This is a genomic window from Gammaproteobacteria bacterium (genome assembly GCA_009838035.1).
Classification (GTDB): Bacteria; Pseudomonadota; Gammaproteobacteria; order Steroidobacterales; family Foliamicaceae; genus Foliamicus.
Genome location: VXSK01000029.1, coordinates 57,672 through 114,436 on the forward strand (window position 1 = coordinate 57,672; position 56,765 = coordinate 114,436).

Sequence of the window (56,765 nt, forward strand, 5' to 3'; positions counted from 1 at the left end):
ATGCGCACCGAGTCCCGTTCGGCCTTGTAGCCGGTGGACGCCACAAACGACATCGGCTTGTCGAGCGCGACCGTGAACAGCTCCTCATCAACGGCAGCGATGTCCGTTGTTTCCTCAAGCTGCAGGGCCACCACGGTGGCGAAGTCGTAGAGGATGTCCGGTAAAGACTCGCCTTCCGGCGGCCCTCCCGGCGGACCTTAGGACGCTTCGGCCCAGAGGCGGAACGGCGCATACACGATGGGCGTGTGGGCGATGTTGTTGTGGGCGTCGAGCAGCCCCACCACCTTGAGTTCGGTCAGCACGCGGTCGAGCACGATGGTGTCGCCGATCTCCACGTTGTTTTCCGCCACCAGCATGCGGCTGACCACCACGCCATACGGATCGTCGCCTATGGGCCGGCCGATGTCGGAGCCGGGGTCGATGAACGAACCCGGCTCCATCCCCCAGAGCGCCAGGGTGACCGGCTCGCCCTTCGAGGTGCGGGCGTTGAACATCGTGTTGCCCAGCGGAGTCGACGTCATCACTCCGGGCCGATCCGCCCAGCCTTCCCACATCGCCCGCTCCACCATGCTGTTGGACCAGGTGGGCTTGTCGTCGTATTCGAACGCGAGGTGGGTGATGGGCAGCGCGCGGATGCCGGAAATGTTGCGATCGACCAGGCCGCTGGACAGGCCCGTCAGCAGCACCATCATCAGGGCCATCATGACGATGACCACGGCCATGAGCAGAAAGCGGCCCCTGGCGAAAAGGAGATCCCTGAGCGCGAGAAACATGGAAGGCTGATTCTACCGACGCGCAAGAGCTTGTTGCTTGCTGCTGGCCCTCGCCTTTTCTCACGCCCCCTTTTTGAGAGGCGCCGTCCTGGCTCGATTCTCGCTGTCCATGCTTCAACGCTCTCCAAAAGGGGGCGTGAGAAAAGGCTATAGTTGCTGACCGCTCAAGAGGTATCTGAATATGAGAAAGCACAGTCGCATTCGCGCCGCCTTGTACTGCTTGTTTTTTGCCTTCACTGTTTCCGGAACCGTAGCGTATGCCAAGGAAGGCATGTTCACGCCGGAGCAGATTCCGGGCATCGCGGGGGATCTGCGTGACACGGGACTGAATCTGGACCCGGCAACGCTGGCCGATCTGACCGCGTTCCCGATGGGGGCGGTCATCTCGCTGGGCGGCTGCACCGCCTCGTTCGTGTCGCCGAATGGCCTGGTGGTCACCAACCATCATTGCGCGCGCGGTTCGGTTCAGTTCAACTCCACCAGCGAGAACAACTACCTCGAGAACGGCTTCCTCGCCGCCTCCCTGGCCGAAGAGCTCCCGGCCGCTCCCGGGTCGCGCGTGTATGTCACCCTGCAGGTCGACGACGTCACCGAGCGGGTGACCGGCGGACTGGACCCCGCGCTGGCGCCGCGCGAGCGTTTCACGCAGATCGAGCAACGCCGCAAGGCCATGATCGGCGAATGCGAGTCGGAACCCGGCTATCGCTGTCAGGCCGCATCGTTTTTCGGCGGGCTGCAGTACAAGCTGATCAAGCGCCTGGAGATTCGCGACGTGCGCATCGTATATTCGCCGGCCGACGCCATCGGCAAGTATGGCGGCGACATCGACAACTGGCGCTGGCCGCGTCATACCGGCGACTTCGCTTTCTACCGCGCCTACGTGGGCCCGGACGGGCAACCGGCGGACTACGCCGAAGAAAACGTGCCCTATTCGCCGCCGCATATTCTCGAGGTGTCCGCCTCCGGTCTTGAGGACGGCGATTTCGTGATGGCCATAGGTTACCCGGGAAGCACTTCCCGCTACGCCCGGCTCGCCTCCGTGAGGCAGACCTTCGATTGGCAGTATCCCGAGTTCGTCCGCTTTTTCTCCGACTGGATAGCAACGATCGAGACCGCCGCGCCGCAGGGCAGCGAAGCCCGCATTCGCTACGCCTCGAGATTGGCGCAGCTCAACAATGTGCTGAAGAACCTCGGGGGCCAGATCGACGGGGCGCGCCGCAACGACCTGGTCGGCCGCCGGGCGCAAAGGGAAGCGGAACTGAACGATTGGATCGCGGCCGACCCGCACCGGATGATGCTGGGGCAGGCCATCGAGGAGCTGGACGCGCTTTCCGAGGAACGGGCGGCGGAGGCCAGACGCAGCTATTGGTACGGCAACGCGCTGCGGCCGCAGCTTTTGGGCGCGGCGCAACGCCTGTACCGCCTGGCGCACGAGCGCACCAAGCCGGACGCGGCGCGCGAGAGCGGTTACCAGGAACGCGACATGGCGATGTTCCGCCAGCGGATGAGCGTGATCGACCGCCGCTTTGACCCGGCGGTGGACAAGGCCGAATGGATGCTGTTTCTCAAGGGCTATCTGGCCCAGCCGGCGGACATGCGCATCGAGGCGCTGGACGAAGCCATGGGCCTCTCACCCGAATTGAGCGACGGGGAACTGTCGAAAAAGCTCGACGGGTACTACGAAAATACGGTCCTGAACAACCTGGATACGCGCCTGGCGCTCATGGACGCGTCGCCCGAAGAGCTTGACAGCCATGCGGGTCCCTTCATTCGACTGGCGGCGGCGTTGCACGAAACGCAGATGGCGCGGGATGAGGCCGCCAAGGTCCGCAGCGGACACGCCAACCTGCTCAACCCGCAGTACATGCGCGCGATCATCAACTGGCAGCAGTCGCGGGGCCATGCCGCCTACCCGGACGCAAACTCCACGCTGCGGATGACCTACGGCACGGTAATGGGCGGTTCGCCGGCCGACGGACTCCTGTACGAGCCGTTCACGCGCCTTGAGGGCATCCTGCAGAAGGACACGGGCGAGGAACCGTTCAACTCGCCGGCCGCGCAACTCGACCTGATCCGCGCGGGCGACTACGGCGACTACTACCTGGATTCCATCGGCTCCGTGCCGGTAAATTTCCTCACCGATCTCGACTCCACCGGCGGCAATTCCGGCTCGGCCACGCTGGACGCCGACGGCAAGCTGGTGGGGCTGCTGTTCGACGGCACCCTGGAGAGCGTCAATTCGGACTGGGACTTCGACCCGGACATCACGCGCACGATCCACGTCGACACGCGCTACATGCTCTGGGTCATGGAAAAAATCGACGGCGCCCAGGCGCTGATCGACGAAATGACCATCGTCCGCTGATCCCGGCCCGCGTTCTCCGGAACAAGGCTCAACCAGCTCCCCGCCCGCCGGGGGCGGCTACAATGCCGGCATGCCGGGAGGGCGGCAACTTGACGGTGGCGGCGAACAGACATCGGCCAAGTCGCCGCTGTTCGCGAACTACGAGATTCGCCCCGAGTTCTACGACGAGATGTTCGACGGCGACGGCACGCCGCGCGCGCATTGCCGGAAGCTCTACGAAACGCTCAACCGGATGCCGGCTGAGGACATCGCCGCGATGCAGGAACTGGCCGAGCGCTCTTTCCTGCATCAGGGGATCACCTTTGCCGTGTACGGCGAACAGGGGGCCCAGGAGCGGATCATTCCGATTGATTTTCTGCCCCGGCTGATCGCGGCCGCGGAGTGGGATTTCATCGAGCGCGGACTGAAGCAGCGGCTCAAGGCGTTGAATCTGTTCCTGGCCGACGTGTACGGCCCTGGCAGGATCCTGTCCGACGGCATTGCGCCCGTGGACCTGGTGCGCGGCTGCCCGCAATACCGCATCGAAATGCGCGGCGTCGAGGCCCCGCACGGCGTGTACGTGGCATTGTGCGGCACCGACCTGGTGCGAACCAATGAAGGTTTCAAAGTGCTGGAGGACAACCTGAGGGTTCCTTCCGGCGTGTCCTACATGCTGGCCAACCGGCGCGCGCTCAAGGGCAGCCTGCGCGGCGTATTCCGCCGCCACCACGTTCGCGGCATCGGGCATTACGGGCAGCTGCTGCGAATGACGCTTGAAGAGCTTGCGCCAAAAGGCGTGTCCGATCCCTGTATTGTTCTGCTTACGCCCGGAGTCCATAACGCGGCCTTCTACGAGCACATGTTCCTGGCCCAGGAAATGGGCGTGGAGCTGGTGCAGGGCAGCGACCTCGTCGTTCACAAGGGATTCGTGCATATGCGCACCACCGCCGGACTGAAGCGGGTGGACGTGATCTATCGCCGCATCGACGACGATTTCATCGACCCGCTGGCGTTTCGCGCCGATTCGCAAATCGGCGCTCCGGGGCTGTTCTACGCCTACCGCCTCGGCAACGTCACGCTGGCCAACGCGCCGGGCACGGGCGTGGCCGACGACAAGAGCGTGTACGCCTACGTGCCGGAAATGATTCGTTACTACCTGGGCGAGGAACCGCTGCTGGCCAACGTCGAGACTCACCTGTGCCGCGATCCGGAAGCGCTGGCCTATACGCTGGACAATCTGGACAAGCTGGTGGTGAAGATGGTGGGCGAATCTGGCGGCTACGGGATGCTGGTGGGTCCTCACGCCACGCCGGAGGAACGAAACGACTACGCAAGGGAACTCCGCAGGAATCCGTCGAACTTCATCGCGCAGCCCACGCTCGACCTGTCGGTCTCGCCTTGCCTGGCCGAGGGGGGCGCGGCGCCGAGGCATGTCGATCTGCGGCCCTTCGTTCTTCGGGGCCGGAAAACGAGGCTGGCCCCCGGGGCCTTCTGCCGGGTGGCGCTCACTCCGGGTTCGCTGGTCGTGAATTCGAGCCAGGGCGGCGGCGGCAAGGACCTCTGGGTGCTCTCGGAATAACGCCGTATGCTCGCGCGCAACGCCAGCGGCCTGTACTGGATGGGGCGCTACCTGGAGCGGGCGCGACATGGATGCCGGCTGCTTCGCGACCAGTTCGCAACCATGGAGGACCGGCCGGTCGAGCAGATTGCCGACAGTTGGCGGCGGCTGTACCTGGCCGCCGGACGCTCGCCGGTAGGCGGCCTCATGGAATCGACCGGCGACGAGGAGGACTTCATGGCGGCGGACGCCTACACGCTCGCCGACGATCTGACATTCGCGCACCACAACCCGGACTCCATCCGCAACTGCGTGGCCGCCGCCCGCGAGAACGCGCGCCAGATCCGCAATGTGATCGGCAGCGACATGTGGTCGTGCCTTAACGTTACCCACCTGGACCTCCGCGGCGTGGAAATCCAGGCCATCTGGGCCGCGCAGCCGGGCGACTTCTTCGCCCGCGCGGAGGACAGCATCCGCGCCTTCTGGGGAATTGCGGAAAGCGCGATGTACCGCGACGGCGGCTGGCATTTCCTGGTGCTGGGACGCTTCGTGGAGCGGGCCCAGCTGCTGGGCGCCCTGGTGGAAGCGCATATTGCCGTGTTCCCGTCAAACAAACGGGACAGCGAATGGGAATGGCGCTCGCTGCTGGCGGTTTGCGAGGCCCACTTCGCCTACCGCCACCTCTACCCGCTGGAACACCGGCCGGATCGCATTCTCGATTTCATTATGGCCGACTCGCGCCTCGCGCATTCCCTCCGCCATTCGCTGCACATGATCGCGGAATCGCTCAAGGGAGTGTCCGGAAGCCAGGCGCGGCAGGCCGAGGTTGCAAGGCGCGTCCGGCGCATGGCCGGATGGATAGACGATGACTGGCCCCGGCGCGACCCGAATGACGACGAGGCTGCGCGCGCGGAGCTGGCGCGCCTGCGTCAATCCTGCCGACAACTGCACGAAGATATCGCGGCCGCATTTTTCTCCTGCGAAATCCAGGACCGGGGCGGCCGGACGTGACACGCCACCGCGTGGAGCATGTCTCCGAATTCAGCTACGGGGAGGCGGTGCATGGAAACCTGATGCTGCTTCGGCTGCATCCGAGCGAAGACTTCGGGCAGCGGGTCCTGTCGTTCCGACTGAAAGTCCGGCCCTCCGCCGACTGGGTGGCATGCGAGGACGCCTTCGGCAATCGATGCCATCTGCTCAGCATTCATCGCCGGCACCGCCACGCCACGGTGCGCGCCAGCAGCGAAGTGGAAACAGCCGCCACGCCGCCGCTGCCGGAACGCATCGACGCGAACGCATGGAATGCGCTTTCGGACCCGGGCGTGTCGCTGCGCTACTGGGAGTTCCTGACGCCCGGCGGGTTGGCCCGGCCGGTACCGGCGCTTGACGCGTTCGTTGAGTAAAACGGCATCGGGCGCGGCGAGGACCCCCTGAGTTCCCTGCTGACCCTGTCGTCCAGACTCCACGACGTGCTGCGCTACGAGCCCGGCAGCACCGCAGTTGATTCGCCCATCGAACGTATTCTTGCAACCGGAAGGGGCGTTTGCCAGGACTACGCCCACGTGATGATCGCCATTGGCAGAACCTGGGGCATTCCCAGCCGTTACGTGTCGGGCTATCTCAATCCCGGCGCAGCTTCGGGCGAACAGCCCCTGCCGGCCGCAAGTCATGCCTGGACGGAATTTCTTCTGCCGGAACTCGGATGGGTGGGACTTGACCCCACCCACGGAGCCGCGGCCGGGCCGGGGCACATCCGAACCGCCGTCGGCCGGGACTATAACGATGCGGCGCCTACCCGGGGGACCGTTTTCGGCGGAGGCGAGTCCCGCCTGGGCGTCAAGGTCACGGTGAGGGAATCAGGACCCGGGGCGCACGCCCGCCGCCCCCAGGCGCCTCAATAACTCAAGCGGGGAGGCGCCGACCCAGCTCGGCGGCCAGCAGGCCGGCGGCGCCCGAAGCGCCGCTGTTGCTCATGAACACGACCGCATCGCCTGCCTGGGCAGCCGCGGCCGCGGTGCGCGCAGCCTCGGCGGCGTCCGCGCACACCGTGACATGATCGTGGCCGGCGAACGCGACCACCGGATCCCATTCCAGGCTTGCGCAAGGAGCCAGCCAGGCGTGAGCAGCGACTTCCAGCGCGCCTGGCAGGCTCGCCAGGTGCGCGCCAGCGCGCATGCTGTTGGAGGCCGGTTCCAGAACCGCCAGTACGCGGCGGTAGTCGCCGGACAGAGCCTTGAGGGTTGCCCGTATCTCCGTGGGGTGGTGGGCGAAATCATCGTACAAGGCGACGCCGGAGTCGCCGGCCGGGTAACGGCCCAGCAATTGCAGGCGCCGCGCCGGCGGGACGAAAGACTCGAGCGCAGCGCAGGACCGCTCGATTGACACGCCCGCGGCATGCGCGGCCGCCATCGCGGCCAGTGCGTTGGACAGATTATGCGCGCCCGGCAACGCCAGATCGCAATACGCTTCGCCCGACTGCCCCGAAAGCTTCGCGCGAAAGCCCTCGATACGTTCCGCGCGCCAGTACGCCCCGGATCCGGGATCGACCGAAAAGCGCTCCACCGGACTCCAGCAACCCTTTGCCAGCAATCCGGAGATGTTGGCGTCGGCGCCATTGACGATCAGCCGGCCGCCGCCCGGGGTGCGCCGCAGCAGCAGGTGAAATTGCCACATCACTGCTTCCAGCCCGGGGTAGATGTCGGCGTGATCGTGCTCGATATTGTTGATGACGACCGTGCCGGCACGGTAGTGGAGGAACTTGGCGTTCTTGTCGAAGAAGGAGGTGTCGTACTCGTCGCCCTCGATGACGAAATGCCGACCGCCCCCCAGCCGGGCGGTGCGCTCGAAATTGCCCGGCGCACCGCCGATCAGAAAGCCGGGATCCAGGCCCGCCTCGTGCAGCATCCACGCGGCCATGCTCGCGGTCGTGGTCTTGCCGTGTGTGCCGGTAATCGCGATCACCTCGCGGTCCTGCAGCACCTCCTGGCCAAGCCATTCGGGGCCGGACATGAACTTCAGACCACTGTCCAGCAGCGCCTCGACGATCGGCATGCCGCGCGACATGACGTTGCCCACCAGCACGAGGTCGGGTTTGGCGTCCAGTTGCGAGGGATCGAATCCGACCACGGGTTCGATCCCCAGTTCCTGCAGGCGCGTGCTCATCGGCGGCCAGGCGGCGCGATCGGCGCCTGTGACTTCGTGACCCAGTTCGCGGGCCAGGGCGGCAAGGCCGCCCATGAAGGTCCCGCAAATGCCGAGAATATGAATATGCATCAGGAAGTTTCGAGCGGAATGCCGAAAAACTGGGTCAGCAGGAGGTAGAGGATCATGTAAAGGAAAAAGTGGGCCACGGACAGGAGCAGCCCCGCCCAGATGCCGCGATCCATGGCCCGGGCGAAGATGTTGCCCATGGCCAGCAGCCACCACGCGAGGAAGCCGTATTCCGCCGCCTGAATCAGGAGCCCGGGCTGCTCCTGAGACGTGACGACATAAACCAGCGGCAGATTCAGCGCGTTGATGATCGTCTGCACCCCGATCAGCGACACCAGCGTTTGCGGCCAGCGCTCGGGTTTGTCCGCCATCCACAGCACGAATCGCGAGTAGCCGAGCAGGAGCAGCAGCTCGAACGCCGCGACGGGCAGGACGAAGAAAGCGGGCCCCGGCAGCAGCATCAGGTAACCGATAGCGGTTACCGCAGCCCAGGGAACCAGGCACAGGACCAGCATCTCGCGCGAACCCGGGAGCGAGTCTGGCCCGCGCAGGCCGAGCGACACCCTCAGGACACCCTGGAATATTGCAACCATTGGGGCCCGGACTCCTTTTTGCCGCCAGCGCCCGCTAGCCGGGGCCCGGGGAAGGTTCAAGCACCGCCCACACCCGTGCAAAAACTTCGTCGGGCGGGCCCAGCCCGTCAACGCGGCGCAGCAGGCCGGAGTAGTGCTCAAGCAGCGGGCGGGTCTGGCGCTCGTACACGGCGAGCCGGTTGGCGATGGTCTCCTCCCTGTCGTCGTCGCGCTGGATCAGCTCGCCGCCCGCTGCGCGGCTCGCCGCCAGTTCCTCCGGCGATGAAAAATGAACATTCAGCAATTTGCCGGTGGCCGAACAGGTCCGGCGGCCGGTCAGCCTCTTCATAAGCACGCGGTGTTCGACTTCCAGCATCAGCACCGCATCCAGTTGCTGCCCCGACCCCTCAAACAGCTCTCCAAGCAGCCGGGCCTGCGAAAGGTTTCGGGGAAAGCCGTCGAGGATGAAGCCTCCTTCGCAGTCGTCTTGCCTCAGCCGCTCGTCCAGCAACTGCATGACCAGCTCATCGGAAACCAGTTCCCCTGCATCCATCGCCGCCTTTGCCTCAAGCCCCAGCCGGGTGCCGGCCGCCACGGCGGCGCGCAGCAGGTCGCCGGTGGACACCTGGGGCCAGCCGTTCTGCTCTTCAAGCCGGCGCGCCTGGGTGCCCTTCCCTGCGCCCGGGGCGCCCAGAAAAACAATCCGCATCGAGTCCTCCGGCCAGCGGTCAAGGGGGTGCTATCGTACACGGTAGTCCACGCAGAAAAGCGACTGTCCGCATGCCCGCGCCCAACGCACTCTACGCCCAGTCGGGCGGTCCTACGGCCGTCATCAACGCTACCGCGCAGGGCGTTATCGAGGCGGTCCGCCAGGCGAGGCCCGCGGTCGGCAAGCTGTACGCCGCGCGAAACGGCATCCTTGGGGCGCTGCACGAGCAGTTGCTGGACACCGACGCCGCCTCCGCGGAGGACGTGGCCGCCCTTGGCCAGCGCCCCGGAAGCGCCTTCGGAACGGCCCGCTACAAGCTGGCCCGGTTCGAGGACGACGAGCGCGAATACCACCGGCTGATCGACGTGTTTCGCGCGCACGACATCGGCCTCGTGTTCTTCAACGGCGGCAACGACTCCATGGACACGGCGCTCAAGCTCTCCGGACTGGGGCGGCGGCTGGATTACCCGCTCACATGCATCGGCCTACCCAAGACCGTCGATAACGACCTGCCGGTCACCGACTGCTGCCCCGGCTTCGGCTCGGCGGCGAAGTACGTGGCCGTGTCCACCCGGGAGGCCGCGCTGGACGTCGCCGGCATGGCGCGGACCTCGACCAGGGTCTTCATCCTGGAAGTCATGGGACGGCACGCGGGCTGGATCGCCGCCGCCGGAGGGCTAGCGGGATCGGGCGCGGGCGACGCTCCGCACATCATCCTGTTCCCGGAAGTTCCCTTCGAGACCGACCGCTTCCTCCAGCGGGTCCGGGAGTCGGTCGAGCAACACGAATACTGCGTGATCGTGGCCAGCGAGGGGGCCCGCTACGCCGACGGCCGCTTCCTTTCCGAGGCGGGCGGCACCGACGCCTTCGGCCACAAGCAGCTCGGCGGACTGGCGCCGGTCCTGGCGAACATGATCCGCGAGAGCCTGGGCTACAAGCACCATTACGCCATCAGCGACTATCTGCAGCGCTCCGCGCGGCACCTGGCGTCGGCCACGGACCTGGAGCATGCCTACGCGGCCGGGCGGTCAGGCGTCGAACTGGCGCTCGCGGGCGGCAACGCGGTGATGGTGACGATCAAGCGCACCGGCGACGATCCCTACGCCTGGGAAACGTCGTCCGCCCCCCTCGACCGGGTGGCCAATCGCGAGAAAGAACTGCCGCGCGGGTTCATCACGGAAGACGGCTACGGCATCACCGGGGCCGCCCGAACCTATCTACGGCCGCTGATAGAGGGCGAGGCCCTGCCCCCTTTCCGCGGCGGACTGCCTGTCTACGAGGAAATCGACCTTCCGGAAGCCGAGCGCCGCCTGCCTGACTTCGCATAAGCTGTTTCAGGAGACACGCACATTGAGCGCCGGCATCGGTGAAGATCGTGCGATCAGCCATGACGGAGCTTGAATTGGCGGAGCTGCTCCTCGGTGGCAGGTTTCTGGTATTTCTTCTTCCAGCGGGCGTAGGGCATACCGTAGATCCGTTCGCGCGCTTCGGTTTCGGTCATTTCCATGCCGCGGTCCGCGGCGGCCTCCGCGTACCAGCGGCCAAGGCAATTGCGGCAGAACCCTCCGGCGATCATCAGGTCGATGTTCTGCACGTCCCTGTTGTCATCGAGGTGTTTCAGCAGGCGGCGCAGCACCGCGGCGTCCAGGTTGCGGCCGGTTTCCTTGTCGATCATGCAGATGCTCCACGAATCCAATGGACGGGGCGGGGGAGTATACTCGCGCCGTTTTCCGCGGAGCGCCATACGCGTGAGCATCGCCTATCAGGGCATCGCGGGCGCCTGGTCGCATTTGGCCTGCAGCGCCGTTCATCCCCAAAGGGAGGCCATTCCCTGCGCGACGTTCGAGGATGTGTTCGAAATCGTGGAGGCCGGGCGGGCGGACCTGGCCATGATCCCGATCGAGAACAACCTCGGGGGACGCGTGGCGGACATCCACCAGCTCCTCCCGCACCAGGCCCTGCATATCGTGGCCGAGTATTTCCAGCCGATACGCCACGATCTTCTGGCCGTACCCGGCGCCACGTTCGAGGGCCTGAAGGCGGTCTACAGCCATCCCCAGGCGCTGGCGCAGTGCAGGCGCTATCTGCGTGAGCGGGGGCTTGAGCCGCGAGCGGCCAGCGACACCGCCGCGGCCGCGGAGCGGGTGGCCCAGCGGGGCGATCCATCCATCGGCGCGATCGCTTCGGCGCTGGCGGGCGAACTGTATCAACTGAACAGCCTGGGCCGCGACATTCAGGACGCGCAGCACAATACGACCCGCTTCATCGTGCTGGCCAGGGAAAAGAACACTGGGCCCGCCGATCCGGACACGGGCTACATCACGTCGCTGTGGTTCCAGCTTCGCAGCGTTCCGGCGGCCCTGTACAAGGCGCTGGGGGCCTTCGCCACGAACAACGTCAACCTCACCAAGCTCGAGAGCTATATCGGCACGGAGAACTTCGACCGGGCGCGCTTCTATGTCGAGGTCGAGGGCCACGAGTCCGACTCCCCGGTGCTTTCGGCGCTTGAGGAAATCGAGTACTACACCGACATCGTCCGCGTGCTCGGCAGTTTCCCCCAGCACGAGTTCCGCCGGCAACGGAACAAGCCTTAAGATAGTTCGCCCGCCGCACGACGATCGTCGGGGCGGCGCGCGGAAAAGAGACGATCCAGAGGTGCCAAAATGCACAAGATTCTTGTTACATACACACGTCCCGACGACGTCGAGGCTTTCGACAACTACTTTCGCGACGTTCACGCGCCGATCGTGCGAAAGATTCCGGGACTGAAGAAACTGGTCGTGAACCGGATCACGGGCAACGCCATGGGCGGCGACCCCTCCTTCTATCTGGTGGTGGGATTGCAGTTCGGCTCCAGGGAGGACTTCGAAACGGCAATGCGCTCGGAGGAAAACGCCGCCGCGGGCAAGGACGCGGTCGAGTTCTGCCGCGATACCGGCTCGGAGTTCGAAGTGATGATCGCCCACGAGGAATGAAGTGCCGGTTCCGGCGCGCCCCCATCTTCGGCGCAAACCGCTACTGCGGCGGAGTTCCGCGCGATGAGTGAGCGGATGACGGGCGGCGAAGCGCTGGCGCGCTCGGTGCTCGCGCACGGCGTCGACACGGTCTTCGGGCTCCCGGGCGGTCAGACCTACGGACTGTTCGACGCGCTGGCGCAGTATGAGCGTCCCGTTCAGGTCATCAATTCCCGCCACGAACAGGGCGCGGCCTATATGGCGCTTGGCTATGCCGCCTCCACCGGGCGCCCCGGCGTGTTCAGCGTGGTGCCGGGACCCGGCGTCCTGAACGCGGGGTCCGCCCTGGTCACGGCCTATGCCACCAACTCACGCGTGCTGTGCCTGGCGGGGCAGGTCCCCTCGCAACACATCGACCGGGGCTGGGGCATGCTGCACGAGATCCACGATCAACTCGGGATCCTGCAGCGCCTGACGAAGTGGGCCGAGCGTATTGCGAGCGGCGCGGATGCGCCGGCAAAGGTGGCCGAGGCGTTCCGGCAACTGCATACGGGACGGGCCCTTCCGGTGGCGCTGGAAATGGCTCCGGACGTAATGGAGGGTGACTGCGATGTTACGCTGCTCGAACCGGCTTCCTCGTACGAAACGAGCGCGCCGGACCCGGACGCGGTAAAGAAGGCGGCCCGCATTCTCGGTTCCGCGCGAAATCCGATCATCATCGCCGGACCAGGCACGCTGGATGCCGGAGCGGAACTCAAGCGGGTGGCGGAAATGCTGGAAGCTCCGGCGGCCGCCAACTTCAATGCCAAGGGCGTCATCGACGAGCGTCACTACCTGGGGATCAACCTTCCGGCGGCCCACGCGCTTTGGGGCGATGCGGACGCGGTGCTGGCGGTCGGCACCCGGTTCACGGAACCCGAACTGGAATGGGGCCTGGACGACCGCTTGCCGGTGGTGCGGCTGGAGGCGGACGACAGCGCCTTCGATCGCGGGCGCGCGCCGACCGTGTCGCTCTGCGCCGACGCCGGTGCCGGGCTTTCGCATCTGGCGGATGCGCTGGAAAGCGTCAACCGCAAGCGGGAATCGCGCAAGAAGGAACTGCTGGGCCTGAAGCGACGGTTCGGGAAGGAATTCGCGCGCAACAATGCGCCTCAGGTCGCGGTGCTCGAAGTGGTCCGCGAGGAGTTGCCGGAAGACGGCTTTCTGGTGGATGAGGTCACCCAGATGGCCTATACGTCCTGGTTCGCGTTTCCTTCCTACCGGGCGCGGCACTACATCAGCAGCAACTTCCAGGGCAACCTCGGCTACGGCTATCCCACCGCCCTGGGCGTGCAGGCGGCGCATCGCGACCGCAAGGTGGTCGCGTTCGCGGGCGACGGCGGATTTCTCTATGCCGGCGCGGAAATGGCCACCGCGAAGCGCCACGGACTCAACGTCGTGGTGATCGTGTTCAGCAACGACGCCTACGGCAACGTGCGCCGCGACCAGGCGCAACGCTACTCGGGGCGTGTTTTCGCCTCCGGCCTTACCAATCCCGATTTCAAGGCCATGGCCGAGTCGTTCGGGCTGGAAGCCTGGCGCGCCCGCACGCCCGAAGAACTGCGCAAGGCGCTTCGGGAAGCGCTAGCGGCCGACGCCCCGGGCCTGATCGAGATGCCGGTCAGCGAAATGCCCAGCCCCTGGCCCTACATCCTGCTGCCGCGGGTCAGATAATCCGCCAGCCGCACGGCGTCCAGCCCCGGCACTTCCTTTACGACGAACTCGTCTTCCCGGCCGAAGGGGCGGGTGGCGTCCAGCCCTACCCTGCCCACGAAATCGCTCTGCGTGTCGCGATAGAACCCGGCGCGGTCGCTGATGACCAGGGTCCGCGCATCGACGCGTCCGCGGGTGATGAAGGCGTGCATCACGGCGTTCATGTCGCTCAGGTCCACGTCCTCCTCCACCACGCAGCACAGCTGGTTGTAGTCGGCGTGGCTGTCGAAGACCACCTCCATTACATCGCGCGCGTGCTCCCTGTATTGCGGTCGGATCTGCACCGTCGTGTTCATGAACGCGGGCGCGCAGGAGACGTCGACGATTCCGGGCAAGCGTCGGCTCAAATCGCGATACACGCGCGCGGAGTTGATCGCTTCCAGCGGCGCGAGGTCCTCGCGCGAACCGCACAACAGGCTGTGGAACAGGGCGTCGCGCCGCCATGTGACACACTCGACTTCCATGACGTGATTAGGTGCTTCGGGCACGTAATACCCGAGCACCTCGCCGAATGGCCCCTCGGGGCGTCTTTCACCCGGCAGGATGCGGCCCTCGATGACGACTTCGGTGGCGGCGGGGACCGGGAGGCCGCTGTCCGCTCCGGAATACACGGCCACCCGCTTGCTTGCCAGCTCCGCGGCCAGGGCGTACTCGTCGACTCCGGCCGGCAGGTGAGTGCCGGCGGCCATGAACACGGCCGGCGGTACGCCGATCAGCAGCGCAACGGGCAGCGCGTGTCCAGCCTCCTCCGCGCGGCGCTGGTAGTCGGTGAGATCGTGGCTGTCGCCCAGCCGCAGGCGCAGTTCCCGCGGACCGGCGTACATCGCCCGGTGGAATGACAGGTTCGGTACGCCGGTATCGGGATCGCGGGCCAGAACGATCGCCGCGGTGAAATACGGCCCGGCGTCGCGCTCATGGTAGGTGATCAGCGGCAGATCGGAAAGCTGCCCCTTTTGAAGGTCACCGGGCGCCGGGGCCTCCCGCGTCGGCGCTACGACCCGGGATTCCGCCGCGTCCAGCATGCTCGCGTAGGCGGCGGCGAAAGGCCCTTCTTTCACGGGCACCAGGCCTCGCAGGCGCTGGGCATCGGCAAACAGGTTGGTCACGACTTCAAGCCGCGTCCCCCTGACGTTTCGGAACAGGATCGGGCGATTGCCCGCCTGCTGGGCCCGTTTGGTCACCGCCGCCAGTTCAAAACGGGGATCGACCGCCCGCTCGGCGACCAGCAGTTCGCCGGCCTCGGCCAGCCGGTTCACCCATTCCCTCATGAAGGCGCTCTCGATGGATCGGGCCAGCGCGGCAGGAAGCCGGTGATCAGCGCGGCGAGGGCGCAGCAGCCGGCGCCGACAAGCAGCATGGCCGCATAGGAACCGTCGGCGTCGTAGGCCGCTCCGTAGGCCCAGGGACCGAGCGCGGTGCCGGCCAGAAACGCGCTGAACAGCAGTCCGTAGATCACGGCAAAGGACTTCAGGCCGAAATAGCGCCCGGCGAGATAGGCGAGCAGATCGATTTCCGCGCCCATGCTCAGGCCCAGCAGCAAGGCCGCGGGTATCGCGAAGCCCGCCGCGTTACCGGTGGCCAGGACGGCCATTCCGGCCGCGGAAAACAGGAACACCACCAGTGCGACGCGGGGCGCGAAGATCCGGTCGATGAGATAGCCGATCACGACCCGCGAAACCATGACGGCGATGCCCACCATGCCGGCGATCCATCCGGCTTCCTCGCCCGGAATGCCCATGTCGCTGAGCATCGGCTTGAAGTGCGCCAGCATGCCGTAGAGGCTGAACGACAGCAGCGCAAACACGCAGATCAGCATCCAGAACACGCCCCGGCCCATCGCCTCGCGCCAGGCGTCCCCGGCCGCCTCGCCGGCGGGTGCGTCGGACCCCGGCGCCACCCTGCCCTGCGGTCGCGGCGGATCCTTCAGGAACAGGGCCACCAGCGGCGTGGCCACGAAGATGATGATCGCCCCCAGCGCCAGGAAGCTGAAACGCCAGCCGTACGCGTCGTTGATGTAGCGCACCATGGGCGGCACGTAGGCGTAGCCGAGCCCGGCGCCCGCCATGGCCGTGCCGATGGCCAGGCCGCGGCGGCGATCGAACCAGGACGAGACCGTGCGCATATAGGGCGGGCTGTTGGCGCCGGCGCCGAGCACGCCGATCAGGACATAGACGGTCAGCAGTATCCAGAGCGCGTCCAGTTGCCAGCCGAGCATGCACAGACCGACGCCGAGCACCAGCATCGACGGCGCCAGCACCCGCCGGGAACCATAGCGGTCCACCAGCCGCCCGATGAACGGCAGGGTCACGGCAAGACAGAGGGTGAACAGCGTCAGCGCCAGGCTCATGTCGGCGCGCGCCCAGCCGAATTCCTGCTCCAGCGGCTCGATGAAGAGGCTGAAGGCGCCGTAGGCGAACTGTCCGGGGCTGGTGGACAGCCCGAAGGCCGCCACGGCCACGATCCACCATCGCCCTGCTCGACTTTGCACGCCTTTCCCCATGGCCCGCGCATACTATATGCGGCCATGTTCGGGGAAATGGTTCGGGATGGGGCCGTCGACGGGCGGGTCTATACGAGCCGCGAGGTTTTCGCCGCGGAAATCGAACGGGTGTTCGCCCGCTGCTGGAACTACGTCGGGCACCTGAGCGAAATTTCGCAGCCGGGCGACTACCGGCGGGTCACGGTGGCGGGCCGGCCGCTGATCTTCATCCGGCACGAGGACGGAACGCCGCGCGTCCTGCTCAACCGTTGCGCCCATCGCGGCGCTGCCGTGGTGGGGCGCGATTGCGGCCGAGCCCGGCGGTTGCGCTGCCCGTATCACGGCTGGACTTACGCGACCGACGGGACGCTGAAGCAGCTTCCGCTGCCCGGCGGTTACAAAGGCGACGAGGCGCCGCGCCGTGGAGATCCGGCCTGGTCGCTCGAATCGTATCCGGTGGAAACGTACCGCGATTTCGCTTTCGTGCGCCTGGAGGAACCCGAAACGCCGCTGCCGCTGGCCAAGTTCCTGGGTCCGGCAGGCGAGGCCCTGGACCTGATGGCGGATCGCTCGCCCATCGGCAGACTCGACGTGGCCGGCGGCCGGCTGGCCATCGTGCTGCGCTGCAACTGGAAGGTGTACCTGGAGAACCTGCACGACGGCCTGCACCCGCCGCACGTGCACGAGTCCTCGATTTCCGCCGCCCGCGCCGCAGCCACGAAGGGAGAGCCCCGGGAAGAGGTTCGCTGGGTCGCCGCCAACGGCCAGCCGCTGGCCACGTTCGGCGAGCTAGAGGTGCGCTGCCATCCCCACGGCCACAGCGACATGAGCGGCTTTCGCAAGGAAACGGACGGAACGGACGCCGGCTACCGGGCGGCGCTGGAAGACGCCTGGGGCGCCCGGCGCGCGGACCGCGTGCTGACCCGCAACCTGCACAACGCCTGCTTCTATCCCGGCGCCTCGGCCCATCCGCAGTACATGCAGATGCGCCGGCTCACCCCGCTGGCGCCGGACCGTACGCTGGTCGAGAGCTGGACCCTGAAGGCCGAAGGCGCGCCGGAGTCGCACTTCCTGCGCAACATCCGCTACGCCAACACGATTCACTCGCCCTCCTCGCTGGTCAAACCGGACGATGCGGAAGCCTATCGCCGCGTGCAGCAGGGACTTGAAGGTCGGCCGGGACAGGTCAGCCAGCACCGCCGGGACGAAACGCCCGGTGCCGGCCCGGACACCGCGCTGAGCGAAGAATACGTTCGGTCCCAGTACCGCGCCTGGCGGATACTGATGGAGGAGGAATAGCCGGTGATCGTCCTGGCGGAAAACGTCGAAGTTCCCTCGTCGCGGCTTGAGGCGGCGGAACGCGTCCTGTACCTCGAATGCGAGTACCTGAACCTGGGGCGGTACGACGAATGGCTGGCGCTGTTCAGCGAAGACTGCCTCTATTGGGCGCCGCTTTCACCGACCCAGGACGACGCGCAATCGCACTCGTCCCTATTTCACGAGAAGCGCGGGCTGATGCGAATGCGCATCGATCGCATAACGCACGAGGCAGCGCATTCCCTTGCCGGCGGGAATCGCACGAGCCGCAACGTGGGACCGGCCGCGCTTCGTGAAATCGAAGAGGAAAGCGGCGACTGGATCGTGGAACGGCGGTTTCAGATGATCGAGCGCCAGGGCGAGAGGGTCCGCAGCTTCGCGGGCCGGTTCACCTACCGGCTGACGCCCGTCGGAGAGAATTTACGGATTCGCGAAAAAAGAGTGGACCTGATCGACTGCGACGCTCCGCACGAGCCGCTGGAGGTCTTTTTCTAGCCCGTGTCACACGACCCGTTACGGCAGAAAGGAACGCAACGATGAGGAAATTGTGTCTGACGTTGATACCGCTGCTGATTCCGCTCTCCGCGTGCGTGCAGGACCCCGCGGATGCTCCGGCCCGGCCGAACATCATCTTCGTGCTCACGGACGATCAGCGACATGACGCCCTGGGTTTCCTGAACGAGGAAATCCGCACGCCGAACATGGACCGGCTCGCGGCGCAGGGCGTGCATTTCAGAAACGCCTTCGTGACGACCTCGCTGTGTTCGCCGAGCCGCGCTTCCATCCTCACCGGCCTCTATGCCCACACGCACGGCATAGTTGACAATCTGCAGCGCAGCCTGAGTCCCGGCACGCGCTTCTTTCCCCAGGACCTGCAGGCGGCCGGTTATCAGACCGCATTTGTCGGAAAGTGGCATATGGGCCTGCACGGCGACGAAAAACAGCCGGGATTCGATTACTGGGTCAGCTTCGCCGGGCAGGGCAACTACTTTCCGGTGGACGGCAGCACGATCAACGTCAACGGAAACCGCGTTCCGCAGCAGGGCTACATTACCGACGAATTGACCGATTACGCGATGGAGTGGCTGAAAGGGCGCGAGCTCGGGAAACCGTTCTTCCTGTACTTGTCACACAAGGCCGTTCACGCGGATTTCATGCCCGCGGAGCGGCACAGGGAGCTCTACGCGGATGTCGAAACCAGACTGCCGGGCAGTTCGGCGGACACGCCGGAGAACTACGCCGGCAAGCCGATGTGGGTCCGCAATCAGCGCAACAGCTGGCACGGCGTGGATTTCGCCTATCACGGCGACCTCGATATTCGCGAATACAAGCGCAATTACAACCGTGCGCTGGCGGCAGTGGACGACAGCCTGGGAAGGCTTCTCGAATGGATCGACGGCCAGGGCATAGCGCAGGACACGATCGTGGTGTTCATGGGCGACAACGGCTTCCTGTTCGGCGAACACGGGCTGATCGACAAGCGCAACGCCTATGAGGAATCCATTCGCGTTCCGCTGCTCGCCTACGCACCCGGGCGCTTCCCCGCGGGCGCGGTGGTGGACGAAATGGTGGCCAACATCGACATCGCGCCCAGCCTGCTTGCACTGGCCGGCGTTACGCCTTCGAGTCCCGTGCATGGCGCCGATTTCGGACCCCTGGCCCGTGGAGAGAATGTGCAGGACTGGCGTTCCGAACTGTATTACGAGTATTTCTGGAACTGGGTATTCCCGCAGACGCCCACGACCTTTGCGCTTCGCACCGACGACTTCAAGCTCATTCAGTACCACGGCATCTGGGACACCGACGAGCTGTACGACCTGCGTAGCGACCCGGGTGAAATGCGCAATCTGATCGGTGACCCCGGGCACAAGCCCGTCGCACGGCAATTGCGGCAACGCCTGTATTCACTGAACCTCGAAACCGGGGGACAACCGCAGGTTCCCTACACGATCAAGGAAGGTCACGGCTTGCGCTTTCGCACCCCCGATGGCGCTGAACAGGCCGAATTTCCCGAGTCGATCTATCGGCAGCCGAACCCGCCCGACATCGAAGACTACAAGGACTAGAGGCTGTTAGCCCTGATCCATGATCTGGGGGAGCGGCGGCAGCGTGTGAATCTCCAGCGCCGTCGTTACCGCCCGGGTTGACATCACCGGCACGCCGGAGCCGCGGGCCGTTTCCTCGAGAATCGCGTGCTCGACGCTCAATGCGTACCGGCTTGCCGGCGCCAGGGCGGCCGCCGGAATGACGCGTTCGGTGTCCGAATAAAGCATGAAGCGCTGGCCCTGGAAGGGACGGCCGCTGTGGTCCACCTTGTAGTTCTCCTCATCGCGCAGTATCACGAAGATCATGTCGTCGACGATTTCGCGCGGGTCCGCGCGACCGGAATCGAAAGGCGTGTACCGGACGACAAGGTCAAACATGGAATCGACGCCGTCGAAGGGGACCTGCTCGCCGTTCTGCTCCAGCCACACCTGCGGACCCTCGGGGTATCGGCCCTCGCCGAGCCGGACGGGTATGGAAACCGGAGCGGTCGCGCCCGGCGGCGAGTAACGAAAGACGTACTTGCCATTGGGCCATTCTTCGTCGATTTCCGCCTCGCTGTCGTACGTCCGGTCGCCCCGGATCAGCAGGATACGGTCTCTTGAGGGACCCACGACGGCGCGCTGATCCGTGAATTGAACCTCGCGGCCGTCCGGCCGGATCAGCACGGCTTCGCCGAGCGGCGTTCCGTCGGCGAGAAAGATCTCGGAAAAGAAGGAGTAGTACTGGCGCCTGGGCTTGCCTGCGCCGACCTGCTCATACCCCGCGTGCTTGCCCACCACGGCGAAATTGACGTCCCGGGTCTGGGCAACCGCTGGAGAAGACGCCAGGAACGCGACCGCGGCGAATGCAAGAACTGGCGCGAGAGCGCCGAAGGCGAGGGCGTCCCGCCCTCGCGGAAGGCGGGACCTCCGAGAGGGCAATGCCCTCTCTCCCGGGATCAGGTTCGCCGGCCGTCTACCGGCCAAACTTGTAATTGACCTTGGCGCCCCAGATGCGCGGATGCGGACGCAGCCGGAAGCCGCTGAAGCCGAAGTTCTCGCCGGTGCCCGTGAAGTACTCCTCGTCGGTCAGGTTCTCGACGTAGGCCACGACTTCCCAGCACTCGCTCAGATGCACGCCGGCCCGCAGATTGAAAATGTCCACTTCGGGGGTGCGGAACGGATAGCCGTCGGTGCGGCTCGGCACCTGCGCAATCCAGTCCGTCTGCGTCAGCGGATCGGAGTAGATGGTCGCGCCGCTCGTCTGCAGGTAGGTCACGTCCTCGATGGTCGAGTACTGAGAATCCTTGTAGATCCACTCCAGCCGCGCCCAGCCATCGAACTGATCCAGCGTGAACGCGTAGTCGGCCGCCATGCTCCAGGTCAATTCCGGCGCACGCGGCAGCGGCTGGCCCTTGAGGTCGACGAACAAATTGCCGCTCAGCCGAGCGACGTCGTCGCTAAGGATCTCCGTGTCGATCACGCCAAGGCCCGCCGTCAGCGTCAGGTTCTCGGTGACCAGCGCCGCCAACTCCGCTTCCAGGCCGGTGGCGCGCGCCTCCTGGACGTTGATCGTGAGCTCCACGTTGGTCGTGGCGTCGCCCGGCACCAGGAAGAAGAAGGTCTCGAGCTGCAGGTCCTCCCAGTCCAGCAGGAAGGCCGCGGCGTTGAAGCGGGCCCGCCCGTCGAACAGTTCGGACTTCACGCCCACTTCGTAGTTGGTCAGGATTTCGGGATCGAAGACCTCGTTGATCGCCGAGTTGTCGGCGCCGTTGCGGCCCAGCGAGAAACCGCCGGCCTTGTACCCCCGCGACACCGTGGCGTAAACCGTGGCTTCGTCGGTGAGATCGTAGGACAGCGCAACCCGGGGAGAAAGATCGGTAAATGTTTCCTCGCCGCTGATCTCCATGGTCGGCACCAGGTTGTTGGGCCAGCGCGGATTTTTTGGCCCTGCCGGCGATGATCCATACGGCAGGTAGGTATTGGTGACATCATCGGATGTGTAGCGGCCGCCCAGCGTGAAGTCGAACCGGTCCGTCATGTGCCAGGTCACGTCCGTGAAGACCGCCACACTGGTCAACTCAAACCCGTCATCGGCGCAGGCCAGGCAGAAGAAAGCCCCTTCCGGCCAACCCCAAACGGCGGGGAGAAAGGCCGGGGGCAGCGCGGGGACTTGCAAGGCATGGTCCACGCCATTGACCACGGTGGTCGTGCCCGACTGCACGGCATTCGACATGTCCTTTTCGTCGCGGGCGTACATCGCGCCCACGGTCCAGTCGAAGGCATCGGACGTGATGTCCAGGCGCAGCTCGGTGCTGAACGACGTGCCTTCGCGGGTCTGATCGCGGAACACGACATTCTCGGGGACCAGGTCGTTATCGAAAACACGGTCCAGTTCGGTGTCGATCCAGCCGCTGATCCAGTTCACGGTAGCGGTGTCCGACATCTCGCGGCTGACCTTGAGGATAGCGATGCTGGTGCTGTTCTCGTTCTTCTCGCCTATCGCCGAGCGCGCGGTCTTGCTGCGGTTCTCGGGCCAGAAACCGGTGCCGGGGTCCACCGGGGCCAGCAGGCCTCCGCTGGGCCCACGGAACAGGAAGGTCGCCACGGAGTCCGTGTCCCAGACGCCGGCGGGCACGTTCTCGTCGTGGCCCTGATTCTCGTCGCTGTTCATCAGCATCAGATCCACGGTGGTCGCGTCGTCGAGCAGCCAGCGCGCCGACACCCGGACCATTGTGTAATCGTGGCCGGAATCGCCGCCGCCCGGCACGATGTTCTCGACCAGGCCGCCGGAATCCTCGTAGTAGAGCACGCCGCGCAGCATGAAGTTGTCCGACACCGGCAGGTTGATCATGCCGCTGAAATCGTACTGCTCGGCGGCGTTTTCGAAGTTCCTGAAGCCCAGCGAAGCGCTGTAGTCGAATTCGGGCTGCGGCTTGCGGGTGGTCAGGTTGAGCGCGCCGCCCACGGCGTTGCGCCCGAAATAGGTGCCCTGCGGACCGCGCAGCACTTCGAGGCGCTCCAGGTCCTGCAATTGCGGGTTGACCGTGCCCTGCCCCACGGACGCCACGCTGAACTCGTCCAGGTACACGCCGATGGACTGAATGAAGGAACTCTCGTCGGTATTGATGTTGCTGACGCCGCGCATCGCGATGCTGATGCCGCGGGAGCCCACCTGGCCGTCTTCCGTGTAGCTCACGTTGGGCGTGAGGTTCAGGTACTGGGCCGCCTCGGTGATGTTGGCGATCTCAAGCGCCTCGCCCGTGAAGGCGGTCACCGCCACGGGAACTTCCTGCAGGCTCTGCTCGCGGCGCTGGGCCGTGACGATGATTTCCTCAAGAACCATGCCGTCTTCCTGCGCAACCGCCATCGGAGCGATCATCGCAAGGGCAAGAAAACCAAAGGGAATACTGCCTTTCTTCATCCGTTTTTCCTCCGGGGAACTGATGCCCGAAATTCGGGAAACTCGACTTGGCGATCATAACACCAAAGCCCTTTGGGCAAACGGCCACGAGACATTGACCAGAAGGGATTAGAAGGTCTCATTTGGTTTCATAAAGTCTCGTAATCCAGTACTAGCCGTTCGCTGAGCGGAAGCGACTGGCAGACCAGCACGAACCCGGCCTCGATTTCCTCTTTGAGCAGCGCATGGTCCTTGCGCATCCGGACCTCGCCCTCCAGCAGCCGCGCCCTGCACGTGGCGCAGATGGCGCTGCGGCAGGAATGCGGAGGCGTGTGCCCGGCCTCGATGGCGGCGCTCAACACGTCCAGCCCGCGCGATGGGTCCATGCGGAATTCGCGCCGCTGCCCGCCGAGCAGCAGGGTCACGCGCACGTTTCGTCCGGGCGGATTCGAGCTGGTATTCGTCATTTCGGTTACTGTACGGCCAGTGAGCGATTTCCGTAAGCGTTACGGGGCCTGGGCCCTGGTTGCCGGCGCATCCGAAGGCCTGGGCGCGGCTTTCGCCGAACAGCTCGCGGAGCGCGGCATGAACGTCCTGCTGCTGGCGCGGCGGGAAGAATTGCTGGCGGAACTGGCCGGGCGGCTGAACGCTGATTACGGGATAGAAGCGCGCTGGCAGGTGCTGGACCTGTCGGACCCGGACCCGGCTTCGCGACTCGAGGCCTTCTGCGGAGATATTTCGCCTGGCCTGCTGGTCTACAACGCGGCGCTGATCCCCACCGGTCCCTTTGTCGAGATGACGCAGGACACGCTTGAGCGGATAGCGAGGGTCAACGTGCTGGGCCCGCTCGCCCTCACTCGGGCGCTGCTCGATCCCATGCGCAGCCGCGGCCGGGGAGCCGTGGTCCTGATGTCCTCCATGTCGGGCATACAAGGCTGGCCGGGGATCGCAGCCTACGCGGCCACCAAGGCGTTCAACACCACGCTCGGCGAAGCGCTCTGGTACGAGCTGGGCGAAGAAGGCATCGACGTGGTGGTGTCGTGTCCGGCTGCCATCAGCACACCGGCCTATTTCAGAAACTTCGGCCGCAGGGTGCCGGGCATGCTCACGCCGGAGACCGTCGCGCGGGCCACGCTGGATGCGTTGGGCAAGGGTCCGAAGGTGGTCCCCGGACTGATCAACCGCATAGGGTGGCAGCTCATGACGCGACTGCTGCCGCGCAAGCCGCTGATCCGCGCGATGGGCAGGACGATGAAAAAGGTGGTATGAGCGGCTTCCTGTCGGGCTTCTTTTCCTCCTGGCTGATTTTTGCCGCCGTCCTGGTCCTCCAACTGGTGCTGCCGGCGCGGCGCATCGAAGGCTATGCCCGGCATGAGGAAACCGGCGCGCGGCTCGGCTACCGGCTGAACGGGCTGCCGGTATTCGCAATCTGCGTAGCGGCCTGGTTCGTACTGGGCCACTACGGCGTCATGCCCTGGGACTGGCTGTGGCATCACCGCTGGTCCGGGGCGGCGGGCGGCTGCGTGCTCGGTCTGCTGGTGTCCGCGGCCGTCGTGTTTTCCGCTCCCGCGCGGCGGCGCTCTTGGCTGGCGGACTATTACCTGGGCCGGCGGGCCAACCCGCGGATGTTCGGGGGACGCGTGGACGCCAAGATGTACTTGTACGTGGCCGGCGCGACACTGCTGCAACTGAACCTGCTCTCCTTCGCGGGCCATCACCATCTCGACAATCCCCTCGATCTTTCGCCCGGCGTCGTGCTCTACGTCATGCTGTTCACCTGGTTCATCTGCGACTACCTGTTCTTCGAGCGCGTGCATCTCTACACCTACGATCTCGTCGCCGAGCGCCTGGGGTTCAAGCTCGTCTGGGGATGCCTGGCCTGGTATCCGTATTTCTACGGCGTAGGGCTGTGGGCGGTGGCCGACCTTCCCGACCCGGAGGCGCCGCAATGGCTGTACTTCATTGCGGCGCTGGTCTTTTTCGGCGGCTGGATGCTGGCCCGCGGGTCCAACATGCAGAAATTCACTTTCAAACGCGATTCCGGGCGGGCGTTCCTTGGCGTCATGAAGCCCCGGGTCATTTCCGACGGCGCCAGCAGCATCCTGTGCAGCGGTTTCTGGGGCGTCTCCCGCCACGTCAACTACCTGGGCGAAATCATGATGGCCTGCGGTCTGGCGCTGTCGCTGGGCCGGCCGCTGGAACCGGGACCCTGGCTGTATCCGCTCTATTACCTGGTGCTGCTCGTCCCGCGCGAACGCCACGACGACCGCCGCTGTGCGGAGAAATACGGGGGTCTGTGGGCAGAGTACCGCAAGCGGGTCCCCTGGAGGATCATCCCCAACGTCTATTGACTGCTAGTCCGAGATGTCCTCCAGGCGCTCGCCGGAGCGGACGTTGATCTGAAACAGTGTGGACACCCCGGTCAGCAACAGGCTGGGCAACACCGTGACGGTGAAAGCCCATTGCCAGCCGATGACCACGGCCAGCGCACCGACCACCAGCGGATAGACGGCGAAACCGATATTGATGCCGATTCCGGCCACGAAGGCTACCGCGGTGGCGCGCACCCGGGTGGGAAACACCTCCGCCAGGTAGGTCTGCAGCACGGCGATCGTGCCGTAGAAGAAGAAGGTCATCGCCGCCATCAGCGCGATGTCGGCCTCCAGTCCCAGATCCAGCCAGAACACGGCTGCGCAGATGGGAATGGCGATGAAGACCCAGATCGCCACGGTATTGCGGCGGGTAGTCAGGAATTCGCCGACCAGCGATGAGGCGATGTAGCCGATGGCGCCGATGCCGTACGAGACGCCCACAATGAGGTTGGCTTCCTCCAGCGTGTGGCCCCGCACTTCGTGGAAGAACGTCGGGAAGAAGAACGCGGTTCCGGCGTAAGCGCCGCCGAAGGTCAGCGAAGCGATCCATCCGAGCGAAACGCGGCGGATGTATTGCTTGCTGAGTAACAGTGCTATGCGGTCACGGGCCGTCATGCCCGCTTCGGAACTCGCTTCCTGCGCCTCCTTTTCGGCCAGGAACCGGCGGCTCTCCGGTATGAACCAGTACAGGACCACGGCGATAGGTATGACCAGAAACGCCACCATGAACAAGAGGCGCCAGCTGCCGGCCCCTTGCACGGCCTCCGCTGACAGCAGGCCCAGCGACTCCAGAAACGCGCCCACCGATCGGCCGATCGCGGGATTCCCCATCAATTCGACCGCCAGCAGTCCCCCGATAAACCATCCCAGCGGATAACCGATCTGCAGGATGCCGGCGTTGAACCCGCGGAACCGGGCGGGCGACGCCTCCACCACATAGGAATTGATGATCGGCACCATGCCCGAACACAAGCACCACCCGACCAGGCGCAGGAACACAAGCATGGCCAGCGTTTCCGCCAGCGAAAAGAGGCCGACCATAAGCGCCGAAACGGCAAGGAATACGGAAAACATCATCCGCCTGCCGTAGCGGTCAGTGAGCAGTCCGGCCACCACGATGAAGAACGCGGCGGCCAGGAACGATGCCGACAGGATCAGGCCGATTTGCGGATCGCCGATCGAGAACGTTTCCTTGATCGGCGGGATGGCATAGCCGAAGAACGCCTGGTCCATGTTGGCCAGCGTCCAGCCGAACAGGCAGATGCCGAACACCTGCAGGAAGTACGGGTTCAACAGCGCGCGCCAGTTGACGCGCCCGGCGGGTTCACTCAATGCCTCGCCCTCACTCCCAGGGAATGTTCATTTCGCGCGTCGGCCTCAGGCGGCGCCTTCGGCGCGCTGGGCAGCGGCGGCGGCGCGCGATTCCTTGAGCATCAGACTTCCGGCGGCCGCCATGACCAGCAGGTTGGCCAGGCCCACCATGATGAACGGGGCCTCCGGTCCGTACCGGTCATACAGGTATCCGCCCAGCGCCACGAAGACCAGAATGCCGAGCACTCCGCTCAGGTTGAAGGCGCCGACGACCGTGCCGCGCGAGGCCTTCGGCGCCTCGCGTCCGATCAGCGTGGTGGCGCCCCAGAAAGCGCTGATCTGTCCCGCGCCCAGCAAGCATAAAAACGGAATCGATCTGACCGAAAGCAGGTCGCCGACGAACCACATTCCCAGGTAACCGATCGTCGCAACCCCGAAGGCCACCCCCAGCGCCAGGAGCCGGTCGCGCTTCTCCAGCAGGAAGCCCAGCACGACGATCCAGAGCAGGCCGGCGGTCTGGGCGACGGCAAACGGGCGCACGCTCATGGCCTGGGCCTCGGCTCCCGTAAGCCCCGCGCTCTCGACCGCGAATCGTCCCCACAGGGTCAGGAAACTGCCCAGGATCACGAGGTCGCTGCGGGCCACGAAGGCGCCCGCGTAGGCCACGGCGATGCGAGGATTTCTGATCGCCTCGCGCACGCCCGCGGTAAGCAATTCCTTCACCGGCGGGCGCTCCTCGCGCGTGGTCGGCGTGCCGGGCTGCAGGCCCCACGCCGCCACTGCGGCCGTCACGAAAGCGACCGCCGCGACCAGGAACAGCCCCAGGGGCAGCACCGAGTCTTCGGACAGGCCCAGGCTCTCCACCAGCACCCGCGCGCCGTCGCCGAACATCAGCTTGATGAGCACCACCCCCAGGCCGGTGAGCGCGCCGCTGACCGCCACCACGCGGCCCCGCGAGATTTCTTGCGGATAGTCGGCCAGTATGGTGGCCAGCATGCCGGTGGCCGCGCCTATGCCCACCGCATAGAGAACGCGCGCTCCGAACAGTTGCCAGATCTCGAAGGCGTAGGCATGAAAGACGTAACTCAGGCCCATGAGAAGCAGCCCGATCGCGAAGATCTGGCGGCGCCCGATGCGGTCCGCGGCCACGCCCACGAGGCCGAACACGGCCAGCAGCACGAATTCCGTCCACAGGACCAGGCCGCTGATCCATTGCCCCTGGTCCCTGGCCGGAATGCCGAAGTTCTCGCTCAGTACGTTGGTCTGCACGCCGGTGATCGCGGTGAGCAGCCCAACGGTGGTAAACGAAACGAACAGGAACGACCACGCGTTGGTCGTCGTGAGGCCCGGCACGAACCACAATCCCGCCAGACGCTTGCCGGAGGGGTCCGGCTTCATATCGCGCCCCTTGGCCAAGTTGAGTCCGTTGGGCATCTCAGCATCGCTCCCGTGCCGGCGACGTCAGGGTCTGGTGAAAGACCCCGAAGCACCCGCGGCCGGCCGGCGGCGGCCGCAAGCGCTCATTCAAATGTTCGTGAAGCCTAGGTCTCCTGCTTCGGCGGCGCGGGCGTGCGCTCGATCGCGTACCACTCGAGGCTGGACAGGCTGGCCTCGTCCGGATCGTAGGTCTCCGGCGCGTTGAAGTACTTGGGATGGTGCTTCTCGGCGTAGTCGAGCAGCGCCCGGTCATGCACCTGTTCGAGATCCTCTCCGGCGCCCATGAAGGCGGCGTACTGGCAGAAGCCCGGCGACTGGCCCATCAGCATCCACGGCAGCCACGGCGTCGTGCGGTTCCAGACCCCGTGGTACGGCAACGAGGTCTTGTCGGGATTCTGCAGTTGGGCACCATCCAGGTGGAATGCGAAGAACTCCGATACCTGCACCATCGAACCCGTCGACTCGCGCACCCATTTCGCCGGATCCAGTGCGTTCGGATAGTAGAGGTGGATATGGATCTCCATGTCTACCCGGTCGCCGCGCTGCTGCCACGGCAGAATGAAGGGAATCTTCGGCGGCACTTCCTCGTTGAGTCCGCCGAACCGCGGCGGTTCGGGAAAGTGATCGCTGATCACGTAGTTGAACGGATCGTTGGCGATCGGCACCACGGGCACGGTCTCGCTGGTGTAGGGGTTGTGCCACTCCTCCAGCACCTCGCCGGTCTTGAGGTCGGTGTAGTAGCCCACCTCGCGCAGTATCTTGGCGATCGAACCGTCTTCGTTCTGTTGCAGGCGCGACACGCCGAAGCCGGCAAAGCCGAACAGGTCGCGGATCGCCTCGCCGGGGCGCACGCCCATCACGTAGCCCTTGAACCAGCCCGTCTTCTGGACGCTCTCGTCGAGATTGCCCTGGGTGCGGGCATAGGCGATCTTGTTGCCTTCGCCGGTGCTCAGGTCCACGTACGGGCCGCTGAGGTAGTCCTTCGCGCCGGACGGTTCGCCGTTCTCATCGCCATTGTCGTTGATGGTGACGTTGACGTCGCCGCAGGCGCCCATGCTCAGCGCCGCTGCGCCGAAGGCCCCCACGGCCCCGAAGCCCTTGATGAATTCCCGACGTTTCGATTGCATGAGTCTTCCCCTTATTGCGTTGTTCCTAATTCCGCGAACCTGTCGTGCAGTGCCCCCTCAAGCACCGGAGCCCCTACTGCGGCAGGCGCGTGGCGAGCAAGAATACCAGCACATTGCCGCCGCCCGCCATCAGGTTCCCTGCTTCGGCGGGGCCGGCGTCTGCTCGATTTCGTACATTTCCAGGCTGGACAGGCTGGGCGTGTCCGGAGAATAGGTCTCCGGCGCGGAGAAGTACTTCGCATAGTGCTTCTCGGTGTAATCCAGAAGCGCCCGGTCGTGGATCATCTCCAGGTCCTCGCCCGACCCCATGAAGCAGGCGTACTGGCAGTGACCCTCGGCCTGGCCCATCAGCATCCAGGGCAGCCAGGGCGTCGTGCGGTTCCAGACACCGTGTGACGGAAGCGCGGTGAGTTCGGGGTTCTGCATGTCGGCGCCGTTCAGGGAATAGGCGAAGAACTCCGATACCCGGACCCTTTCGCCCGATGACTCGCGCACCCACACTTCGGGATCGAGCGCGCTGGGGTAGTGGAGATGGATATGGCGCTCCATCTGCAACCGTTCCCCCAGTTGCCGCCAGGGCAATATGAACGGCTCCACCGGGCGCACGTCGGCCTCGTTCAGGCCGCCGAACTGCGGCGGCCGCGAAAAGTGGTCCCTGATCACCATATTGAAGGGATCGTTGGCGATCGGTACCGGTTTCACGGTCTCGTCGAGATAGGGGTTGTGCCACTCCTCGAGGATCTCGCCGCTGCGCAAGTCGGTGTAGTAGCCCACCTCGCGCAGCACCTTGGCGATGGCGCCGTCCGGCTGGGTCTCCAGGCGCGATGCGCCGAACCCGGCGAACCCGAACAGGTCGCGGATCGCCTCGCCGGGGCGCACGCCCATCACGTAACCCTTGAACCAGCCGTAGCGCTGCTTGCTCTCGTCCAGGTCGCTGGACAGGCGGGCATATCCGATCTGATTGCCCCCCGGGGTGCGCAGGTCCAGGTAGGGGCCGCTCAGATAGTCGGTGGCGGCGCCGGAGTCGCCTTCGGCGGCAACCGCCCTGCGCGGCGCCTGGCCGAATGCGAGCGCGGCAGCCCCGAGGGCTCCTACCGCGCCGAAGCTCTGGATGATTTCACGACGATTCTTTTGCATTTCCTCCCCCTCTTGATGCCGGTTACTGTCAGGCGATGCCTGCGGCCTGCGCCTTGCGGCGCCTGGATTCGTGCCGCAACAACAGCAGCGCGAGCGTGAACACTACCACGTTCCCGCAGCCGACCATCACGAAGGGACCGTAGGCCGCCCAGTTATCGAACAACCAGCCGCCGAAGACTCCGGAACACATGATCCCCACGGCGCCGAAAAAGCTGAACAGGCCGATCACCGCGCCGCGGCCGCGCACCGGCGCTTCCTTGCCGATCAGCGCGATGGCCGAGAGCTGCGCGCACATTTCGCCCATGCCGATCAGGGCCGCGCCCAGAAACATCCAGTTGCTGATGGGATCGGGGAAGAACGGCATGGCGAGATAACCGCAGGCGGCCAGGAACATGGCGATCGCGATGCCCGCCACGCGGTCGATCCGGTCCAGGATCGGCGCCATGATGGCCGCCCAGGGAACCGCAAACGCCTGGGCGACAATGTAGAAAAGCACCGCGCGTTCCTGCGCGTCCTCGCTGGACAGTCCCTGCTCTATTCCCACCTGGCGCAGCCACAGCGAATAGAACACGCTCACCACGGCCAGATCGCCGCGCGAAACCAGCGCGCCGACATAGGCCAGCGCCACCCGGGGATTGCGCGCCGCCCGCCACGCCACGCCCCAGGTCTTGAAAATGCCTTCCCGTTTCGAAACCTGGGCCGGCGCCCCCGGCTTGAGGAAAACGATCAGCACCAGCGCCACGACCAGGCAGACGCCGGCCGCGGTCCAGAACGTGGCCCGCCCCACCATGACCGATTCCAGCCCCAGGTCCTTGTACCACCCGATCATCCTGCCGGCCAACCCGTTGACCACGCTGATGCCGATCCCGTTGAGTATGAAGGCCACCGCCTGGAACCGGCTGCGCGAGGCCTCGTCGGGATAGTCGTTGATAACCGAAGCCAGCATGGCGGAAATGCACGCGGCGCCGATCGCGAATATGGGCCGCGCCAGGTACAGGTGCTCGGCCGCGTTGGCCATGGGATAGAGCACGTAGCAGATGCCCACCATGCTGAAGCCCAGCGCGTAGACCACCCGCCGACCGACCCGGTCGGACAGCGTTCCCAACAGGTACACCGTTGCGAGAACGACGAGTTCGTTGATCAGAAGAAGTCGGCCGGCCAGCCCGCCCCATTCGCTCTGAGGAATGCCCAGGTTCGTGAACAGGTAGCCCTGCTGCACGTTGATGAACGTGAGCAGGCCGATGGAGAAGAACGCGCCGAAGTACAGCGCGTTCACGTGGCGGCTGCGCACCCCTTCCTCGAGGCGCAGGGGAATGAGCCCGAGGACCCGGTAAACGCCGCCGGTGGAGTGGGGAGACTCAGACATCCGCGCGGATACTCAATGATTTCGTCGGCAATTACAATCCCCCGCACGCTCATCGGCCCCCGGAGACCCACCATGACCGATTACCACGGCCACCGCCTGCGCGTGGGCCTCGCCGTGCCTTCCACGAACACCACGGTGCAGCCCGAGTGCGAACTGCTGCGACCGCCGGGCGTCACCAACCACACCGGCCGGGTGAGCATCCGCCAGCGCAGGATCACGACCGAGAAGGACTTCCTCGAACACGTTCAGGCCATGCGCGACGGCATGGGCGACGCCATCGACCGGGTCTGCTCGGCGCAGGTCGATCACGTCATCATGGGCGTGGCGCTCGAGGCGTTCTGGGGCGGCGTGAAACAGGCGGCGGAACTTCAGGACGGCCTGGAGCAGCGGGCCGGAGTGGGGATCTCGATGGGCTCGACGGCCACCGTCGCGGCGTTGCGGGCGTACGGGATCGAGAAGATCGCGGTGCTGACGCCGCACATGCCGCGCGGCGACGAACAGGTGCGCGACTACTTCGTGGAGGCGGGCTTCGACGTGCTGCGCCTGATCGGACTCAAGTGCCCGTCGCCGATTGAGATCGCTTACACGACGGGACCGCAAATGCGCTCCGCTTTGCGCGAGCTGGACGGCGACGACGCCGAGGCGATCGTGCAGGTCGGGACCAACCTGCCGGCCATGGACATCTGCGCCCAGGTCGAACCCTGGCTGGGCAAGCCGGTGCTGGCGATCAACGCCGTCACCTACTGGGACGCGCTAAGGCGTTGCGGCATCCACGACCGGATCTATGGCCACGGCCGCATCCTGGAAGAGCATTAGCCGGGGGGCGCCATGCCGGGAACGGCCGTGGGAGGCCCCAGCGGTATCGGCATTGGCCGACCATTGATATTGAGCATGCCGTCGGCAAGCGCCAGGCTCACGGTATAGGTGGTTTCGGTCGGCTGCAACAGTCCCTGCATCAACCCCAACTGGATGATCCCCTGACCGAACAGTTCTTCGGCGGCCGCAATTGGAATCTCGGCATCCAGCGTGTAGTCCAGGCCGGAAAGAATGCCCAGCAAATTCACCTGCTCCAGCGTGGCCGGAGCGAATTCCTTGTCGAAGGAGTAGCTCAGGTCCAGGCGAAGAGTGTGCTCCCCCTGGTAGGTCAGCACGGCGTTCATGTCCGTGTACGGACCGTCCGCCAGAAATGCGACGATCGCTTCCTGCATGGCCCGGCTCAGTGGCGGAGTGGCGGCTGCGGGAGGACCGGCAGGAGGACCGGCGGGAGGTGTCGCTGACGGCTCTTGCGGGCCGTCCTCCGGCGCCTGGGGCGCGGCGGAAGCGTCAAAGATGCCGTCACCCAAAGCCGTCAGCAGCTGCAACAGCGAGTCCTCGCTGAAACCGCCGGCCGTCTGTCGAACTTCGATCGGCGCAAATTCACGATTCAGCACCTCCATCGACTCAATCGTGATGTCGCTGTCGACGCGATAGGTCCCGTCCTCTTCCGGCGATGCCGTTTCCTCGGATTTCATGCCGGACATACGTAGAACCGCGTTGCCGTCGGACTGCTCGACGAGTATCTCGCCGACCGAGGAGGTCGATTGCGAGGGAGCCAGTATCGCTCCGCTTTCGAGGCCCTGCGGGAACTCGGTGCTGCTTTCCAGATCCGACATTGCAAAGCGCAAACCGGTTCCGGCGACGCCGACGCTCATGTTCATGTTGCCGAGTGCCGCCCGCTGCAGTTGGAAGGACTCCGGACCGGTCCACTCGCCTTCCAGCAGCGCACCCTCCAGCTTGAGCGCCATCGTGCCCAGGTCCCATTCCGCATCCGCAACCTCAAGGCGATTGTCGACCGTTGCGCCCGAAAATGAACGCACGTAGAGCTCCAGGTAGCCGTCCGCCGATTCTTCGTCACCGGCGGAAGCCGCAGCCCCCAAATCGACCCGTCCCCGGGCATGAAAAAGCCCTGCTCCCGGACCCACGGCGAAGAACACCGGTCCGTGCGCGATTTCGATATCGATCGCTATCGGCCCCGAAACCAGCTTCTCGACGCCTGCCGGCAAATCCATCGCGTCAGCGCCCGGCAGCGCGCCCTGCGGACCCAGGCCTGGCATCGGCAGGCCGCCCAGAGGGTCCCACTCCAGCCGCGCCGTGGAAGAAAACCAGCCCCGCCGGTAATCCGTCAGCTCCATCTGGAAGCCGTACGGCATGTTGGCCATACGTTCCCTGAGCGTGGTTTCCGTTACCTGGCCGAAGTACCCCGCCGGCAGCACGATGCCCGCCGCCACCAGAACCAGAACTGCAATTGCGATCGCCGATTTCTTCATTCACGTTTCTCCCTTGTTCGAGTTCGCGGATTGTAGCGAATCGGCCCACTCCAGGACGACCTCCAGGATTTGCCGCAGGCAGGAACGCAGCCTGGCCGCCCTGCTCCGGCTGTAGGTCTCCGGAGCGGCGCCGGCCATATACGCGTCCTGGGCGATTTCCATCTGCAGCGCGTGCAGGTCCCGCCCCGGCTGCCCGTACCGGCGCGTGATGAAACCGCCGATGAAGCGGCCGTTCACCGCGAATTCATACCCGCTTCCCGCAAGCACGGCGACCACGCGCTCCTGCAGCGCGCGTGCGCAACTCCGCCCCCGGTTCGTGCCCATATTCAGCGCCGGCAGGCGGCCCGCGAATAGCCGGGGTACAACCGGCGCAATCGAATGACAGTCGTACAGGACGGCCTTGCCATGCTGCCCGCGAACCCGTTCGAGTTCCGCTTCGAGCCGGTCGTGCCAGGGCTGCCAATACTTCATGCGCCTGCGCTCGATCTCCGCGTCGTCGGGTTCCCGCCCCGGCGCGTAGACCGCCCCTCCGTCAAAGCGCGTGGCCGGGCAAAGGCCGGTCGCAACCTGCCCCGGATACAGCGAGGCGCCGTCCGGCGGCCGGTTCAGATCCACCACGTAGCGGCTGTAGTTGGCGCGGACTGCCGTTGCGCCGAGGCCCAGCGCAAAGTCGTAGAGTTCGTCCACGCGCCAATCGGTATCGGGCAGTTCCCGAGCCTCGGGGGTCATGCGCGCCGCAATCGGACCGGGCACCCGCCTTCCCGAGTGCGGAATCGACAGCACCAGCGCCGAGCCGCCGCGGGTGCAGGAGTACAGCCCGTCCACCGGTCAGCGATACGTGGTGCGGACGGACCGGGCCGCCGACAGGGGCGGTCAGCTCTCTCCGGACACGAGTTCGGCGGCCAACTCCGTCAGAACGCCGTCCTCGATCAATTCGCGGGCCGCCGCGATGTCTGGGGCGAACTCGCGGTCCGCGGCCCGCTCGGGCACCTTTGCACGCAACAGGCCATGGATCCGCTCCAGCGCCTCCGACGAACGCAGCGGCCTCAGCAGGTCGATGCCCGCGGCGGCAGCCAGCCACTCCACGGCCAGGATTCCCGCAGCGTTGGCGTTCATTTGCGCCAGCCGGCGCGAACCGTGTGCCGACATGCTCACGTGGTCCTCCTGGTTGGCGGAAGTGGGGATGCTGTCGACGCTGGCCGGCGCCGCCATCTGCTTGTTCTCGCTGGCCAGGGCCGCGGCCGTGACGTGGGCCAGCATGAATCCGGAGTTCAGGCCCGGGTCCGGCATCAGGAACGGCGGCAGGCTGCTGAGCTCGCCGGTCACCAGCGCCGCCGTGCGGCGTTCCGACATCGAACCGGTCTCCGCAATCGCCAGCGCCAGTACGTCGGCGGCGAAGGCAACGGCCTGGCCGTGGAAATTGCCCCCGGACACCACCTCCTCCTGCTTCGAAAACACCAGCGGGTTCTCGGTCACCGCGTTGGCTTCGATCAGCAGCGTGCGCCGAGCGTTGTCCACCATGTCCAGGCAGGCGCCCATCACCTGCGGCTGACACCGGAACGAATACGGGTCCTGCACCCGGTCGCAGTCCAGATGCGAGGCCCGGATCTCGCTGCCCTCCCACAGCCGGCGCAGCACCCGCGCCACCGCCACCTGGCCGGGATGCGGCTTGAGCGCGTTCAGGCGCGGATCGGAAAACGCGTCGGTGGCCCGGAAAGCATCGCAGGACAGGGCTCCGATCACCACGGCCGCCTTCAGGTTGCGGCGCGCCTCGATCATGCCGGCCAGCGCCTGGGCCGTGGAAACCTGCGTGCCGTTGATGAGGTCCAGCCCCTCCTTGGGACCCAGTTCGACCGGGTCCAGGCCCGCCTGCGAAAGCGCCTGTTCGCCTGACAGCGTGCGGCCGCGATACCGGGCCTCGCCACGGCCCACCAGGACCAGCGCGAGGTGCGCCAGCGGAGCCAGGTCTCCCGAGGCGCCCACGGAACCCTGCGAAGGCACGACCGGCAGGATGTCCTCGTTGACGCACCGTGCCATCAATTCCAGGAGTTCCCTGGAAACGCCGGCGTAGCCCGCCACCAGGCTGTTCAGCTTGAGCAGCATCGTGAGGCGCACGATCACGCCGGGCAGAGGTTTCCCGACGCCGGCGGCGTGCGAGCGAACGAGGTTGAGCTGCAGCGTGCGCAGGTCGTCCGCGGGAATGCGCTCCAGAGCCAGGCGTCCGAAACCCGTGTTGGCGCCGTACACGGCGGCATCGCCGGCCGCGGCCCGCCGCAGCACCTTGTGAGCCGAAGCACAGCGGGCAACGGCGTCCGGATGCAGCGCCACGCGAATCGGTCCGGCCAGCGCCGCTTCGACTGCCTTCAGCCCAAGCGACTGTTCGCCGAGCGTGATCGAGGCCGCGGCTGCGCTCGCGTTCATTGCAACAGTGCTCTGGCCGCTTCGCGATAGCGGGCCACGATTTCAGGCCCGTTGACGTGCCTGCCGCCGCTCACGACCTGCCGGCCGCCAACGAAGACGTCGCGCACACAGGCCGCGCCGCCCGCGAAGATCCAGGAATCAAGGACCTCGTCGCCGTCGCGGGCAATCAGAGCGGGGTGCTCGCTGTCGAGCACCACGATGTCGGCGCGCGCGCCTTCTTCCAGGATGCCGCATCGCTGCCCGAGGGCGGACGCACCGCCCTTCAGCGCGCCTTCCAGCAGGGCCCTGCCCAGGGAGCCGCCGGACTCGTCCGCCAATACGTTCCGGGACTCCGAGGCCAGTCGCTGCGCATATTCGAGCAGCCGCAGTTCATCCGTGGGAGAGATCGTGATCTGACTGTCGGACCCGATGGAGAACCGGCCCTCCAGGTCCAGCCATTTGCGGGCCGGGAAGGCGCCGTCGCCCAGGTTGGCTTCCGTGGTCGGACACAAGACGACGGAAGCCTGTGTGGCCGCGAGCGCGCTCCGTTCGGAATCGCTCATGTGGGTAGCGTGAACCAGGTTCCAGTGTGCGTCAACCGCAACGCTGTCCAGCAGTCGCTGCACCGGTGAAGCGCCGCACCAGACCAGGCACTCGTCCACTTCCGAGCGCTGCTCGGCGACATGCATGTGGACCGGGGCGTCGGGGTCGGCCTGACGCACGCCCGCGAGCACTTCATACAGCAACGGCTCGTCGACCGCGCGCAACGAATGCGGCGCAAAACCAAGGCGCACTTCGGTCCGCTCTTCGACCGCTTTCGCAAGCGCCGAGTAGATTTCCATATAGCCGCCGGAATCGCAGACGAAACGCGCCTGCCCGACGCCCGTGGGCGCCTGGCCGAAGCCGCCGTAGGCATAGAGGCTGGGCAGCAGCGTCAGCGCGATCCCTGCGTCTTCGGCCGCGGCGATGCAGCGCAGCCCCATTTCGGCCGGCTCGGCGTACGGCGAGCCGCCGGCATCGTGGTGCAGGTAGTGAAACTCCGCCACCGAGGTATAGCCGCTCTTGAGCATCTCCATGTAGGCCAGCGCCGCCACCGCCTGGAAGCGGTCCGGATCGATCCTTTCCACGATGCGGTACATGAGTTCGCGCCACCGCAAAAAACTGTCGCGCCCGGCTCCCGTTTCCGCCAATCCGGCCAGCAGCCGCTGGTGCGCATGCGAGTGCGCGTTCGGCACTCCGGGTATGGCCACGCCGCCGATCATCTGTGCCTGTGCGCCGTTCATGTCCGCATCAATGCGCCGGATCATTCCCTGGGAGTCGATCTCGACGAGGACATTCCGGCTCCAGCCCTTGTCAGTCAGCATCTTTGAGAACAGCAACTCTTTCATGATCGAGCACAAGACATTCAGGTCCTCTATTTCACCAGATTCCACGCACACCGCAAGACCGTCCACTCAGGGAGCCAAATCAGCTATCGTTTCCGTATCCGTTTCTTTACGTTGTGCGGGCGGGTATGAATTTCATCCTGACCAATTGCCGGATCAGCACCATGTCGCAGGCTGTCGACCAACCCGGCCTGCTGGACGGCGCTGCGCTCGAAGTGAGAGACGGGCGGATCGCCTGGGTCGGCCCGGCAGCGGATCGCGCGGGCGGACCGAACGGGGAATTCGTGGACCTGGGAGGGCGCCTGGTCACGCCCGGGCTCATCGACTGCCACACGCACCTCGTTTACGCGGGCAACCGGGCGAGCGAATGGGCCATGCGCCTTGCAGGCGCCACTTATGAAGAGATCGCCCGCGAAGGCGGAGGCATCGCGTCCAGCGTGCACGCAACGCGCGCCGCGACTGACAACGAGCTGCTGGAATCCGCCCGCGACCGGCTCCATGCGCTGATGGCCGAGGGACTCACCACGGTGGAAATCAAGTCCGGTTACGGCCTGGACCTCGAAACGGAGCTGCGCATGCTCCACGTTGCGCGAAAACTGGGCGGGACGGAGAACGTGGACGTGATCGCCACGTTCCTGGGCGCTCACGCGCTGCCCCCGGAATACGCCGACAACCGCGGGGGATATTTGCGTCTTCTGGTCGAGGGCATGCTCCCGGCGGTGGCGGCGGAAGGCCTCGCCGACGCGGTGGACGCCTACTGCGAAGGCGTTGCATTCACCGCGGTCGAGGTCAGAACGATCTTCGAACGCGCCCGGGCGCTGGGCCTGCCGGTGCGGCTGCACGCCGAGCAGTTCTCCGATTCGGGCGGCGCGGCAATGGCGGCAGTACTGGGCGCGCTGTCCTGCGACCATCTCGAATACCTTTCCCCCGAGGGGATCGACGCGATGGCGTCGGCCGGAACGGTTGCCGTGCTGGCGCCGGGCGCCTTCTACTACCTGGGGCAGACCCGGAAACCCCCGATCGAGGCACTCCGTGCGGCGGGCGTGCCGATGGCGGTCAGCACCGACCACAACCCCGGTACCTCGCCGATGTTGTCGCTGCTCGCTGCCATGAACATGGCCTGCGTGCTGTTCGGGCTTACGCCGGAAGAAGCGCTGCGCGGCGCAACGGTGAACGCGGCGCGGGCGCTCGGACTGACCGACCGCGGCTCGATCGAGCCGGGCAAGCAGGCCGATCTGGCCGTGTGGGACGCGCAATCGCCCGATGAGCTCAGTTACGCTCTGGGTCATAACCCCTGCTACCGCGTATACAAGAATGGGGTACTGCGCGAGCACTGAGGAATGTCGATAATTCGGCAATGAAGAACAGTCGAACGATACGTGCGCCGCGGGGCGCCGGGCTCTCCTGCAAATCGTGGCTTACCGAGGCCCCGATGCGCATGCTGATGAACAATCTCGACCCGGAAGTCGCGGAGAACCCGGCGGAACTGGTCGTGTACGGCGGCCGGGGCAAGGCCGCGCGCAACTGGGAGGCGTTCGACCGGATGGTGGCGGCGCTCAGGGCGCTGGAGTCCGACGAAACCCTGCTCGTGCAGTCCGGCAAGCCGGTGGCCGTGCTGCGAACGTTTCCCGACGCGCCCCGGGTGCTGATCGCCAACTCCAACCTGGTGCCGCACTGGGCCACGCTGGAGCACTTCAACGAACTGGACCGGCAGGGCCTGATGATGTTCGGGCAGATGACCGCGGGGTCCTGGATCTACATCGGCAGCCAGGGCATCGTGCAGGGCACCTACGAGACCTATGCCGAGATGGGCCGCCAGCATTTCGGCGGCGACATGAGCGGCAAGTGGTTTCTGACCGCCGGACTGGGCGGGATGGGCGGCGCTCAGCCGCTCGCCTGCACCATGGCCGGGGCTTCGATGCTGGCGGTCGAATGCCGGCAGTCGGCCATCGATTTTCGCCTGCGTACAGGCTACCTCGACCGGCAGGCGGACGACCTGGGCGAGGCCGTGGCGATGATCAACGAGGCTTGCGGTCGCGGCGAGGCCGTTTCGGTGGGTCTCAAGGCCAACGCCGCCGACATCTTCCCGGAACTGGCCCGGCGCTCCGCGGAAGACTCTCGATACGCGCCGGACGCGGTGTCCGACCAGACCTCCGCGCACGATCCGCTGAACGGTTACCTGCCGCAGGGCTGGACGCTGGAGGAACACGAGCGGCGGCGGCGATCGGACCCGGCCGGAACGGTGCGCGCGGCAAAGGGGTCCATGGCGGTGCAGGTGCGCGCCATGCTCGATTTCTGGGGCCGCGAAATTCCGGTGGTCGATTACGGCAACAACATCCGCCAGATGGCTCTGGAAACCGGTGTCGAAAACGCCTTCGACTTCCCCGGATTCGTGCCCGCCTACATACGGCCGTTGTTCTGCCGCGGCAAGGGCCCGTTCCGATGGGTGGCGCTGTCCGGCGACCCGGAGGACATCGCGCGCACCGACGAGAAGGTCCGGGAACTCCTGCCGGAGGACGCGGCGCTGCACCGCTGGCTGGACATGGCGGCGAAGCGGATCCGGTTCCAGGGTCTTCCGGCGCGCATCTGCTGGGCGGGCCTGGGGGACCGGCACCGGCTGGGGCTCGCCTTCAACGCGATGGTGCGCAGCGGCGAACTGAAGGCGCCCGTCGTGATCGGGCGCGACCACCTCGACGCCGGCTCGGTCGCCAGTCCGAACCGCGAAACGGAAGCGATGAAGGACGGCTCGGACGCCGTGTCCGACTGGCCGTTTCTGAACGCGCTGGTGAACTGCGCCTCCGGGGCGACCTGGGTCTCGGTGCACCACGGCGGCGGTGTCGGAATCGGCTACTCGCAGCACGCCGGCGTGGTGATCTGCTGCGACGGCAGCGAGGCGGCGGACCGGCGTATTTCACGCGTCCTCTGGAACGATCCGGCCACCGGCGTGGTGCGCCACGCCGACGCCGGCTACGAGGACGCCCTGGACTGCGCCGGGGCCTTCGACCTCAAGCTGCCCTCGGCTCCCTGACCCGGGTGAGCAGGATGAAGCCCGCGATCAGCAGCACCAGGATCGCGAGCACGCCCAGGCGCTGACTGTCCAGTACCAGGGCCGCATAGCCGGTGAGGATCGGACCCAGGATCGCGGCGAAGCGCCCGAACATGTTGTAGAAACCGAACATTTCGGTGGACTTCCCGGGCGGAGCCAGGCGCGCGAACATCGACCGGCTCAGGCTCTGCACGCCGCCCTGGGCGAGGCCGATCATCGCCGCCAGCAGGTAGAAGTGCCAGACCTGGCTGGCCATGCTGGCCAGGAAGGTGACCAGGCAATAGACCACCAGCGCCACGTAGATGCAGCGCCGCGGGCCGAAGCGGCGCCCGGCGAAACCGAACGCCAGCGTGGCCGGAAATCCGAGGTAGTTCGTCACCAGGATCGCGAACACGAGGTCGGACGGCGGCAGATTGATCGCCGCGCCGAAATCCACCGCCATCTTGATGATCGTGTAAACGCCGTCGATATAGAGGAAATACGCAATCAGGAACAGCCAGAGCTGCGGGTAGCGGCGCGCCTCGCGCAGCGTGGACCACAGTTGCGTGAAGGCCGCTCCCAGGCGCGCGCGCCGGCCGGCGCCCTTCGCGCGGCGGCCTCCCCTGATCAGCGGAACCGAGAACAGCACCCACCAGGCGCCCACCACAAGCATGCTCAGCTGCATCGCCTGCACCTGCGAATCCAGGCCGAAGCGTGCCGGGTCCACCGTCACCAGCGCGCATAGCGTGAACAGCATTGCGCTGCCGATGTAACCCAGCGCAAAGCCGTATGCGGAAACCAGGTCGTATTCCTTCGGCTCGGCAACCTCGGTCAGAAGCGCGTCGTAGAAGACATTGGCGGCGGAGTAGCCGAGCCAGGCCAGAACGAACAACGAAAGCCCCGTTGTCCACTGCCCGGCGCCCGGCAGCGCCAGCAGCACCGTGCATATTGCGCCGGGCACGACGCAAACCGCCAGCATCCTGCGCAGGCGCCCGCCCTGGTCCGCCAGCGCGCCCAGCAGCGGGGCGCCCAGGGCCAGCAGCAGCGCGGCGATGCTGTTGGCGGAGCCCCATATGAACGTGATTTCCGTGGACGTCTCGCCCGCGGACCATTGTTCGCGCAGCAGCAAGGGGACGAAGGAGGTCATGACGATCAGGGCGAAGGCCGAATTGGCCCAGTCGTACATGGCCCAGCGCCAGGCATCGCCCGACAGCACCCGCAGGGTTGCGGAACGCCTTGCCGGGGCGGCGCTCAACAGGCGCTACGCTCCGCTGGCTTCCTGCATGGCGTCCATCTCGCGCATGGCCAGTTGCAGGTCCTCCCAGGCCTTGCCCTTCTGCCCGGGAGACCGCAGCAGGTAGGCGGGGTGGTAGGTGACCAGCACTGGCGGTTCAAGGTGCGCGGCGTAATGCAGCTTGCCGCGCATGGCGCCGACCGGCCGGTCGGTTTCGAGCAGGCGTTGCGCCGCGACCGCGCCCAGGGCCACGATCAGCCGCGGCGCGATCAACTCGATCTGTCGCTTGAGGTAGGGAATGCAGGCTGCGGCTTCGTCCAGGCCGGGATTGCGGTTGTTGGGCGGCCGGCACTTGACGATGTTGGCGATATAGACCGTTTGGCGGTCCAACTGCATTGCCCGCAGCATCGCGTCGAGCAGCTTTCCGGCGCGCCCCACGAACGGCTCGCCGCGGCGGTCCTCCTCTTCGCCGGGGCCTTCGCCGACGAACATCCAGTCGGCCCTGGGATTGCCGACGCCGAAAACAGTCTGCCTGCGGCCGGAATGCAGCGCGCAGGCGGTGCAGGCTGCGACCTTGCTGCGCAGCGCCTCCAGCTCCGGCGGCGCAGCGGCCGCCGGCGGCATTGAACTCGGCGCGCGCGAATCGTCCTGGGTGGGAGGGCGTCCCGCCCTCCGCGAAGGCGGGACGCCCTCGCTCTCGGGAGCGTCGCCCACGGGCGGGTCATCCGCCGACCGCGGCGTCCACACGGCCGTGTCCATCAGGTCCAGCAGATCGCGCTGCGCCCGGCTGAATCGGGTGTCCTGTCCCATCGGGGCGTGTTGACGCTATGCGGCGCTGCTCACTCGGCGGCCTTGCGCATGACCCGGCGGCGGCTCTTCTGCACCTGGCGCCAGACCAGGAGGCCCGGGCCCAGCGCCACGTAGACGCCGAACAGGGTAAACAGCATGAGCGGCGCGTCCAGCGCGATCAGGGCGAAGCAAGCGGGAATCGCCGCCATCTGGGTGAATTTCAGCCGCCGGTTCATCGCGAAGTGCTTGAAGCTGGGATAGGCGATACGCACGCACATCAGGGTCGCGGCCGCAAGCGTCACAAAGCCCGCCAGAATGAGGACCGGAAGGCCCGTCCATTGCGAATCGGCCGCAAGCCACACGAAGCCCGCCACGAAGCCCGCGGCGGCGGGGCACGGGAGCCCCTCGAAAAAGTTCTTGTCGCTCACCGATTCCCGGGCCGTGAATCGCGCCAGCCGCAGCGCCGTCCCGACCGCGAACAGGAAGGCGATCACCCAGCCGACCTTGTCCCAGACCCAGCCGTAATCGCCCATGTACTTCAGGCCCCACTGGTACACGACCACCGCGGGGCCCAGGCCGAAGGCGACCACGTCGGACAGGGAATCGTACTGGCGGCCAAACTCGGTTTCGGTCCCGGTCAATCGGGCGACGCGCCCGTCGAGGGCGTCGAGAATCATCGCTACGTACAAGGACACCGCGGCGTTCACGAAGTTCCCGTCGGCCCCGGCCACGATGGCGTAGAAGCCGGCAAACAGGGCGCCGCTGGTGAGCAGGTTGGGGAACAGGTAAATGCCCCTCTTGCGGAACGCCGCCCGGCCCCTGGCAAATTTCTCGCGGTTGCCGTCCATCCGAGCAAGTCTGCCACAAGCCATTTCCTCGGCGTTGTGCTGCCTACGCCCTGTTCGCTGGCTTCCACTACAATTGCCGCTCCGTTTGTCGGACCCCACGATGCGACTTTCCAAACTGCCCCTGGCCACGCTGCGCGAGACCCCGGCGGAAGCCGAAATCGCCAGCCACCGCCTCATGCTGCGTTCCGTCATGGTGCGCAGGCTGGCTTCCGGGCTGTTCACATGGATGCCCATGGGCTGGCGCGTGGCGCGCATCGTCGAACGGATCACGCGCGAGGAAATGGAGCGCATCGGCGCGCACGAGGTGCTGATGCCGGCCGTGCATCCGGCCGAATTGTGGCGCGAGAGCGGCCGCTGGGAAGATTACGGCGACCTGCTGCTGAAGATGCGCGACCGGGGCGAGCGCGAGTACTGTTTCGGACCCACGCACGAAGAGGTAATCACCGACATCGCGCGGCGCGAATTGAAGAGCTACCGCCAACTGCCGGTGAGCTTCTTCCAGATACAGACCAAGTTCCGCGACGAGATCCGCCCGCGTTTCGGCGTCATGCGCGCGCGCGAATTCATCATGAAGGATTCCTATTCGTTTCACCTGGGCGAGGATTCGCTGCGCGACACCTATGGCGAGTATCGCAAGGCGTACCGCCGGGTATTCGAGCGCCTGGGCCTGAACTACCGTGTGGTGCAGGCGGATTCGGGCGAAATCGGCGGCTCGCGCTCGCAGGAATTCCACGTGCTGGCCGATTCCGGCGAGGACCTGATCGTCTGGTGCGACGGCGACGATTTCGCCGCCAACCTGGAGCTGGCGCCCGCCCTTCCTCCCGAGGGCGAGCGGGAGGCGCCCGGCGACGCCATGTCGCAGGCGCACACGCCGGGCATGCGCACGATGCGGCAGGTCGCGGCGCACCTCGACCGGCCCCTGGAGAACTGTCTCAAGACCCTGCTGGTCAAGGGCGAGGGCGGCGGCGTTGCGGCGCTGGTGCTGCGCGGCGACCACGAGGTCAACGAACTGAAGGCGACGGCGCTGCCGGGGGTCGCCAAACCGCTGCAGCTGGCCAACGCGCAGGAGGTGGCGCAGGCGGCAAGCTGCCCGCCCGGGTTCGTGGGTCCGGTGAACCTGTCCGTGACCACCTACGTGGACCACGCAGCCGGCCACCAGGCGAACTTCGCCTGCGGCGCGAACCGGCGCGACAAGCACTTCGTGAACGTCAACTGGGGACGCGACCTGCCCGAGCCCGAGTGCGTGGACCTGCGAAACGCCGTGGAGGGCGACCGCAGCCCGGGCGGCGGTGGCGGTCTGCAGATCGCCCGCGGGATCGAGGTCGGCCACATTTTCCAGCTCGGCGACAAGTACAGCCGTTCGATGAACGCCGCCGTGCTCGACGAGAACGGCGTCGAGCAGCACATGCAGATGGGCTGCTACGGGCTCGGCGTAACCCGGACGGTGGCGGCGGCAATCGAACAGAACCACGACGAGCGGGGCATCATCTGGCCGGAAGCGATGGCGCCCTTCAGCCTGGTGATCGTGGCGCTGAACTTCGCGCGCGACGAAGAGGTGCGGGCGACGGCGGAGCGGCTCTACGGGGACCTGCAAGCGCGGGGCGTGGAAGTGCTTTTCGACGACCGCGACGCAAGCCCCGGGGTGAAACTCGCCGACGCCGACCTGGTCGGCATTCCGCATCGTGTCGTCGTGAGTTCGCGCGGGCTCAAGCAGGGGACGCTGGAATACAAGCACCGCCGCTCGGATGACGCCGAGCACCTCGGCGCCGACGAAGCCCCGCAAATCCTGTCGGAGCGTACCCGGCGATAACCCTTCGCCCTTTGTCGTTACCTTCTGCGCTGGAACCACTCCGCGACGTTCCTGCGCAGAAGGTAACGACAAAGGGCTTTAGTTTGCGCGCGACCGTTTGGATTGGCGGTGTATTGCGCCCCTTTGTGGAGGAAGCGTCGCGAAGTGGCTGACGTCACAAAGGGGCGCAATACACCGCCCGAGTGGCTGTCAGTGGGTGCGGAAGTCGGGGAGGTGCTGCCACTGGTCCAGCGGCTCGTCCGCCTGCTGAACCTCGGTTACTTTCGCGGACGGCGGTCCATCGCGCAGCCACTCGGCCAGTTCGTCCACCTTTGATTCCGGGCCCAGGGCCAGGACCATCACGTTGCCGTCGGGGAGGTTCCTGGCGCGCCCGCGCAGACCGAGACGGTGCGCGACGCTGGCGGTGCTGGCGCGGAAGAACACGCCCTGCACGCGTCCCGAAACGATGTAGCGGCGGCAGACCTCTCCGGACATGGGCGGAAATTCTACCCGCTCGGCGCCGGCCACGGGAGCCTCGACCGCCGCTTCGGCCATTCCGCGAGGCATTAGAATCGGTCGCCTGGCGAAAATCGGATAAATTACATGGGCGGCCAGCAATCCTTCCGCGAAACCTTCGCCCAGGGCGGGTCGCTGCTCCAGGGTGGTCCCCTGTTCAACCGCGAACGGGCGGAAAAGGTACTGAAGGAGGAATCGCTTGCCGGGCTCATCGTCGCCGAGCCCCTCAACGTCTTTCACCTGACCGGCTACTGGCCGCAGCTGGGCAAGATGGGCTTCGCGGCGCCCAGCATGGCCTTGCTCTCTGCCGACCCGAAGAAGCCGGTGGCGCTGGTCATGCCCCAGTTTCTCCACTACTACGTGTACGCCGACGCCCACTTTTCCGGTGACGTCGAACCCTGGCTCTACACCCACCGGGCCGTCAGCGGAACCGCGATTGAGGGCGATTACGACGAATCGGCGACCGGCGCGCTTCACGTTTACCGGGACAAGGGCGATGTCCCGATGGGCGAGTTGGAACTGCATCGGCGCGCAGCCGTGGAGGCGGTTACCCAGCGGCATGGCGTAAGCGCCGAACGCGAATTCACGATGGTCAAGGCGGCGCGAGCGCTGGACATGACCGGCGGGCGAATCGGCGTCGACCACATGGCGATCATGGCCATGCTGGAGTCCTCGCCGCTGTCGGCCGTCGCCGTGCCGGCGGACAACACCCTGCGCAAGATCCGCCTGGTCAAGTCGCCGCGCGAAATCGAACTCATGCGGCTGGCCGCGCAGGCCAACGCCGAGGCCGCGCTGGCCGCCGTCGGCACGGTTCGCGAGGGAGCGACCACCCAGGAACTGAGGGCGGCGTTCTTCTCCGAGGCCGCCGCCCGCGGCAACGCCGGCGTGTTCATGGCCATCGACCGGATGATCACGGAAGTGGCGGACTTCGAGTTCAGCGACGGGGCCGCTTTCTTCGTGGACTGCGTCAGCAGCGGCTGGCACTACCACGGCGATTTCGCACGAACCATTTTCCTTGGCGAACCCGCCGCGGCGATGCGCGACGCCACGCGCGCTATGCACATCGGCTGGGAGGCGATTCGCGAACGACTGCGCCCGGGACTGCGCTATTCGGAAATCCCGCCGATCGGCCAGAAGGCCGTGCGCACCGCCGGGCTGGACTTCGACATCCCATTCTCGCCGCACAGCGTGGGACTCACCCACACCGACGAGCCGGGCCAGCACGGGCGGCCCTACTGGGTCAAGGACGACCTGACGCTGGAGCCCGGGATGATCCTCAGCGTCGACTGCCCGGTCCTGAACACCGGAATGGGCGGCTCGGCCCACATGGAAGACCTGAGCCTGATCACTGCCGACGGCGCCGAGCCCATCCACACGATCACCGACCCCGTCATCATCGTATGACGCCCCGGCAATGACCAGCGAACTCAAGATCCTGGTGGTGTATTACTCGGTGAAGGGCGCTACCGAAGCCCTGGCGCGCGCCATCGGCCGCGGCATCGAAATGACGTCCGACTGCGAGGCCGTGCTGCGCGCCACACCTCCGGTCGCAGCGCAGTCCGGCGAGGCCATGCCCGCCGTCCCCGAGAGCGGCGCACCCTATGCGAGCAAGGACGATCTGCGCGATTGCGCGGGCCTGGCGCTCGGCAGTCCCACGCGCTTCGGCGCCCCCGGCGCGCCGATCCAGCATTTCCTGGACGGACTCGCGGCGGAATGGGTCTCGGGCCTGCTGGTGGACAAGCCCGCCGCGGTATTCACGTCGTCGAACAGCATGCACGGCGGCCAGGAAGCCACGCTGCTGTCGCTGGCCGTACCCCTGATGCATCACGGCATGCTGATCACGGGCATCCCCTACACCGTGCCCGAATTGCGCAAGACCACGTCCGGCGGCTCGCCGTACGGCGCATCGCACGTCGAGCGCACCAGCGCAAACGGCCTCACCCAGGACGAGAAAACCCTCGCCGAAGCCCTCGGCCGGCGCCTCGCCCAACTCGCCCGTACCCTCCACAAATCCTGACTCGCTCTCGGGCGGTGTATTGCGCCCCTTTGTGACGTCAGCCACTTCGCGACGCTTCCTCCACAAAGGGGCGCAATACACCGCCAATCCAAACGGTCGCGCGCAAACTAAAGCCCTTTGTCGTTACCTTCTGCGCAGGAACGTCGCGGAGTGGTTCCAGCGCAGAAGGTAACGACAAAGGGCGAAGGACGCGCGCCATAGTGAGATAATTGCGCGCGCCGTTGGATAAGCGGCGGAAATCACTCCCGAGAGACTGAAGTGCAAGACCTGCGCAACATCATCGAAGCCGCGTACGAACAACGTGCGGAACTCGCGCCCGACAGAGCGCCCGCCGAACTGCGCGCGGCCATCGACGAGGCGATCGGCTTGCTCGACCGCGGCGAGGCGCGCGTGGCCGAACCTGCCGAGGACGGCTGGCAGGTCAACGAGTGGCTCAAGAAGGCCGTGCTCCTGTATTTCGCGGTGACGCCCAACCGCGAGATCTCTGCCGGGCATACGCGTTACTTCGACAAGGTCCCGCTGAAATTCGCCGGCGGCGACATCGAGTCGTCCGGCGTGCGCGTGGTGCCCGACGCGCAGGCGCGGCGAGGGGCCTACATCGCGCCCGGCGTCGTGCTGATGCCCAGCTACGTGAACATCGGCGCCTACGTGGACAGCGGCTCGCTGGTCGACACCTGGGCCACGGTGGGAAGCTGCGCCCAGATCGGAAAAAACGTGCACCTTTCCGGGGGAGCGGGCATCGGCGGGGTGCTGGAGCCCCTGCAGGCCACACCCACCATCATCGAGGACGACTGCTTCATCGGCGCGCGTTCCGAGATCGTGGAGGGCGTGGTCGTGGAGCGCGGCGCGGTCATCGCAATGGGCGTGTATATCGGGCAGAGCACCCGCATTTACGACCGGGCCCGCGACGAGGTCCTCTACGGACGGGTGCCCGCCGGGTCGGTCGTCGTTCCGGGCAGCCTGCCGGACGGCAAGAGCCGGGCGCAGCTCTACTGCGCCGTCATCGTCAAGCAGGTGGACGAACGCACCCGCAGGCGCACTTCATTGAACGAGTTGCTCCGCGATGGCTGAATCCCGCGACCAGCGCACGATCGACCTCGCCCTGGAGTTGATGCGGCGGCCATCGGTGACCCCCGCGGACGGCGGTTGCCAGGAACTGATCGGCCGCATGCTGGAAGAGGCCGGCTTCAGCGTCGAGCACATGCCCTTCGGCAAGGTCTCCAACCTGTGGGCGCGGCACGGCGGCGATTCGCCGGTGCTGTGCTTCGCCGGCCATACCGACGTAGTGCCCCCGGGGCCGCTGAAAGACTGGGACCACGATCCGTTCGAGCCGGAACTCAATGACGGCTGGCTCAAGGGCCGGGGCGCCGCCGACATGAAAACCGGCATCGCGGCCATGGTCCGCGCCGGGATCGACTTTGCCGACGAACATCCCGAACACCGCGGCTCGCTGGCGTTTCTCATCACCAGCGACGAAGAGGGCCCGGCCAGGGACGGCACCCGCCGCGTGATGGACACGCTGAGCGCCCGTGACGAAACGATCGACTGGTGCGTGGTGGGAGAGCCATCCTGCTCGGAACAACTCGGCGACACCCTGCGGGTGGGGCGGCGCGGGTCTCTGAGCGCCACCATGACCGTCCACGGCGAACAGGGCCACGTCGCCTACCCTGCCCTGGCGCAAAACCCGATTCAGAGCTTCGCCCCGGTGCTCGCGGACATGTACGCGACGCCGCTCGACGAAGGCAACGAGCATTTCCCGCCGACCGGCTTCCAGGTCGTGAAGGTGCAGGCCGACGCGGGGGCGACCAACGTGTTCCCCGGCAAACTGGTAACGCGCTTCAACTTCCGTTTCACCAACCAGTGGAAGAGCGAGCAGATCAAGCAGTGGGTCGAGGACCTGCTCGGCCGCCACGACATCGAGTACGAGATCGAATGGCGCCCCGCCGGCGAGCCCTTCTTGACCGCCCACGGCCCGCTGGTCGAAACCGCCCGCGACATCGTGCGCGAGCAGTGCGGGATCGATCCGGAACTGTCCACCGGCGGCGGCACTTCCGACGGGCGATTCATCGCGCTGCACGGCGCCGACGTGGTGGAATTCGGCGTGATCAACCGCACCATCCACCAGGTCAACGAGCGGGTCCACGCCAGCGACGTCGAAGGGCTCAGGCGCGTCTACGCGCGGATCATGGAGCGGCTGCTGCTCGAACAGGCGCCGGAGTAGGCCGATGAACGTGGGTTTCATCGGCGTCGGCACGATTACCGAGGCGGTGGTCACGGGCCTTTGCGAGGCGGAGGTCCCCGGCCTTTCGATTGTCCTGTCGCCAAGGAGCGTCGATCGTTCGCGCAAGTTAAGCGAGCGCTATGCCGCCGTCGAGGTGGCAGCCGATAACCAGCAGGTGCTGGACCGCTCGGAGCTGGTTTTCCTCGCCGTGCGTCCGCAGGATGCCGGCGATGTTCTTGGCGTGCTCAACTTCCGGCGAGACCTCAAGGTCTTGAGCTTTATCGCAACGATCAGTTCCGGGGAAATCGAGCGCCAGGTCAGCCCCGCCGCGTTCCTCGGCCGAGTCGCGCCGGTGCCGCCGGTGGCGCGGGGCGCCGGCCCGATTGCGATGTGTCCGCCGAACCGGGAACTGGCGGATTTCCTCGACCCCATCGGGACCGTGATTGAAGTTTCGGATGAGGCGCAGCTCGACGCGTTCTTCTCGGTTTCGGCGCTGATGGCGCCCTATTTCGAGTTGCTGGAGTCCGTTTCGTCCTGGCTGCGCGCCCAGGGTGTCGATCCGGTTGAAGCGGACAGCTATACCGGCTCGCTGTTTCGCGGTATCGCGGAGAAATCGACCCAGCCGAAAGGCGAGGGCTTTGCCGATCTGGTCGAGGAGCACGCAACCCGCGCCGGAATCAACGAGCAACTCCGCCGCGAGCTGATTGCCGCCGGGCTATACGACCGGATCCAGGCCGGCCTCGACCTCATACAGTCGCGGATGCAGGGCCGCGCCACGCTGCACGACACCCTCGACCTTGAGTAGCCCCAGGTGTCAGAACATGTCCCAGGGGTAGGACATCTCCGAATCGACCGCGGCCAGCACCTTTCCGGCAGTCGCGTTGTCGTCCAGCGCATCGACGATCAGGCCGGCCAGGTCGCTGCGGTTGATGATGCCTTCGGTTTCGCGGCTCTCGCTCAGGTAACCGTTGCCGGTGGGCTCTTTGGAGCGGAGCGCGCCGGGACGGATGATTGTGTAGTCGAGGCCGCTGGCCATCAGGTGGTCTTCGGCCTGCGTCTTCAGCGGCAGGATTTCCCGCAGGAACACCCGGGCCAGCCAGGGCGCCGCATAGTGGCTGTCGCCCGAGCCGATGCTGGTCACCAGCACCATCCGCCGCACGTCGGCCGCCTCGGCGGCGTCGAAGATATTGCGGTTGCCCAGGAAGTCCGGGCGCGGATCGCAACTGAAGCAGCCAACCGTGGTGATGACCGAGGTGTAGTCGCCGCCGTCGAAGGCGGCCTGCACGCTTTCCATGTCCAGCGCGTCGCCCACTGCGTAAGCAACGCCCAGCGGCTCCAGCCCGGAACGGTCCGACGACGGGCGGACAAAGGCCGTTACCCGGTCGCCGCGTCCCGCGAGGATCTTCGCAACCTCCAGCCCCGTGTTCCGGGTGCCGCCGAACAGCAGCACATGGTGGCCCCCCTCGGGAGCCGCGTCGGCCTCCATTTCGAAGACGGGGTACTGGGTGGTTCTAAAGGACAGCAAGACCAGAACGGCGATAACCGCAAGGACGATGAGAATAATGCGTTTTTTCGTCATGAGAAGGCCTCTTTCGGATGAAACCGGTCAGCCCGGGAACTGGGCCACGCCGGAGAGTGAGTTTGTTTGCCCGATGTTGCTGCTTCGGACGACTTCCCCGGTTTCCCGGCTGATGATCACGACCTCGCCGGTGAAGAAGTTGCCCACGATGATTCCTGAGCCGTCCACGGTCGGCCCCGAGGCCGCCCACCCGGGACTGCGCATGTCGTAGTAGCGGAGCGTTTCCCCGCTGTCCTTGTCGAGCACCACCAGGCCGTTGCCGGTGCTGATCAGCAGCGATCCGTCGAGCATGGGCATCAGCGTGAGGACCATGAAAACGTTCTCGTCTTCGTCGAACACCCTCAGGTCCGGCAACTGCCGGTCGTTGGCCAGGTCGTACTGCATGACCCGGTTGCCGGTCTCGGACAGATAGACCATCCGCGTGTCGTCGTCCGTAAGCACGGTCGATGTCACGCCGTGGATGCCGACCACGCCGCCGTGCGTGTCCGAATGGAATTCCCTGAGCAGCCGCGCGTCCGGGCTGAACTTGAAGATGTTGCCGTCGCCGATCACGTCGCGGCCGGTCAGCAGGTTGAACACGGTGGTATTGGTGGGAATGGTCGTGTTGGGCCCCTGCAGGTGCTCCCCGAAATACAGGCTGCCGTCGCGGGCGAAAGTCACGCTGCTCAAACTGCGCTCCGAAAAGCTGCGCACCGGCTTCTGCACGCCGTCACGGCCGATTTCCACCACCGCGGGCGTTCCCTGGGCAAACGCCCACAGCGTGCCGTCCGGCGCGAAATTCAGGCCGCCGATCTTGTGCGTCGTGCCTTTTGTGTAGAGCTCGCCCTTGAGGTTCAGTTGGGCGTCGTACTGGAAGATGCGCCCGGTGCCCATGTGATCGTCGGTGGGATGGTCCATGATGGTGGACGCGACGAAGATGTCGCCCTTGACGAAGGGCTGAAAGGTGTTGTCGCGCTCCTCAGCGGCGCCGGCCAGTCCTGCCGTCAGGGCCAGCGCGGGCGCCAATGCCAGGACCCTCGAATACGGATTGCGGCTCAGCATTACATTTTCCCCATAGAGTCGGTGTCCCCGGAGGGGTATCCTGCCTCAAACGTACAGCGGATTACCGGAAACTCGCCCGAACCGCGGAAGTCCCAGATTTGATTGTCCGGCACGCGCTCGTCGGGATCGATAAAGCCGTTACCGTTGGCGTCGCAATAGGCATCGATGAGTCCCAGGAAATCGCCGGGCCGCGGCGCCCATCCACTCTGTTCGGCGGTCAGTGCGCCCAGGTCTGAAGCGCCTGCGGAATAGGACATCGCGGACCAGAAGTTGCCGTCCTCCTCGCCCTCCACCGTGAACCCGGAAATCCCTCCGGAAGCGCCCTCGCTCGATACCGGCCCTGCCGCGTAGCTCATGCGCACGCTGCCGTTGTTGCGCCCCACCAGCCCGCCCACGGCATCGCCGCCGAAAACGGCGCCGGCAGCGTAGCTGTTGCGCACCTCGCTCAGGGAATTGAACCCCACGAGGCCGCCGATATTGCTGCCGTCGCCCTCGACCGCCGCGATCGAAAAACTGTTGCGCACCTTGGCGTCGGTGTTCATTCCCACCAGGCCGCCCAGGTCGTTGCCGCCAATCACCTGGCCCGTGGAATAGCTGCTCAGGACCAGGCCGAAGGTGTTCAGCCCCACCAGGCCGCCAAGGCCGCGGCTGCCCGATACTTCGGCGTTGGACCGGCTGAAATAGACGCCTCCGCGCACGTCGCCGATCAGCCCGCCCACCGCCTGGTTGCCCGACACGGTGCCGGCCGACTCGCTGTAGGCCACCAGACCGCCGCTTCCGCCCACCAGAACGCCGAGCGCCAATTCGCCGGCCACCTCGCCCTCGGCGCGGCAGCGGTAAACCGTGCCGAAATTGCTGCCCACCAGCAGGGCCACGCCGCCGCGGCCGATCACGACTGCATCCTCAAGCGACAGGTTGCGAACGGTGCCCTGCGCGCCCAGCACGCCGATCAGGCCGATCCCGCTGCCCCCGGGCCTGGAGATCCGCAGTCCGCGGATCGTGTGTCCCCCGCCGTCGATTACGCCCTGAAATCCGAACCGGTCCAGCGTCACCATGCAGTTTCCCGCCGGCCCGCAGTCGCCTATCGGTTCGAAGTTGCTGACGGAAGATGCGTCGAGGTCGCGCGCCAGGCGGTAGTTGCGCGCCATGCGCACGGCGCGCTCCAGCGTGGTGGGCTTGCCTTCGGCGCCGCCGAAATTGCCGATGGCCTCAAGCTGCCGGATGTCGCAGATTTCGTAGAAGCCGTCTGCGTCGCTGTCGAGAACGAACTCGCCGGCATCGTCCGGGGCGGCATCGTAGGCGTCCGCCAGCCCGTCGCCGTCGCGGTCGGAATCCGCGCTCCCGGACAGGCTCGCGCAGGCCGCGTCGCCGATCTGGCCGGAGGCCTGCGCCGCATCGCGGACCGCCTGCGCCAGCATGCTGTTGTAGCGCGCGATGTGGTCGCTGTGATCAAACTTGGGCGGTCCCGCCGGCCCGCGGGGCGGACCACCCTGTTGGGCGCCCGCGGGCGGTCCGGCGGCGTCCGGCGCCCCTTCCTGCGTGCGCTCCCATATTTCCCGCGGCGTCAGGTAGCCCGGCTGGCTGGCGTAGTAGGCGGCAATGTCCTCGAGGTCCTGGTCAGTTTTGTTAAGCACCGATCCACGCATGAGCGAGTGCGAGCGCCCGCCGTCGCGATACTCCTTCAGCGATAGGAACAGGTAGCGCTCGTGCTGCCCGCCGATCTTCGGATTGATCGGCGACGGACTGTAACCGTCCTGCCCATGACAGGCGAAGCACTCCCGGGCCAGCCGCTTGCCCCGCTCGACGTCGCCCTTCGCCCAGGCCGGGGGTCCGGTCAGAAGCCCCGATATCGCGATGACGACAGCCAGGGCTGCGGCGAAATATCCGGGCATGCTTTCGGCCTCCCGCAACTACGGCTTCGCCTCGGCCGAAACGGCTTGCCGCCATTGGGCCATCAGGGCTTCGCCACTTTCCGGCCCGGCAGCATAGCAAAGGCCGAGATCGAGCAAAGGCTTGAGCCACGGCTGCGCGCTGCGGGTCCAGATGTGGCTGGTAGGCATGATGTTCGACGTGTCGTCCAGGGTTCCGGCCTTGACGCTCAGTGTACGGCTCTTTCCCGTTCTTATTCCCCCGCCCCAGTGGTAAAGACGCGTGCCGCATCCGCTGCAGAACGCGCCGAACTTTTCACGCCCCGAACTCCCGCGCGCGCCGAAAACCGAGGGTTTTTCCCCCGTGAACTCAATATCGTCCTCCGGAACCCACATCGAAATCCCGAACGCACTTGAAGACTGCTTCTGACAGTCCTGACAGTGGCATGCATACAACGCAACCGGCTCGCGCAAGAGACGGAATCGTATCGCGCCGCACTGACAACCGCCTTCCTGTCCAGCATCTATCGACATGATGAAGACTCCTCCCGCGTGGGCAATCACGCTCGGATTCTCCCTGATTGCATCCAGGGCGTGCAATCGCTAAAATCCGCGCTCCTTGCGACGAGAAAAAAACGTGCCCAGCGTACGGATAAAGGAAAACGAAGTTTTTGATGCGGCGTTGCGCCGCTTCAAGCGCGCCTGCGAGAAGGCCGGCATCCTGGCCGAGGTGCGCCGCCGCGAGTTCTACGAGAAGCCGACCCAGGTGCGCAAGCGCCAGAAGGCCGCCGCCGTCAAGCGCCAGGCCAAGCGCACCAGCCGCGAACAGAACCGCCGCCGCCGCCTCTACTAACCCCTCCCCCACAAAAACCTGATTCCGCGCGGAGGAAGCACCGCCAGGTTTGGGCGTGCGCGGCGGATGGTGCAATATTCGGGTTTATGGCGGGGCCGATTCCAAGAGAGTTCATCGACGATCTCCTCGATCGCGCCGACATCACGCAAATCATCGGCGAACGCGTCAAGCTGAAGCGCGCCGGCCGCGAATACAAGGGGTTGTGCCCGTTCCACAACGAAAAGACCCCGTCGTTCACCGTCGTCCCCGCAAAGGGCTTCTTCCACTGCTTCGGATGCGGCGCCCACGGCAGCGCCCTGAGCTTCCTGATGCAGCACGACCGCCTCGACTTCCCCGCCGCAGTCGAGGCGCTGGCCGACCGCTACGGCCTGGAAGTGCCCCGCAGCGGTCCGTCCCGGCCCTCCGGCAAGGGCCTGTATGAACTGCTGAACGGGGCGGCCCTGCACTACATCGAAGGACTCAAGGCCAGCACCCCGGCCAAGGACTACCTCAAGGGCCGCGGGCTGACCGGAAAGATCGCGCAAGCCTTCGGGATCGGATACGCGCCCGCGGGCAACGGCGTCCTGGCGCGCTTCGGCCAGACGGACGACGACCGCCGCAGGCTGGTCGACGCCGGCCTGGCGCTCAAGGGCGATTCCGGCGAGCACTACGATCGCTTCCGCGACCGCATCATGTTCCCGATCCGCGACCGCCGCGGCCGCGTCACAGGGTTCGGCGGCCGGGCGATGGGCGACGTCCAGCCGAAATACATGAACAGCCCGGAAACGCCGGTGTTCCACAAGGGCCGCGAGCTTTACGGATTGCACGAACTCGGACGGCGCAAGGTCGACCGCTGCGTGCTTGTGGAAGGCTACATGGACGTGATCGGGCTGGCCCAGCATGACGTACACGGCGCGATGGCGACACTGGGAACCGCCGTCACCCCCCAGCAGCTCACGCTGCTTTTCCGGATTTCGCCCAGCGTCGTGTTCTGTTTCGACGGCGACCCGGCCGGGCGCAGGGCGGCCGAGCGGGCGATGGAGCGGGCCCTGCCCGAGATGCGCGGCGGC

General features: G+C 66.1%; 53 protein-coding genes (2 of these 53 cut by a window edge). 25 read left to right on the forward strand and 28 right to left on the reverse strand.

Going from position 1 to position 56,765, the window contains the following annotated elements; translation table 11 throughout:
• A protein-coding gene (locus F4Y72_12330; protein MXZ29072.1) for an FtsX-like permease family protein crosses the window boundary here: on the reverse strand, positions 1-134 show its 5' end (the start). It extends 367 nt beyond the left edge of the window; only the first 134 of its 501 coding nucleotides appear in the window; it begins with the start codon at positions 132-134; the stop codon falls past the left edge of the window.
• Between the two features lie 63 nt (positions 135-197).
• Positions 198-773, reverse strand: coding sequence for an ABC transporter permease (locus F4Y72_12335; protein MXZ29073.1), 576 nt, complete (start codon positions 771-773; stop codon positions 198-200).
• Between the two features lie 181 nt (positions 774-954).
• Between F4Y72_12335 and F4Y72_12340 the strand changes: the two genes are divergently transcribed.
• The 5 genes from F4Y72_12340 (at position 955) to F4Y72_12360 (ending at position 6,576) form a co-directional block, all read left to right on the forward strand.
• On the forward strand, positions 955-3,138 hold the full coding sequence (locus tag F4Y72_12340) for a S46 family peptidase (GenBank protein ID MXZ29074.1): 2,184 nt from the start codon (positions 955-957) through the stop codon (positions 3,136-3,138).
• Between the two features lie 70 nt (positions 3,139-3,208).
• On the forward strand, positions 3,209-4,696 hold the full coding sequence (locus F4Y72_12345) for a circularly permuted type 2 ATP-grasp protein (protein ID MXZ29075.1): 1,488 nt from the start codon (positions 3,209-3,211) through the stop codon (positions 4,694-4,696).
• 6 nt (positions 4,697-4,702) lie between these two features.
• Positions 4,703-5,686 carry an alpha-E domain-containing protein gene (locus F4Y72_12350; protein MXZ29076.1) on the forward strand — a complete coding sequence of 328 codons (984 nt, stop codon included), beginning with the start codon at positions 4,703-4,705 and terminating at the stop codon, positions 5,684-5,686.
• The gene (locus F4Y72_12355) at positions 5,608-6,078 is read left to right on the forward strand and encodes a hypothetical protein (GenBank protein ID MXZ29077.1); all 471 of its coding nucleotides are present in this window, start codon (positions 5,608-5,610) and stop codon (positions 6,076-6,078) included. The genes F4Y72_12350 and F4Y72_12355 overlap by 79 nt, the downstream gene beginning before the upstream one ends.
• A gap of 66 nt (positions 6,079-6,144) precedes the next feature.
• Positions 6,145-6,576: a transglutaminase family protein gene (locus F4Y72_12360; GenBank protein ID MXZ29078.1), complete on the forward strand. Its 432-nt coding sequence runs from the start codon at positions 6,145-6,147 to the stop codon at positions 6,574-6,576.
• A 1-nt stretch (position 6,577) separates the two neighbouring features.
• Here the strand turns inward: F4Y72_12360 and mpl are convergent, their stop codons facing one another.
• From mpl to F4Y72_12375, 3 genes are read right to left on the reverse strand one after another with little or no spacing between them, the layout of a single operon-like run.
• Positions 6,578-7,948: a UDP-N-acetylmuramate:L-alanyl-gamma-D-glutamyl-meso-diaminopimelate ligase gene (mpl, locus tag F4Y72_12365; GenBank protein ID MXZ29079.1), complete on the reverse strand. Its 1,371-nt coding sequence runs from the start codon at positions 7,946-7,948 to the stop codon at positions 6,578-6,580.
• Positions 7,948-8,478 (reverse strand): hypothetical protein, encoded by a 531-nt coding sequence (locus F4Y72_12370; protein ID MXZ29080.1) that lies wholly within the window; start codon positions 8,476-8,478, stop codon positions 7,948-7,950. Before F4Y72_12370 ends, mpl begins: the two co-directional genes overlap by 1 nt.
• Before the next feature lie 34 nt (positions 8,479-8,512).
• Positions 8,513-9,166, reverse strand: coding sequence for an adenylate kinase (locus tag F4Y72_12375; protein ID MXZ29081.1), 654 nt, complete (start codon positions 9,164-9,166; stop codon positions 8,513-8,515).
• A gap of 71 nt (positions 9,167-9,237) precedes the next feature.
• Between F4Y72_12375 and F4Y72_12380 the strand changes: the two genes are divergently transcribed.
• Complete coding sequence (locus F4Y72_12380; GenBank protein ID MXZ29082.1) at positions 9,238-10,494, forward strand: 6-phosphofructokinase; 1,257 nt, start codon at positions 9,238-9,240, stop codon at positions 10,492-10,494.
• Between the two features lie 53 nt (positions 10,495-10,547).
• Here F4Y72_12380 and F4Y72_12385 read toward each other — a convergent pair whose 3' ends face one another.
• Positions 10,548-10,838, reverse strand: coding sequence for a DUF1244 domain-containing protein (locus F4Y72_12385; GenBank protein MXZ29083.1), 291 nt, complete (start codon positions 10,836-10,838; stop codon positions 10,548-10,550).
• Between the two features lie 7 nt (positions 10,839-10,845).
• Between F4Y72_12385 and F4Y72_12390 the strand changes: the two genes are divergently transcribed.
• From F4Y72_12390 to F4Y72_12400, 3 genes are all read left to right on the forward strand, one after another.
• Positions 10,846-11,760, forward strand: coding sequence for a prephenate dehydratase (locus tag F4Y72_12390; GenBank protein MXZ29084.1), 915 nt, complete (start codon positions 10,846-10,848; stop codon positions 11,758-11,760).
• 69 nt (positions 11,761-11,829) lie between these two features.
• Positions 11,830-12,141 carry an EthD family reductase gene (locus tag F4Y72_12395; GenBank protein MXZ29085.1) on the forward strand — a complete coding sequence of 104 codons (312 nt, stop codon included), beginning with the start codon at positions 11,830-11,832 and terminating at the stop codon, positions 12,139-12,141.
• A gap of 63 nt (positions 12,142-12,204) precedes the next feature.
• The gene (locus F4Y72_12400; protein MXZ29086.1) at positions 12,205-13,833 is read left to right on the forward strand and encodes a hypothetical protein; all 1,629 of its coding nucleotides are present in this window, start codon (positions 12,205-12,207) and stop codon (positions 13,831-13,833) included.
• On the opposite strand, the gene F4Y72_12405 is transcribed toward F4Y72_12400, so the two are convergent.
• Both F4Y72_12405 and F4Y72_12410 read right to left on the reverse strand, forming a co-directional pair.
• Positions 13,806-15,140 carry a UbiD family decarboxylase gene (locus F4Y72_12405; protein MXZ29087.1) on the reverse strand — a complete coding sequence of 445 codons (1,335 nt, stop codon included), beginning with the start codon at positions 15,138-15,140 and terminating at the stop codon, positions 13,806-13,808. The two genes, F4Y72_12400 and F4Y72_12405, sit on opposite strands and share 28 nt — an antisense overlap.
• The gene (locus tag F4Y72_12410; protein ID MXZ29088.1) at positions 15,137-16,372 is read right to left on the reverse strand and encodes an MFS transporter; all 1,236 of its coding nucleotides are present in this window, start codon (positions 16,370-16,372) and stop codon (positions 15,137-15,139) included. Before F4Y72_12410 ends, F4Y72_12405 begins: the two co-directional genes overlap by 4 nt.
• A gap of 24 nt (positions 16,373-16,396) precedes the next feature.
• On the opposite strand from F4Y72_12410, the gene F4Y72_12415 reads away from it, so the two are divergent.
• From F4Y72_12415 to F4Y72_12425, 3 genes are read left to right on the forward strand one after another with little or no spacing between them, the layout of a single operon-like run.
• Positions 16,397-17,650: an aromatic ring-hydroxylating dioxygenase subunit alpha gene (locus F4Y72_12415; protein ID MXZ29089.1), complete on the forward strand. Its 1,254-nt coding sequence runs from the start codon at positions 16,397-16,399 to the stop codon at positions 17,648-17,650.
• A 3-nt stretch (positions 17,651-17,653) separates the two neighbouring features.
• Positions 17,654-18,163, forward strand: a complete 510-nt coding sequence (locus tag F4Y72_12420; protein MXZ29090.1) for an aromatic-ring-hydroxylating dioxygenase subunit beta — start codon at positions 17,654-17,656, stop codon at positions 18,161-18,163.
• Positions 18,164-18,204: 41 nt separating this feature from the next.
• Positions 18,205-19,734, forward strand: a complete 1,530-nt coding sequence (locus F4Y72_12425; protein ID MXZ29091.1) for a sulfatase — start codon at positions 18,205-18,207, stop codon at positions 19,732-19,734.
• A gap of 6 nt (positions 19,735-19,740) precedes the next feature.
• Here the strand turns inward: F4Y72_12425 and F4Y72_12430 are convergent, their stop codons facing one another.
• From F4Y72_12430 to F4Y72_12440, 3 genes are all read right to left on the reverse strand, one after another.
• Entirely contained in the window at positions 19,741-20,493 is a 753-nt protein-coding gene (locus F4Y72_12430) for a hypothetical protein (GenBank protein ID MXZ29092.1), read from the reverse strand.
• A gap of 175 nt (positions 20,494-20,668) precedes the next feature.
• Entirely contained in the window at positions 20,669-23,116 is a 2,448-nt protein-coding gene (locus F4Y72_12435) for a TonB-dependent receptor (protein MXZ29093.1), read from the reverse strand.
• A gap of 128 nt (positions 23,117-23,244) precedes the next feature.
• Positions 23,245-23,562 (reverse strand): 2Fe-2S iron-sulfur cluster binding domain-containing protein, encoded by a 318-nt coding sequence (locus F4Y72_12440; GenBank protein ID MXZ29094.1) that lies wholly within the window; start codon positions 23,560-23,562, stop codon positions 23,245-23,247.
• Between F4Y72_12440 and F4Y72_12445 the strand changes: the two genes are divergently transcribed.
• Together F4Y72_12445 and F4Y72_12450 are read left to right on the forward strand one after the other, a co-directional pair.
• Positions 23,399-24,364: an SDR family NAD(P)-dependent oxidoreductase gene (locus F4Y72_12445; protein MXZ29095.1), complete on the forward strand. Its 966-nt coding sequence runs from the start codon at positions 23,399-23,401 to the stop codon at positions 24,362-24,364. The two genes, F4Y72_12440 and F4Y72_12445, sit on opposite strands and share 164 nt — an antisense overlap.
• Positions 24,361-25,446 carry a DUF1295 domain-containing protein gene (locus F4Y72_12450; GenBank protein ID MXZ29096.1) on the forward strand — a complete coding sequence of 362 codons (1,086 nt, stop codon included), beginning with the start codon at positions 24,361-24,363 and terminating at the stop codon, positions 25,444-25,446. The genes F4Y72_12445 and F4Y72_12450 overlap by 4 nt, the downstream gene beginning before the upstream one ends.
• Before the next feature lie 3 nt (positions 25,447-25,449).
• On the opposite strand, the gene F4Y72_12455 is transcribed toward F4Y72_12450, so the two are convergent.
• The 5 genes from F4Y72_12455 to F4Y72_12475 all read right to left on the reverse strand — a co-directional run bounded on the left by F4Y72_12455 (position 25,450) and on the right by F4Y72_12475 (position 31,845).
• Positions 25,450-26,799: an MFS transporter gene (locus tag F4Y72_12455; protein ID MXZ29097.1), complete on the reverse strand. Its 1,350-nt coding sequence runs from the start codon at positions 26,797-26,799 to the stop codon at positions 25,450-25,452.
• Positions 26,800-26,844: 45 nt separating this feature from the next.
• Entirely contained in the window at positions 26,845-28,212 is a 1,368-nt protein-coding gene (locus F4Y72_12460; protein ID MXZ29098.1) for an MFS transporter, read from the reverse strand.
• Between the two features lie 107 nt (positions 28,213-28,319).
• On the reverse strand, positions 28,320-29,342 hold the full coding sequence (locus F4Y72_12465) for a DUF1838 domain-containing protein (protein MXZ29099.1): 1,023 nt from the start codon (positions 29,340-29,342) through the stop codon (positions 28,320-28,322).
• A gap of 129 nt (positions 29,343-29,471) precedes the next feature.
• The gene (locus F4Y72_12470; protein ID MXZ29100.1) at positions 29,472-30,479 is read right to left on the reverse strand and encodes a DUF1838 domain-containing protein; all 1,008 of its coding nucleotides are present in this window, start codon (positions 30,477-30,479) and stop codon (positions 29,472-29,474) included.
• A gap of 28 nt (positions 30,480-30,507) precedes the next feature.
• Positions 30,508-31,845, reverse strand: a complete 1,338-nt coding sequence (locus F4Y72_12475; GenBank protein ID MXZ29101.1) for an MFS transporter — start codon at positions 31,843-31,845, stop codon at positions 30,508-30,510.
• A gap of 72 nt (positions 31,846-31,917) precedes the next feature.
• On the opposite strand from F4Y72_12475, the gene F4Y72_12480 reads away from it, so the two are divergent.
• A complete protein-coding gene (locus F4Y72_12480; protein ID MXZ29102.1) occupies positions 31,918-32,661 on the forward strand; it encodes an Asp/Glu racemase in 744 nt (247 codons plus the stop codon).
• Here the strand turns inward: F4Y72_12480 and F4Y72_12485 are convergent.
• The 4 genes from F4Y72_12485 to F4Y72_12500 are packed head-to-tail and all read right to left on the reverse strand — an operon-like array spanning position 32,658 to position 37,939.
• Positions 32,658-34,151: a DUF945 domain-containing protein gene (locus tag F4Y72_12485; GenBank protein ID MXZ29103.1), complete on the reverse strand. Its 1,494-nt coding sequence runs from the start codon at positions 34,149-34,151 to the stop codon at positions 32,658-32,660. The genes F4Y72_12480 and F4Y72_12485 overlap by 4 nt on opposite strands.
• A complete protein-coding gene (hutG, locus tag F4Y72_12490; protein MXZ29104.1) occupies positions 34,152-34,976 on the reverse strand; it encodes an N-formylglutamate deformylase in 825 nt (274 codons plus the stop codon). It abuts the gene before it with no gap.
• A 48-nt stretch (positions 34,977-35,024) separates the two neighbouring features.
• Positions 35,025-36,572, reverse strand: a complete 1,548-nt coding sequence (gene hutH / locus F4Y72_12495; protein MXZ29105.1) for a histidine ammonia-lyase — start codon at positions 36,570-36,572, stop codon at positions 35,025-35,027.
• The gene (locus F4Y72_12500) at positions 36,569-37,939 is read right to left on the reverse strand and encodes a formimidoylglutamate deiminase (protein ID MXZ29106.1); all 1,371 of its coding nucleotides are present in this window, start codon (positions 37,937-37,939) and stop codon (positions 36,569-36,571) included. Before F4Y72_12500 ends, hutH begins: the two co-directional genes overlap by 4 nt.
• 125 nt (positions 37,940-38,064) lie before the next feature.
• Between F4Y72_12500 and F4Y72_12505 the strand changes: the two genes are divergently transcribed.
• Together F4Y72_12505 and hutU are read left to right on the forward strand one after the other, a co-directional pair.
• Positions 38,065-39,273 carry an imidazolonepropionase gene (locus F4Y72_12505; GenBank protein ID MXZ29107.1) on the forward strand — a complete coding sequence of 403 codons (1,209 nt, stop codon included), beginning with the start codon at positions 38,065-38,067 and terminating at the stop codon, positions 39,271-39,273.
• A 20-nt stretch (positions 39,274-39,293) separates the two neighbouring features.
• On the forward strand, positions 39,294-40,964 hold the full coding sequence (hutU, locus tag F4Y72_12510; protein ID MXZ29108.1) for a urocanate hydratase: 1,671 nt from the start codon (positions 39,294-39,296) through the stop codon (positions 40,962-40,964).
• Here the strand turns inward: hutU and F4Y72_12515 are convergent.
• The 3 genes from F4Y72_12515 to F4Y72_12525 are packed head-to-tail and all read right to left on the reverse strand — an operon-like array spanning position 40,942 to position 44,024.
• Positions 40,942-42,216, reverse strand: coding sequence for an MFS transporter (locus F4Y72_12515; GenBank protein MXZ29109.1), 1,275 nt, complete (start codon positions 42,214-42,216; stop codon positions 40,942-40,944). The genes hutU and F4Y72_12515 overlap by 23 nt on opposite strands.
• 6 nt (positions 42,217-42,222) lie before the next feature.
• The gene (locus F4Y72_12520) at positions 42,223-43,005 is read right to left on the reverse strand and encodes a uracil-DNA glycosylase (GenBank protein ID MXZ29110.1); all 783 of its coding nucleotides are present in this window, start codon (positions 43,003-43,005) and stop codon (positions 42,223-42,225) included.
• 29 nt (positions 43,006-43,034) lie between these two features.
• A complete protein-coding gene (locus tag F4Y72_12525; protein ID MXZ29111.1) occupies positions 43,035-44,024 on the reverse strand; it encodes a phosphatidylcholine/phosphatidylserine synthase in 990 nt (329 codons plus the stop codon).
• Here F4Y72_12525 and F4Y72_12530 point away from each other — a divergent pair.
• Positions 43,933-45,642 (forward strand): proline--tRNA ligase, encoded by a 1,710-nt coding sequence (locus F4Y72_12530; GenBank protein MXZ29112.1) that lies wholly within the window; start codon positions 43,933-43,935, stop codon positions 45,640-45,642. The two genes, F4Y72_12525 and F4Y72_12530, sit on opposite strands and share 92 nt — an antisense overlap.
• 189 nt (positions 45,643-45,831) lie before the next feature.
• Here F4Y72_12530 and F4Y72_12535 read toward each other — a convergent pair whose 3' ends face one another.
• Positions 45,832-46,116, reverse strand: a complete 285-nt coding sequence (locus F4Y72_12535; GenBank protein ID MXZ29113.1) for an acylphosphatase — start codon at positions 46,114-46,116, stop codon at positions 45,832-45,834.
• Positions 46,117-46,224: 108 nt separating this feature from the next.
• On the opposite strand from F4Y72_12535, the gene F4Y72_12540 reads away from it, so the two are divergent.
• The 5 genes from F4Y72_12540 (at position 46,225) to F4Y72_12560 (ending at position 51,180) form a co-directional block, all read left to right on the forward strand.
• Positions 46,225-47,541, forward strand: a complete 1,317-nt coding sequence (locus F4Y72_12540) for a M24 family metallopeptidase (protein ID MXZ29114.1) — start codon at positions 46,225-46,227, stop codon at positions 47,539-47,541.
• 10 nt (positions 47,542-47,551) lie between these two features.
• Complete coding sequence (gene wrbA, locus F4Y72_12545; GenBank protein ID MXZ29115.1) at positions 47,552-48,154, forward strand: NAD(P)H:quinone oxidoreductase; 603 nt, start codon at positions 47,552-47,554, stop codon at positions 48,152-48,154.
• 258 nt (positions 48,155-48,412) lie between these two features.
• Positions 48,413-49,225, forward strand: a complete 813-nt coding sequence (gene dapD / locus F4Y72_12550) for a 2,3,4,5-tetrahydropyridine-2,6-dicarboxylate N-succinyltransferase (GenBank protein MXZ29116.1) — start codon at positions 48,413-48,415, stop codon at positions 49,223-49,225.
• Positions 49,218-50,375 (forward strand): succinyl-diaminopimelate desuccinylase, encoded by a 1,158-nt coding sequence (gene dapE, locus F4Y72_12555; protein MXZ29117.1) that lies wholly within the window; start codon positions 49,218-49,220, stop codon positions 50,373-50,375. The genes dapD and dapE overlap by 8 nt, the downstream gene beginning before the upstream one ends.
• 4 nt (positions 50,376-50,379) lie before the next feature.
• Positions 50,380-51,180 carry an NADP oxidoreductase gene (locus F4Y72_12560; GenBank protein MXZ29118.1) on the forward strand — a complete coding sequence of 267 codons (801 nt, stop codon included), beginning with the start codon at positions 50,380-50,382 and terminating at the stop codon, positions 51,178-51,180.
• A gap of 9 nt (positions 51,181-51,189) precedes the next feature.
• On the opposite strand, the gene F4Y72_12565 is transcribed toward F4Y72_12560, so the two are convergent.
• The 4 genes from F4Y72_12565 to F4Y72_12580 are packed head-to-tail and all read right to left on the reverse strand — an operon-like array spanning position 51,190 to position 55,427.
• Positions 51,190-51,954 (reverse strand): SDR family oxidoreductase, encoded by a 765-nt coding sequence (locus tag F4Y72_12565; protein ID MXZ29119.1) that lies wholly within the window; start codon positions 51,952-51,954, stop codon positions 51,190-51,192.
• Between the two features lie 27 nt (positions 51,955-51,981).
• On the reverse strand, positions 51,982-52,995 hold the full coding sequence (locus F4Y72_12570) for a hypothetical protein (protein MXZ29120.1): 1,014 nt from the start codon (positions 52,993-52,995) through the stop codon (positions 51,982-51,984).
• Positions 52,995-54,887, reverse strand: a complete 1,893-nt coding sequence (locus tag F4Y72_12575) for a cytochrome c (GenBank protein ID MXZ29121.1) — start codon at positions 54,885-54,887, stop codon at positions 52,995-52,997. Before F4Y72_12575 ends, F4Y72_12570 begins: the two co-directional genes overlap by 1 nt.
• A gap of 18 nt (positions 54,888-54,905) precedes the next feature.
• Positions 54,906-55,427, reverse strand: a complete 522-nt coding sequence (locus F4Y72_12580) for a GFA family protein (GenBank protein MXZ29122.1) — start codon at positions 55,425-55,427, stop codon at positions 54,906-54,908.
• A 73-nt stretch (positions 55,428-55,500) separates the two neighbouring features.
• Between F4Y72_12580 and rpsU the strand changes: the two genes are divergently transcribed.
• Both rpsU and F4Y72_12590 read left to right on the forward strand, forming a co-directional pair.
• Positions 55,501-55,716, forward strand: a complete 216-nt coding sequence (gene rpsU, locus F4Y72_12585) for a 30S ribosomal protein S21 (protein ID MXZ29123.1) — start codon at positions 55,501-55,503, stop codon at positions 55,714-55,716.
• 86 nt (positions 55,717-55,802) lie between these two features.
• Positions 55,803-56,765: the 5' portion of a DNA primase gene (locus F4Y72_12590; protein MXZ29124.1), read on the forward strand. It continues 696 nt past the right edge of the window; only the first 963 of its 1,659 coding nucleotides appear in the window; it begins with the start codon at positions 55,803-55,805; its stop codon lies off the right edge, out of view.

Excerpts from the sequence above, each read along its gene's own strand:
- F4Y72_12395 (MXZ29085.1), top strand. The coding sequence starts at position 11,830 with ATGCACAAGATTCTTGTTACATACACACGTCCCGACGACGTCGAGGCT.
- F4Y72_12390 (MXZ29084.1), top strand. The coding sequence starts at position 10,846 with ATGCTCCACGAATCCAATGGACGGGGCGGGGGAGTATACTCGCGCCGT.
- F4Y72_12410 (MXZ29088.1), bottom strand. The coding sequence starts at position 16,372 with ATGGGGAAAGGCGTGCAAAGTCGAGCAGGGCGATGGTGGATCGTGGCC.
- F4Y72_12570 (MXZ29120.1), bottom strand. The coding sequence starts at position 52,995 with ATGCTGAGCCGCAATCCGTATTCGAGGGTCCTGGCATTGGCGCCCGCG.
- F4Y72_12445 (MXZ29095.1), top strand. The coding sequence starts at position 23,399 with ATGGCGCTGCGGCAGGAATGCGGAGGCGTGTGCCCGGCCTCGATGGCG.
- F4Y72_12525 (MXZ29111.1), bottom strand. The coding sequence starts at position 44,024 with ATGACGGAACGCAGCATGAGGCGGTGGCTGGCGATTTCGGCTTCCGCC.
- F4Y72_12535 (MXZ29113.1), bottom strand. The coding sequence starts at position 46,116 with ATGTCCGGAGAGGTCTGCCGCCGCTACATCGTTTCGGGACGCGTGCAG.
- F4Y72_12450 (MXZ29096.1), top strand. The coding sequence starts at position 24,361 with ATGAGCGGCTTCCTGTCGGGCTTCTTTTCCTCCTGGCTGATTTTTGCC.
- F4Y72_12370 (MXZ29080.1), bottom strand. The coding sequence starts at position 8,478 with ATGGTTGCAATATTCCAGGGTGTCCTGAGGGTGTCGCTCGGCCTGCGC.
- mpl (MXZ29079.1), bottom strand. The coding sequence starts at position 7,948 with ATGCATATTCATATTCTCGGCATTTGCGGGACCTTCATGGGCGGCCTT.
- F4Y72_12440 (MXZ29094.1), bottom strand. The coding sequence starts at position 23,562 with ATGACGAATACCAGCTCGAATCCGCCCGGACGAAACGTGCGCGTGACC.
- F4Y72_12565 (MXZ29119.1), bottom strand. The coding sequence starts at position 51,954 with ATGACGAAAAAACGCATTATTCTCATCGTCCTTGCGGTTATCGCCGTT.
- F4Y72_12380 (MXZ29082.1), top strand. The coding sequence starts at position 9,238 with ATGCCCGCGCCCAACGCACTCTACGCCCAGTCGGGCGGTCCTACGGCC.
- F4Y72_12345 (MXZ29075.1), top strand. The coding sequence starts at position 3,209 with ATGCCGGGAGGGCGGCAACTTGACGGTGGCGGCGAACAGACATCGGCC.
- F4Y72_12400 (MXZ29086.1), top strand. The coding sequence starts at position 12,205 with ATGAGTGAGCGGATGACGGGCGGCGAAGCGCTGGCGCGCTCGGTGCTC.
- F4Y72_12500 (MXZ29106.1), bottom strand. The coding sequence starts at position 37,939 with ATGAAAGAGTTGCTGTTCTCAAAGATGCTGACTGACAAGGGCTGGAGC.
- F4Y72_12425 (MXZ29091.1), top strand. The coding sequence starts at position 18,205 with ATGAGGAAATTGTGTCTGACGTTGATACCGCTGCTGATTCCGCTCTCC.
- F4Y72_12480 (MXZ29102.1), top strand. The coding sequence starts at position 31,918 with ATGACCGATTACCACGGCCACCGCCTGCGCGTGGGCCTCGCCGTGCCT.
- F4Y72_12560 (MXZ29118.1), top strand. The coding sequence starts at position 50,380 with ATGAACGTGGGTTTCATCGGCGTCGGCACGATTACCGAGGCGGTGGTC.
- F4Y72_12575 (MXZ29121.1), bottom strand. The coding sequence starts at position 54,887 with ATGCCCGGATATTTCGCCGCAGCCCTGGCTGTCGTCATCGCGATATCG.
- dapE (MXZ29117.1), top strand. The coding sequence starts at position 49,218 with ATGGCTGAATCCCGCGACCAGCGCACGATCGACCTCGCCCTGGAGTTG.
- F4Y72_12350 (MXZ29076.1), top strand. The coding sequence starts at position 4,703 with ATGCTCGCGCGCAACGCCAGCGGCCTGTACTGGATGGGGCGCTACCTG.
- wrbA (MXZ29115.1), top strand. The coding sequence starts at position 47,552 with ATGACCAGCGAACTCAAGATCCTGGTGGTGTATTACTCGGTGAAGGGC.
- F4Y72_12470 (MXZ29100.1), bottom strand. The coding sequence starts at position 30,479 with ATGCAAAAGAATCGTCGTGAAATCATCCAGAGCTTCGGCGCGGTAGGA.
- F4Y72_12340 (MXZ29074.1), top strand. The coding sequence starts at position 955 with ATGAGAAAGCACAGTCGCATTCGCGCCGCCTTGTACTGCTTGTTTTTT.
- F4Y72_12375 (MXZ29081.1), bottom strand. The coding sequence starts at position 9,166 with ATGCGGATTGTTTTTCTGGGCGCCCCGGGCGCAGGGAAGGGCACCCAG.
- F4Y72_12475 (MXZ29101.1), bottom strand. The coding sequence starts at position 31,845 with ATGTCTGAGTCTCCCCACTCCACCGGCGGCGTTTACCGGGTCCTCGGG.
- F4Y72_12405 (MXZ29087.1), bottom strand. The coding sequence starts at position 15,140 with ATGAGGGAATGGGTGAACCGGCTGGCCGAGGCCGGCGAACTGCTGGTC.
- F4Y72_12335 (MXZ29073.1), bottom strand. The coding sequence starts at position 773 with ATGTTTCTCGCGCTCAGGGATCTCCTTTTCGCCAGGGGCCGCTTTCTG.
- F4Y72_12465 (MXZ29099.1), bottom strand. The coding sequence starts at position 29,342 with ATGCAATCGAAACGTCGGGAATTCATCAAGGGCTTCGGGGCCGTGGGG.
- F4Y72_12485 (MXZ29103.1), bottom strand. The coding sequence starts at position 34,151 with ATGAAGAAATCGGCGATCGCAATTGCAGTTCTGGTTCTGGTGGCGGCG.
- F4Y72_12460 (MXZ29098.1), bottom strand. The coding sequence starts at position 28,212 with ATGCCCAACGGACTCAACTTGGCCAAGGGGCGCGATATGAAGCCGGAC.
- F4Y72_12520 (MXZ29110.1), bottom strand. The coding sequence starts at position 43,005 with ATGGGACAGGACACCCGATTCAGCCGGGCGCAGCGCGATCTGCTGGAC.
- F4Y72_12530 (MXZ29112.1), top strand. The coding sequence starts at position 43,933 with ATGCGACTTTCCAAACTGCCCCTGGCCACGCTGCGCGAGACCCCGGCG.
- F4Y72_12435 (MXZ29093.1), bottom strand. The coding sequence starts at position 23,116 with ATGAAGAAAGGCAGTATTCCCTTTGGTTTTCTTGCCCTTGCGATGATC.
- F4Y72_12505 (MXZ29107.1), top strand. The coding sequence starts at position 38,065 with ATGAATTTCATCCTGACCAATTGCCGGATCAGCACCATGTCGCAGGCT.
- hutU (MXZ29108.1), top strand. The coding sequence starts at position 39,294 with ATGAAGAACAGTCGAACGATACGTGCGCCGCGGGGCGCCGGGCTCTCC.
- hutH (MXZ29105.1), bottom strand. The coding sequence starts at position 36,572 with ATGAACGCGAGCGCAGCCGCGGCCTCGATCACGCTCGGCGAACAGTCG.
- F4Y72_12415 (MXZ29089.1), top strand. The coding sequence starts at position 16,397 with ATGTTCGGGGAAATGGTTCGGGATGGGGCCGTCGACGGGCGGGTCTAT.
- F4Y72_12540 (MXZ29114.1), top strand. The coding sequence starts at position 46,225 with ATGGGCGGCCAGCAATCCTTCCGCGAAACCTTCGCCCAGGGCGGGTCG.